This is a genomic window from Fundicoccus sp. Sow4_D5 (genome assembly GCF_052116365.1).
GTDB lineage: Bacteria > Bacillota > Bacilli > Lactobacillales > Aerococcaceae > Fundicoccus.
The window spans coordinates 57,672-115,342 of sequence record NZ_JBQKLF010000001.1; the positions used below are offsets into that span (position 1 = coordinate 57,672).

Genomic DNA, 57,671 nt, shown 5'->3' on the forward strand with positions numbered 1-57,671 from the left:
CACGTTCTGAAGGTTTCGGAGTTGAAGTGAAGCGTCGTATTATGTTAGGAACATATAGTTTAAGTTCAGGTGCTTATGATGCCTTCTTCGATAAAGCAGCTCGCGTTCGTACATTGATCCGTCATGACTTTAATAAAGTTTTTGCTGAATATGATGTGATTATGGGACCTGTTACAACAAGTACGGCATTTGATATCGGTGGACGTGTGAATAATCCACTTGAAATGTACGTGGCTGATTTATTAACGATTCCAGTTAACTTGATAGGCTCACCAGCTATTTCAATTCCAGCTGGCTTTGATTCAGCTAACTTACCGATTGGTTTACAATTAATTGGTAAGCCACTTGACGAAGCAACACTTTATCAAGTTGCCCATGCATACGAAGTGAAACATAATTTCGTATCGCAAGCACCAGAATTATAGGAGGTAGTACATTGAATTTTGAAACTGTTATTGGATTAGAAGTTCACGTTGAACTTAAAACTGAATCTAAAATGTTTAGTCCTGCACCTGCTCACTTTGGTGCAGAGCCTAATAGCAACACGAATGAAATTGACTGGGGTTACCCAGGAGTATTACCGAAAGTTAACCGCCAAGCGATTGACTTTGGTATCCGTGCATCACTTGCATTAAACTGTGAAGTTGCCCGTGAAATGAAATTCGATCGTAAAAACTATTTTTATCCTGATAACCCGAAAGCTTACCAAATTTCTCAAATGGATCAACCAGTGGGCTCAAACGGTTATATTGATATCGAGGTAGAAGGTAAGACTCGTCGTATCCGTATTGAACGTGTTCACTTGGAAGAAGATGCTGGGAAAAACACTCACGGAACAGATGGTTTCTCTTATGTTGACTTAAACAGACAAGGAACACCTTTAATTGAAATCGTAACTGAAGCAGACGTTCGTTCGCCTCAAGAAGCTTATGCGTTTTTAGAAGCATTACGTGAGAAAATCATGTATACAGAAGTCTCTGATGTGAAGATGGAAGAAGGTTCATTACGTTGTGATGGTAACATTTCTTTACGTCCATACGGACAAGAAGAATTTGGAACAAAGACTGAAATTAAAAACTTGAACAGCTTTAACTTTGTTCGTAAAGGACTTGAGTATGAAGAAAAACGTCAAGCAGAAGTATTACGATCTGGTGGAGTCGTTACTCAAGAAACTCGTCGTTACGATGAAGTAACTGGGCAAACAGTTTTAATGCGTTCGAAAGAAGGAGCGGCAGATTACCGTTACTTCCCAGAACCTGATTTACCACGTATCACAATTAGTGAAGAGTGGATTGAATCTGCACGTGCTTCAATTCCAGAAATGCCTGACCTACGTCGTAAACGTTACATTGAAGAATATGAGTTGCCAGAATATGATGCGATGGTCTTAACATTAAACAAAGACATGTCAGATTTCTTTAATGAAACGATTGAAGCTGGAGCAGATCCTAAGCAAGTATCAAACTGGTTAATGGGTGAGGTTTCTGCTCACTTAAACAGTGAACAAACAACATTAGCTGAAACTACCTTAACACCGCAAAACTTAGCTCAAATGATTAACTTAATTGCTGACGGCACAATCTCATCTAAAATCGCGAAGAAATTATTCAAAGTTCTAGTAACAGAAGGTGGCGACGCGAACGAAATCGTTCAATCACGTGGCATGGCACAATTAAGTGACCCAGCTGTTTTACAGCCAATGATTGACGAGATTATCGCTAAAAACGAACAATCAGTCATCGACTTTAAAAACGGTAAAAACCGTGCAGTTGGTTTCTTAGTAGGACAAATCATGAAAGCATCACGAGGAAGTGCAAATCCACAAGTACTTAACCAGTTATTAATGGAAACATTAAACAAGCTGTAAGCTAAAAAAAGCCTTTATAAGTTCGCCTGTTTATCCTTTGTGTATTAATGGAGAGATGGGCGAACTTTTTTTTAGAGTATAAGGGGCGATAGGTTTACGCGGCTAACTAATTGGAAGGCCGTCTGAAATTAGAGGGGAATCGCTTCAAACATTCGATTTCTTAGCCAATTATGTTAACACTCATTCCGGTAAAATCAATTTAACGCATAAAGCCAATAAACTCTAAGGGAGCATAGCTTAAAGTTATTCCAATCGTTTATATAATACTAGTCAACGCCCCATTATTCAGCTAAGATAGGATTACAGGAAGGTGTGAGGCGCTTGAATTATCTCTTTGATCAATATGTATTTGACACATTTAAACTTGACTCAGTGGATGGTCGCATGGATGCCATACGTTCGCGCATTCAACCTCTATTCCATCATTATGCTCAGCAAGTAGCTGACCAATTAGCTGACCATCACTTGCCAAATCTACCGATTCATGTCGCCAAACACCTTCGCCGAAAGGTTCATCCAGCTAAGAATACTTGGGTAGCAATAGGCGGGGACAAGCGAGGCTATAAAAAGTATCCACATTTTCAACTTGGAATTAATCCAGACTATGTTTTTATTGTGCTTGCAATAATTGAAAATCCTATCAATGAAAAAAATATCGCGAGGGCCTTTAGACAAAACCTTTCCCAGTTTGAGCGATTGCCGAATGACTTGATTATTATCCCTGACCACACGCAATTACCTTATATCCAGCAATCAGAAGCAGATTTTAACAAGCTCTTTGACCGCTTGGAGAATATCAAGAAAGCGGAGTTTATGCTTGGAAGACTCGCTAAAGTGGGCGAGTCTGTACTTGAAAATCAAGCAAGTACCAGCCAATGGATTCAAGAAACGATTTCAGATGTTTTACCTTTTTTTGAATTAGCCATTAATTCACCACGGGCCAAATAAGGCCAAATAGCTTACAATGAAATCTCAAGACTAAGTTTTAATCCTAATAGAAAAATAAAAACACGATCACACTGTCATCTCGAAGCAAGCGGGGCTTGTCGGTGATATAAGGATCGTGTTTTTTATTTGCATATGTGATCTAGTCACTGGTTAGTTTATTTACATGATTAGCAAGGATACCTTCAGCTTTGCTTGGCGTTACTCTATCATTATCCCCTTCATTTAATACAGATAGAATCCTTTCGGCAGTAGGGCCAGGAATGCCTAATTTACGAAATTCTTCTAAATCAGCTGTTTTGATTCGAGCAATTGATTTAAAATGTTTCAATAATTTGTTACGCGTTTTCGGACCGACGCCTTCAATCTCATCTAATTTAGAGCCAAATTGAGTTTTACTTCGTACTTGGCGGTGGTAGCTAATCGCATAGCGGTGAACTTCATCTTGAACTCTTTGAATAAAATGAAAGGCTTGGCTACGATGGTCTATTTCAAGTACTGCTTCTGAGTAACCATCCATTAAGGCTGCCGTCTTATGCTTATCGTCTTTTACCATACCGGCTACTGGAATCGCAATCCCTAACTCATTCTCCAAAACATCGCGAGCGGCTCTTATTTGTATTTTGCCCCCATCCATTAGAATTAAATCGGGCAGCGTTTTTTGCTCACGTAACAAACGTGTGTAGCGGCGACGAATGACTTCTTGCGTGTGCGCAAACTCATTGGCACCTTCCACACTTTTAATTTTGAATTTACGATAACTTTTACGATCAGGTTTCCCATCTCGATAAACGACCATCCCTGAAACAGAGTGGGTTCCGGAAATGTTTGAGTGGTCAAAGGATTCGATATAGTCTGCTTGAGGAATTTGGAGAATTTCAGCAAGCTCAGCCACAGCCCCAATTGTTTTTTGTTCACTCATTGCGATCAGACGGAATTTTTCATCAAGTGACAACTTACTGTTCTTCTCGCATAGTTCTAATATACTTCGTTTTTTACCACGCAAGGGCGTTGAAACGCTGATTTCTAAGACCTCTTCTAAAAGTTTGGAATCCACATCACTTGGAGTTAATATGGCACGTGGTTTTATGTGTGGTTGTTCTTTGTAAAAGCGGGCAATGAAAGTAGTGACTTCTTCTTCGGGTTCACCATGTGAAGGAAAAATGGCGGCCTCACGTTTCAAGATACTTCCTTGTCTTAACATAAACACTTGAACAGAAATCCAACCTTTATCGAAGGTATAACCAAAGACATCCATATTGTCATAGTCTTGACTCATAACAACTTGCCGTTCAATGGTTGTTTCAATATAGTCTATTTGATCACGATAATCAGCAGCCTGTTCGAAATCAAGTTTTTCAGCAGCTGTAGCCATCTTGGCCTTTAAGTCTTGTTTAATTTCCGCCACATCACCATTTAAAAAACGTTTGATGTGAGCAATCTGCTCATTATAGGTATCACGGCTGACACTATGATCACAAGAGCCGATACATTGACCTAAATGATAGTAAAAGCAGGCACGCGTCTCATTCTTGTTACAACGACGTAGCGGGTAAACCTTATGTAATAATTGTTGAGTATTGGTAGCAGCATAAACGTTGGGAAAAGGGCCGAAATATTGCCCACCGTCTTTGACCACATGATTCGTAATCACTAGTTGAGGATTTCGTTCATTTGTAATTTTTAAGTAAGGGTACATGGTCCCTTCTTTTAATCGGATATTATAGATTGGTTTATATTCTTGGATTAAGTTAATTTCAAGAATCAAAGCTTCTTTATTACTATTAGTGACGATGGTTTCAAAATGATGAATTTCTGAGACCAGTTTCGTTGTCTTAGCATCATGAGCCCCGCGAAAATAGGAACGTACACGGTTCTTTAAATTCTTGGCTTTGCCTACATAGATAATGAGGTCATCGGCGTTTTTCATCAAATAACAACCAGGCAAATCGGGTAGTAGTTTGAGTTTTTTTTCAATATTCGCTTGGATTTCAGCTTTTTCAGCTAGGGCAGCTTGTCTTTGTTGTTGAAGAATATCTTTTTTAGAAAATTCACTCATCAATGGACCTCCTTTTAATTTGTTTTGAATCATTAAATGACTTGAATTATGGGTGATTAATTGGATTAATTTTTTGAATAACGTTTTTGTTTAGGGTAATGTAGATGACCTTTTGCATCAGTATGGTCTAAATTTATTTTTTGCTTAAGTAAGTATTTTTCAATAATAAACTGTTTACGATGATTGTAATGACCGTAAATCGAAAGCAAATCGCCAACCTGTACCTCAAGCATAAAGGTCAAAGCGTGTCTGGCGAGAATCGCAACCATTTCACTTTCATCATCTAGGCGAAGTTTAATGAGTACCATTGTTGGGTTGTCTGCTTGAATAATTTTCTGTTGTATTATGTGTCCTTGAAAACGTTCGTGCGTCGTCTCCATGGTCATCCCCCTCTTAATATAATCACTTACTTCTATTATACATTATTTGTCAAATCACGCTTTCAAAAGTGCTTAATGACGTCACCTTATGCTATACTAAAGAGTGTGAATATCCTATTATAATTTACTGAAACCGTCATTAGACACCTTGTTTGTATCGATTAAGGACTTAGTCTTAGGATGTTTAGGTAAGAGTATAGAATTTAAGAAAAGGTTGTGTAATAAATGAAATTCAGCGAATTTGACTATCAAAGACCTAATTTAGAAGAAGTAAAGAATGGATTTCTTCTAAATATTGAGGCACTTAAAGAAGCCACTACTGCAAAAGCAGCACTTGAAGCTGTCAAGGCTATCCAAACAATTCAAAAGAGTTTAGAAACTCAAGGCAACATCGCTTCGATTCGAAATTCAATCGATACACGTGATGCTTTTTATGAAGAAGAAATGGCTTTCTGGGATGAAAATACGCCGGTTATCGAAGACTGGCAAAACGATTATTATAAAGCTGTACTTGCTTCAGATTTTAAAGTTCAACTGAGTGAACACCTTTCTGAACCTTTCATTAAAATGGCAGAAAACAGTTTAAAAGTATTTGATGCTAAAATTATTCCTTTATTACAAACTGAAAATAAATTATCGACAGAATATAGTAAATTACTTGCTTCAGCTCAAATCGATTACAAAGGCGAAGTTTACAACTTGGCTGGCTTAGCTGCTTTCCAACAATCAACTGATCGCGAAGAAAGAAAAACAGTGACGACTTTAATATCTAACTACATGAGTGAAAATCTTGAAACCTTAGATCGCATTTATGATGATTTAGTGAAGACACGTCATCAAATCGCTTTAGAACTAGGCTTTAAAGATTTCGTTGAAGTAGGTTACTTACGCATGAACCGTTTAGATTACGATCGCAAAGATGTTGAAGTATACCGTGAAGAAGTACTGAATTATGTAGTGCCTTTAGCGAATGATATTTTCAAACGTCAAGCGAATCGAATTGGCATCTCAGATATGAAACATTATGACTTGCCTTTAGAGTATGAAGACGGTAATGCAACACCAATTGGTACACCAGAAGAAATTTTACAAGCGGGTGTGAAGATGTATCATGAATTATCAACAGAAACCGGTGAGTTTATTGATTTCATGGTCGAAAAAAATCTGTTAGACTTGGTGACAAAACCAGGGAAATCTGGTGGGGGCTATTGTACGTATATCCCAGACTACAAAGCACCTTATATTTTCTCAAACTTTAATGGAACTTCTGGCGACGTTGATGTCTTAACACACGAAGCCGGGCATGCTTTCCAAGTTTACCAATCACGTTGGGTTGAAACACCAGAAGTGATCTGGCCAACTTACGAAAGCTGTGAAATCCACTCAATGAGTATGGAATTTATCGCATGGCCATGGATGGAATTATTCTTTGGTGATCAAACACCTAAATACAAATACAGCCACTTAGCAAGTAGCGTAACATTTTTACCATACGGGGTATTAGTGGACCATTTCCAACATGAAGTTTATGAAAATCCAAATATGACACCTGTTGAACGTCGTCAAACTTGGCGCGAATTAGAGAAGCAATATAATCCTTGGAAAGATTACGACGGGGATGACTATTTAGAAAATGGTGGATTTTGGCTACGTCAAGGCCATATCTTTGGCTCACCTTTCTACTATATTGACTATACTTTGGCGCAAGTGTGTGCCTTCCAATTCTGGAAGAGAACGCAAGTTGATCATGATGACACCGCTTGGCAAGATTACTTAGAAATTTGTCAATTGGGGGGAACTCAGTCATTCTTAGAGATTGTTGAGACTGCCCACTTGAAATCTCCTTTTGGAAAAGGGAACTTAGAAGCAGTGATTGCTTCAATTCGTGATTACTTGGATAGCGTATCAGACGCCGATTTACAAACTAAATAAGCCAGCTAACACTCACTATCAGAAAATGCAGCACATTCATTGATGTCTCTTTCTGATAGTGAACTGGTTTATATCTGAATAGGATTACTTAGACTATGAGACTAGTTATTCCAAAAGTTAACGAGCCTTGTGGTTCGAAAATGGATTGACTAAACGAGACACTATAAGGATGACTGATCGAACTCAGCCATTTATTTAAGAGGGGGTAATAGTATGTTAAATTTAGGAACCATCGGAACATCTTGGATTACGGAGCAACTAATTGACGGCGCCCGTTTAACTCAGCAGTTCCATATTAAAGGCATTTACTCACGGGATGCAGCGAAAGGGAAGCAATTCGCTTCGAAAGTTAAAGCGGATTATTATACTGATTCAATTTATAATTTACTTTATGATCCAGAAATTGATGTTGTTTATATTGCGAGTCCAAATAGTATGCATTTCGAACAAGCAGTCCAAGCTATTAAAGCCGGCAAACATATTATTGTTGAAAAGCCAATGTTTGCTTCTGTTAGTCAGTGGCATGAGGCTCATAAATTGGCTCAAGAGCATGGTGTGCTAGTATTTGAAGCTGCTTTGCATTATCAAAACCGTAACTATAAACGCTTTAGACAATTAGTGATGAATAAACGTAATGAAATGGAGCAACCATTTTTAGGGGCAAATTTCAATATTGGTCAATATTCTTCCCGTTATATGGCTTTCCTAGATGCGGTTGAACATGATCAAACTGTTCCGAATATATTTAATCCGACTTTTGCCGGTGGCTCAATTATGGACATGGGCGTTTATCCTCTATATGTGGCGATGGATCTGTTTGGTTTACCCGAGAGCGTTCGCTACCATACAATTACTGGCGAGAATCATGTGGATTTATTTGGCACGATTATTCTAAGCTATGATAATCATTTAGTCTCAATTTTTGTCTCGAAGAGTGTTCACTCTGTGATGCCTAGTGAGATCTACTTAGACGATGAGACGGTTGTTATTAAAGATATTACACGTATGAATGATATCCAACTTGTAAGCCGTGCTGGTGATGAAGTGCAGATTATCGATTACCAACCAGCCAATCCAATGTACGATGAAATGTTAAACTTTGCTGAAGTCATTAATAAAAAAGACGACATGCATCAGAAAATAAAATATGAGAGCTGGAAACAACTGAGTTTACAAGTGGCACAAGTCATGGAAATGCTCAGAAAATCAGCCAATCTGATTTAATACCTCTGTGACATTTGATGAGGTTTATAAACAGAAAGAAAGGAATTTTCAAGTGATTAAAGAGACACTTGCTTTGCCACTGCAAAAATTGTGGCAGGATAAAAACTTTGAATCCGCCACGGTGATTCAAGAGAAAACATTTGACCCATTAGTAAAAGGAGAGTCATTTGTTGCGATATCACCGACTGGGACTGGTAAAACATTGGCATACTTATTGCCAATCCTTACTAAACTAGAGGCGAATAAAGAGTTACAAGCACTAGTTATTGCTCCGTCTCAAGAATTAGCGAAACAAATTGGAACGGTAGCTCAGGAGTGGGCGAACCCCTTAGGAATTAACGCTCAGATTATTCTAGGTGGCGCAAACTTTAAACGTCAACAAGAAGCACTCAAAGACAAACCAGAAATTATTATTGCTACGCCAGGCCGATTACTAGAAATTTCTTCTAAATCTAGTAAACTTAAATTACACAAAGTTAATACGGTTGTATTTGATGAGGCAGACTATATTTGGCACGAAGATAACCGAAAAGCAGCTTTAGAATTACAAGCAAAATTGATGAGAGATACGAATTATGTTTGGTTTAGTGCGACTTTAAGTGATGACATTCGTCAGATGATTGAAGCGAGTGAACAAACGATTCATTTAATTCAAACCGATACTAGTAATCAATCCCTAGATATCGATCATCATTATTTAATTACCAATAACCGACAAAAACTAGCTCAACTGAAGCGTTTAGCGCAAGTGGATGGGATGCACGCTTTAGTTTTCTTTGAACAAGTGAATGAGCTTGAATCAGTAGCGAGTCGATTATTGCACGATGGCATTAAAGTTGGTTTACTGCATGGTAAATTAAATAAAATGGAACGTCAAAAAGCACTAGAAGATTTTGCTCAAAGAAAATCAACGTTCTTATTAACGACAGATGTTGCAAGCCGAGGAATTGATATTGCAAACGTACCGTTTGTGATTCACTTTAACCGTGTCTATGATGAGAATTCATATTTTCACCGTTCTGGCCGTACAGGTCGGATGGGGGAATATGGTCAAGTGATTTCTTTAGTAAACGAGCAAGAATTACGTGACTTGGAAGAATTATTATCAGATAAGGAAGTTGAGTTAACTGAACGTTTTGTCTTTGCAGCACAGTTTGTAGATGCGGCGCAAAGAAATAAACTCGCGCTTGATGATCTCGAAATGAGCGATGACGACGAAGACGATAAAGACCATGAAGAACATTCGACAAAGGAAGTCGTTCGTGATAAAAAAAATACTCAAGCGGCAAAAGCAGCGTACCATACGAAAGCTGCACCACAAGTTAAACAAGCGACAAGAAAGAAAAACCGCAAACGCGATACTAAAAACAAAGGGAAGCGTCGTAACCCTAAATAAGTCTGTAGATTTAATGTATGAATTTACACAGTCTTTACAATAATTACGCAGTAAATCAATGTTAGCTCGCTAAACTTATCCTATCACACCTAAACATCACCAGAATTGTAACAGGTAGAAATGAAGTGTCTTTTGATAAAGGAGTGTCATTATGCGTATTATGATCGTAACCGAAACGTTTGTCCCAGCAACTGACGGCATTTGTACTCGACTTGCAAACATGATTATTGAGTTAAAAAAATTAGGGCATGAGTTGATGATTGTGTCCCCAGACCTTGGATTAAGCGATTTTCATGGCGTACCGGTAGTCGGGATGGAGACCATTACTTTCCCCTTATACGGCTCTCGACCTTGGGGCTTGCCTTCAAGGAAGATCAAAAAAATTATGCTAGCGTTTAATCCCGATGTGGTGCATGCAGTCAATCCATTTTTAATGGTGACGTCAGCCGTCTATTACGCAAAAAAATTAAATATCCCTTTGTTGACTTCCTATCATACTCATATGCCAGATTACCTGGATCATTACCATATGCCTCTTTTAAAACCGATGCTATGGGAATATATAGGACATTGGCACAAAATGGCAGATATTAATATAACTGTTTCTCAGACGTTAAAAGAAGAATTAATGGAACAAGCGATTCCAACCTTAGGTGTCTTACCACGTGGCATTGATTTGGAGGCACGTCATCCAGACTACTTTGATCAAGACTTATATGACCACTTAACCTTTAATCAAGAAAAGCAACATTTATTGGTGTATGTTGGAAGACTCGCACAAGAAAAAGAGTTAGATCAATTGCGTCCAATCTTTAATCACCGAGAAGATATTTGTCTTGCCATTGTAGGCGATGGACCCGAAAGAAATCATTTGGAAGAAGTATTTGCAGGGACCAAAACAACCTTTCTAGGCTTTCTTCATGGTGATGACTTGTCCAGAGCATTTGCGACAGCCGATGGCTTTATTTTTCCGTCAGTTTCAGAAACCTTTGGTTTAGCTATTTCAGAAGCTATGGCATCTGGCTTGCCAGTGTTTGCCGCTAAAAATGGCCCGACTTTGGAACAAGTTGTCCCGAATGAAACGGGGTTTATCTTTGAACCGAATAATGAAGCGAGTTTAATGGAGGCTTTGAAGCAACTGGATCAGCCATTATTAATGAAGCAAGTCAGTTTACGAGCACGTCATGAAGCCCAGAAGTATTCATGGCCAGCTGCGACTCGCAGTTTAGTCGACTTTTATCAGGAAACGATCGCTAGTTGTCAATCTGAACAGTCACTTCAAAGGAAAAGCGCCTATTACTGAGTCCTTCTTTTGGATAGAATAGTCCTCCTCAGCCTAGTTGGCATGTGGAGGATTTTCGTCTCTAGGCAGATAGGTACTTAAACAGCTATATTTGTAGTAAACTAAAGTCTAAAGGCTAAAGTCTAAAGTCAATAGACTCATAAAGTAGGTTGAACGATGAAAAAAATAAAATGGCAAAATGATTATAATTTTAAAGAATACCCCAAAAAATGGACAGGCTTATCGTCCATTCACTTTACGATGTATCGTTCTTTTGTGAACCGGATTAAGCCTGGTATGTGTGGAACGTATGTGAGTGCTGCTTTAATACATTATACGATTAAAGCAGAGCGTGACTATGAATTAGATATGCAGCAACTGTTGGCTGGACTAAGACCGAAAATTGAAGACCGACAAACCTATCGAGGAACATTTGCATGGGATTTAAAAGAGGGACTCAATGAATTACTAGCTGATGATGGTAGTTATGAAGCCCGCTATCATTTAGTGAGTAATCCAATCGTCGTACGTGAATTGTCCAAAAGCAATCCCTTGCCAGTGATTGTGGGGACCACACGCTTATTCGGTAGTAAATATGGTAACCATTGGTTGCTAGTGTATGCGTTTGGTTACAATGATAAAGGGCAATTGTTTTACCGAGCGTATGATAATCATGGTCGAACGATGGCCGTTATACCAGCTAGCCAAACAATGGCTTGTGTCTGGTTAGAAAAAAAGAAGTAAGAAGAAAGTAGGAGACTGAATGAAGAAATTTGATTTAGTAACAATTGGTGGCGGTAGTGGTGGGATTGCTGCAGCTAACCGTGCAGCCGAATATGGTGCCAAGGTGGCAGTTATCGAAGAAGATCACCTAGGTGGAACATGTGTCAATCGAGGATGTGTCCCTAAAAAAATTTCCTGGTACGCTTCCAGAGTGAATGCCGCGATTCAACATTATGGACCAGGGTATGGCTTTAAAACTGAAAAGACAAGCTTTGATTATGCGGAATTTCTAAAAGCGCGTGATGGTTATGTAGAACGTTCGCGAAGAGGCTATACTAGTCGTTTTGAAAAGAATCATATCGAGCTCTTTGAAGGCCATGCTCGTTTAGTAAGTGATCACGAAATTGAAGTCAATGGTGAAATTATTTATGCAGAACATATAATACTTGCGACAGGCGGCCGTCCTAAAATGCCGGATGTTAAGGGGATTGAATTGACGGATGACTCAGATGCTTTCTTTAATTGGACAACTTTACCAGAATCAGTGGCCGTCGTTGGAGCAGGTTATATTGCTGTTGAATTAGCAGGGGTTCTAGATGGCTTAGGTGTGGACACTCATTTAGTGGTTCGTCACAACCGTCCTTTACGTAAATTTGATTCGATGTTAGCAGATGCTTTGATGGAAGCGATGGAACAAAACGGACCAACGCTTATGAAACATACAAATTTTGATGAGTATCGTGAAGAAGATGGAAAAATATCCTGTTATCAAAATGGTGAAAAATTATTAGTCGTTGAGCGCGTCATCATGGCGGTCGGTCGTCAGGCAAATACTGAAAATATTGGTTTAGAAACGGTGGATGTCGCAACAGACGAAGATGGCTTTATTCTAGTGAACGATCGTCATCAAACGAATACACCAAACATTTATGCGATTGGTGATGTGATTGGTAAAATTGATTTAACTCCAGTTGCTATTCGTGCGGGGCGTCAAATTTCAGAGTTTTTATTTAACAATGCTAAAACCTCCGAGATAGACTACACGAATGTTCCAACCGTTGTTTTTAGTCATCCTGCGATTGGTACAATCGGTTACTCGGAAGAAGAAGCAATAGAAAAATTTGGAGAAGACGATATTAAAATTTACCGCAATAAATTCTTCTCAATGTATGCCTCTGCTTCTTGGCATAGAGAACCTTGTTATTTTAAATTGATTTGCCAAGGACCTGAAGAAACCGTCATTGGTTTACATGGGATTGGTGAAGGCGTCGACGAAATGATTCAAGGCTTCGGTGTCGCAATGAAAATGCGTGCGACAAAAGAACAATTTGATTCAGTGGTCGCGATTCATCCGACTGGTTCTGAGGAATTTGTGACAATGCGATAAGTAATATCTGACTTCTCAAGGTATATTGTTAGTCATTTAGGCAAAGTTTAGATATAATATACTTAACAGGACAGGAACTAGTGTCTTGAAATAAAAATATTTTTTGAGAGGTGAAGAAAATGGGTTGGTTATGGTCACTAATTGTTGGTGGTGTTATCGGCTGGTTAGCAGGTATGGTTATGGGAAGAGATATCCCAGGCGGAGTTATTGGTAATATTATTGCTGGTTTCTTAGGCTCTTGGATTGGGAATATGATTTTTCCTACCATGGGACCGGTAGTTGCTGATTTTGCTATTATTCCATCACTTCTAGGAGCGGTTATTTTAATTTTTGTTGTATCATTTGTCTTAAAACAAAGATCTTAACAGCTAAATAATGTTAGTTTTTACTGCCTACCTAATCCAGCGGATTGGGTAGGTTTTTTATATAGCTTATAGTCCTATTGGGTCAAAGGTTAGGATTTATTTGCGAAAACTGGTCCCTTTCTTTCATCTTTGGCTGAAGTTCGATATAATTATATAGGTGTATTTAGGAAGGGGATTGTTTAGATGTCCAATATTAAAGAAGACAAGAGCTTAAAGTCTTTTACAACGAATTATTATGTGAATGAAGCGTATTTTCTGGATAAGTTAGGCAAACAAATTGATGTGACACGTTTGTTGTCAATTGCTTTAGAAACAGCCGGGCAACATGACCAACTAATCAGCACCTTTTTGGATGAACCTTTGTTGAAGGACAATGAATCATGGGTGATTACACAATCTAGTGTGGATATTCAACGTTGGCCAGTATTGAATGAACGCTTGAATGTAACGACTCGAGTGATTGAGGTGAATCGCTTTTTCGTTAAACGTCATTTCGAAATGCGAGTGGCCAATGAGGTATTATTGACCGTTGTCAGTCAGTATGCCATCATCAATCTTGAGACGCGTAAAATGGCCCGTGTGTCTGTCGATAGTTTAGAAAATGTTGATGCGGTTGATGGAAGTATCGATTATGCATTTGAACAATTGAGAGTGCCACAAGGGGATTCATCTGTTAGTCAACAGGATCGCGAAATTGTCGCGAGAGATATTGATTATAACCAACATGTGAACAATGAAGTGTATATTCGTTGGGCATATGAGATGTTACCTGAAAGTTACTTTACTCAATTCAAAGTGAAGAAGATTGAAGTTAAATATGGGAGTGAACTTCGTTATGATGAGGCGGCAGAGGTAGTTGCTTATTTACCAGATGCGTCTATAATTAAGGAAGGATTAGGCGGGGGCAGTGTGTTTCAGACCTACCAAACAATTAAAAACAAAATTAAACAAAAGGATGCGTGTTATATACGCATAACTTGGCAAGATTAATGAATTTTTTAAGGAGAATGAGGAGTAAATATATGATTACATTAAAATCCGCTAGAGAAATCGAAACGATGCATGAATCTGGTAAGTTGTTAGCAAGCATTCATATTCAATTGCGTGACTTTATTAAACCAGGGATTACAACATTAGCGATTGATAAATTTGTTCAAGATAAAATTGAATCAGCTGGTGCAGTTGCAGCGCAAATCGGTTATAACGGTTATGAATTTGCGACATGTATAAGTGTGAATGATGAAATTTGTCATGGCTTCCCTTCAGAACGCGTCTTAAAATCTGGCGACTTAGTTAAGGTTGATTTCTGTATCGACTTAAATGGTGGTTTATCAGATAGCTGCTGGTCTTATGCTGTTGGCGAATTATCAGCTGAGCATCAACAATTAATGGAAGATACTCATGAAGCGATGATGCGTGGAATCGAACAAGCGGTGATTGGTAACCGTATTGGTGACATTGGTCATGCGATTCAAACGTTTGCTGAGGCTAAAGGTTATGGCGTTGTCCGTGATTTTATTGGTCATGGCTTAGGCCCAACCATCCATGAAGAGCCCGCAGTTCCGCATTATGGAAAAGCAGGTAAAGGTTTGCGCTTGAAGGAAGGGATGACAATTACTATTGAGCCAATGATTACAACCGGAACTTGGCAAATGAATATGGACAGCAATGCTTGGACAGCCAGAACACGTGATGGTAGTTTCTGTGCACAATATGAACATACTTTAGCGATTACTAAAGATGGCCCACTCTTGTTAACAAACCAAGCTGATTTAGCATAGGAAAACATTCTTTTTCCAATAGGCACCAAAAGACGACTCACTAGCTGATGATTTTTCAGTGCTTGTGTTGAATTGGGAGGCTTCCAAAAGAAGAGGAATGTATAGAGGAGAGGGCTTGAGTTGCTAAAGTAAACGAGAGATACATTTACACTCAAAGCATCATGAAGGGTGTCGTTGGCACATTACGTGACGATGCTAAGAGAGCCTCTACGTTAAAAATAGTTTATCAAACAGTCTAAAGAGAAAAATGCCTGTTTGATACTCTACAAATACACGAACGAGATATAATTAGTGAAAGTTTATAAAAATAAATGATTGCTTTAAATTAAAAGTAAGATATAATTACGGTAATAAGAAACCTTTAACTTGCGTCCAGAGAGGCGAAGAAGGCATAGCTTTGGTCTGTTTTTGAGGACCTCTTCTTTTGCGAACAAGTAAAGGGAGAGGTCTTTTTTTGTACACTAAGGAGGGTTTACGATGGTAAAAGTGGTAATGAATGAAATGGAAATGAACCGTGCACTGACTCGATTAGCTTATGAAATTATTGAACGTAATCATGGCGTAGATAACATAATACTCGTTGGTATTGAAACACGTGGCGTGCCCCTTGCAAACCGATTGGCTGAAAAATTAACTCAACTAGAAGGACCAGTGGCAGTAGAAAGTTTAGATATTCGTGCTTACCGTGATGATGTGAAACTAAATTATCAAGCCCCTGAAGGTGCGACTGATTTTTCAGGTAAAAAAATAATCTTAGTAGATGATGTTTTGTATACAGGTCGTTCGATAAGAGCAGCAATGGATGCATGTATTGACCGAGGCAGACCAGCTGAAATTTCACTCGCAATTTTAGTAGATCGTGGACATAGAGAATTACCGATTCGTCCGGATTATATAGGTAAGAATATTCCAACAGCCAAAAGTGAACGTATCACTGTTCACGTGATGGAAGTAGATAGCGAAGATCAAGTATTAATACACTAATAACCATAATCATTTGTGATTTCACTTTAATTGGATCCGAGAGACCGAAAGCGAAAACACCTTCTTTAGGTGCGCTCAGTCTCTGGATTGAGCGTATTTTATTTTTAGGAGGATCGTATGAGACATTTTTTATCAGTCGAACAATTTACTAACGAACAATTTATGATGCTAGTTAAAAGGGCATTGGATTTTAAAAAAGGTCGAGACAGTTTTCGAAGTGATCGTTCCATCGTCAATATGTTTTTCGAAGACAGTACACGAACTAAGCATAGCTTTGAGATGGCGGAACATAAAATAGGCATGCATCAAGTGAATTTTGATCTGGGCAGTTCTTCAGTGAAAAAGGGAGAAACGCTTTACGATTCGGTCCTAACCATGCAGGCGATTGGTGTCGATGTCGCTGTCATACGTCACCCTGATAGAGATTATATGAACCAACTGATGAACTTAAATATTCAAATCGTCAATGCCGGAAGTGGGAGCGGTCAACATCCTTCTCAATCATTATTAGATATCATGACAATTTACGAAGAGTTTCGTCGCTTCACTGGCTTAAAAGTTGCCATAATAGGAGACATCCGCCATTCACGTGTCGCTATGAGTAATATGATGATGTTAAATAAGCTTGGTGCTGAAATTACTTTTGCCGGACCTTCGGATTATTTTGACCGTAGCTTTGAGCAGTACGGAACGTTAATGAGTGTAGATGATGCTGTTAAACAATCGGATGTTGTGATGATGTTGCGGGTGCAATTGGAAAGACACGGAGACGATAAACTCGTCTTTTCGAAAGAAGATTATCATCGTCGTTTTGGCTTAACCCGTGAACGGTTTTTAACAATGAAAGATGATGCGATTATAATGCATCCAGCACCGGTCAACCGCGATGTGGAATTAGCGGACGAGTTGGTTGAATGCGAAAAAAGTCGAATAGTGACTCAAATGAAGAATGGTGTTTTTGCAAGAATGGCAATCTTAGAATGGGTTTTGAAAGGGAGATATGATGAACTTAATACTGAAGAATGGTAAACGCTTAGTTGGAGAAAACCAGTTGGAATCAACGGATGTTCTTATCGAAGACGGAAAAATTATTAAAATCGGGCAAGCATTAGAAGGTACATTTGATCGAACGATTGATTTAAATGGACAATTAATTACGAGTGGTTTAACTGATATACATGTACATTTTCGTGAGCCTGGTTTTACAGAAAAAGAAACAATTCTGTCTGGATCAAAAGCAGCGGCACGCGGAGGTTTCACTACTGTGGCAGCTATGCCGAATACGAACCCCGTTCCAGATACAGTTGAAAAGTTTAATGAGATTCAAGATATAATTGAGCGTGACGCAGTCGTCAAAGTCTTACAGTATGCACCAATTACCACAGGGCTCAAAAGTGATGAATTAGTGGATATGGCTGGAATCAATGCTTTTGCCTATACAAACGATGGTGTAGGGGTCCAAACAGCAGGAGTCATGTACCAAGCAATGAAGTTGGCAGCAAGCTTAGATAAACCAATTGTGGCTCATACGGAAGACAATAGTTTGTTATATGGTGGTGTGATGCATGAAGGTCTGCGTAATCAAGAGCTCGGTTTACCCGGCATCTTGAGCATCGTTGAAAGTAGTCAGATTGCCAGAGATATTCATATTGCAGAAGCAACGGGTTGTCATTACCATGTCTGCCATGTGTCAGCAGAACAATCTGTTGCATCTATTCGAGAAGGGAAAAAACGTGGGGTTCGAGTGACTGGCGAAGTAACGCCGCATCACTTGATTTTAAGTGAACTCGATATCCTGGAAGATGATGCGACCTATAAAATGAATCCGCCTCTTAGGAGTGCCAAAGACCGTGAGGCCTTAATTGAAGCTTTGTTAGATGGTACCTTAGACTTTATCGCTACCGACCATGCGCCACATACAAACGAAGAAAAAAGCAACGGCTTTAAACAGTCACCTTTTGGTATTGTAGGAATCGAAACATCTTTTGCTTTAATGTATACTCATTTTGTTAAAACAGGTCGCATGAGTTTGGAATTCCTATTGAACCGCATGGGTCAAAAGCCAGCAGAACTCTTTAATTTACCTGTTGCACAATTGGCAGTAGGAGCCACCGCAGACTTAGCTGTCTTTGATTTAGACAGCGAGTATACAATTGATCCGGGTGACTACTTATCAAAATCAAGCAATACTCCCTTTAATGGACATCGCGTTTACGGCATGTGTTCACTGACTATTGTGAAAGGAGAGATTGTTTGGCAAGCGGACGTTAAGTAAGGGCATTCGCAACAATTAAATTAAACGCATTTTAAAACCACATAACTCATTCATACATGACATCATCCAAAGGAGACGAATTAAATGACAAAATTAGCCGTATCTCTACCAGGAATCGAATTAAAAAATCCAATCATGCCTGCTTCAGGGTGCTTTGGTTTCGGAGAACACTTTGCGACACATTATAATTTAGGATTATTAGGTGCTTTAATTATCAAGAGTACAACAGTTGAAGAACGACTAGGCAATCCTCAGCCACAGTATCATCACTCAGGTCATCGAATTCTTAATTCAGTCGGTTTGAAAAATCCTGGAGTAGCCACAGTATTGAGCGAGAAATTACCATTCTTAGCAAAATATGATGTGCCGATTATTGCCAGTGTTGCAGGAGCAAGCGAAGAAGATTATGTCGAAATGTGCCAGCGCATTTCAACAGCGCCTAACGTAAAAGCGATTGAGTTGAATATTTCATGTCCAAACGTAAAAGAAGGGGGCGTGGCTTTCGGAACAAATCCTGAAGTGGCCGCACGTTTAACACGCCTTTGTAAACAAGCAACAGGTTTACCGATCTATGTCAAATTAACACCGAATGTCACGGATATAGTGGCAATTGCGACAGCAGTTGAAGAAGCTGGAGCGGATGCAATTTCTATGATTAACACATTAACGGGAATGGCCTTCAATCTGGAAAGTCGTCAGGCTGTTCTGGGAGGGGTAACTGGTGGATTGTCAGGCTCAAGTTTAAAACACATTGCACTTCGAATGGTTCGACAAGTAGCCGAGGCAGTCACGATTCCAATTATTGGAATTGGTGGGATCGAAACGGTGGATGATGTGCTTGAGATGTTATTAGCTGGAGCTACAGCCGTTCAAATAGGTTCAGCAAACTATGCGAATCCAATGATTTGCCCAGAACTAATTAATGCTCTTCCACAAAGGATGGATGAATTAGGTATTGCATCCATTCGTGACTTTAACGAAGAAGTCAAACAATTAATCAAAAACAAGTAAGCCTTGCACCCAATATTAACTAAAATTTGCTGCTATAGGATTAGGAACCTGGTCGTTGCGGCGACTAGCAAAAACGCAACTGGTCGTCACGGCGAGTAGTAAAAACGCAGCTGGGCGTCACTAGCACCTTTAAAATTTGTGCTGATAACAACAAGCAAAAAGACTGACCGCGTGCTTTGATTCAAGCATGCGGTCAGTCTTATTTTGCCTTTGAAAAATTATTTCTTTTCTACTTCTATCTCAACTTTTTCAGTAGGCGTCTTATCTTGTGGCGTTTGAGTGACATTGGCAGCATCTTCTTTTTCAAGTTTCATGCCTAAATCAATGATGTAGTCGCGTAACTCATCACCGATTTGTGGATGCTTCAAGCCGTACTCAACGCTCATTTCTAGGAAGCCCAGTTTGTTTCCAATGTCATAACGCTTGCCGTCAAAGCGTGTAGCGAACACTCTTTGTGTTTTATTTAGTGTGTCGATGGCATCGGTTAATTGAACTTCGTTACCGGCGCCAGGTTCTTGATTTTCTAAAATGTCAAAAATTTCTGGAGTCAATAAGTAGCGACCAATGATGGCTAAATTACTTGGCGCATCTTCTGGTTTTGGTTTTTCCACAAACGTCTTAACATTATAGACGCCGTCACGAATTTCACGTTCTGGATCAACAATTCCGTATTTGGAAGTATCTTCATGAGGCACTTCCATTACAGCTAAGTTTGACGCATGGGTATCGTCATAAACGTCAATGAGTTGCTTAGTTAAAGGCACTTCACTACTCATGACATCATCACCTAGCATGACCACAAAAGGCTCATTGCCAACAAAAGCTTTTGCTTGAAGAACAGCATCACCTAAACCTTTTGGATAAGATTGACGAACGAAAAATAGATTTAAGTTTGTTGTTTCTTTGATTAGTTCAAGTAATTCCGTTTTTCCCTGATTGCGCAAGTGTTCTTCAAGTTCAATATTCGCGTCGAAGTGATCTTCAATCGGGCGTTTGCTTTTGCCAGTTACAATCAGAATATCTTCAATACCTGAAGCAATGGCCTCCTCGACGATAAATTGAATAGTTGGTTTATCGACAATCGGCAGCATTTCCTTAGCCATTGCTTTAGTGGCTGGTAAAAATCTTGTCCCGTAACCTGCTGCGGGTATAACAGCTTTCCTAACTTTAACCATTTACAATACAAGCTCCTTTTAGTTTAAAATTTTATTCTTTCCCAGAAAGTCGAGCAAATACTTGATAAAGTATTTCATATTTATCATGTACAGCATCCCATCGGAAATTCTCAATACCAGCGAGGGCGTTGTGAACAAATTGAGGATAGTGTTTGATAATATATTCAACTGCTTCAGTAAAGCCAATTTCATCCGTCTTTTCAACACTCACTCCGACTTGATAGTTTTCAAAATAGCTATCAAAACCTTCTGATTGAGTATAAATGACAGGTAGGCCCTGACTCATTGCTTCAGGATAGACTAGACCAAAGGTTTCAGGATAAGAGAGTAGGGCAAAAATATCCATTTCTCGATATAATTGACGCATTTCTTCTTTTGTTTTTGAACCATGATAAATGACTTTCTCGTAAGTCTTTAGCTGTTCCATAATCGCTTCATCCCAGTTGGGGCCCACAATATGTAATTCTGTATCGATCATGCGATTTAACTTCTCGACCATATCAGCTAACTGAACAAAGCGTTTACCACGATTCACCTTACCGGTAGTTATAATTTTTAAAGGACGATGAATTGTTGGAATTTTATCTTTATAAAGCGAATCGTGCCAAAAATCATCAATTCCATTGGCAATAATACTCGTCTTGCTCTTCAAGCGCTCTTTCAAAGCACTGGGAATATAGTCACGATACACTTCATTATAAGAGTTTTTGGAAATGAACACAATTTGACTCGCGTTTTCCATAATCTCTAAGCCCATTTTTCGCAACCAAGGCATCCGTCCAAAAAAAGTACGAACATCTGCATTACGAACGGCAACCACATAAGGGGTACCGAATCGTTTATGTAATTGCCAAGCAAGCCAACCGTTTGAAAAGAGGGAATGGGCATGCATTAATTCAAAGCGTGAAAAATCATAACGTCTCAGTAAATCTTTCAAAATCTTACGATGTTTATAATGGAATAACCAACGATCTAATTGATTATGATTACGACTCACTAACGTATAGTCACCGCTTGTCGCCAGCCGATCCTCAGGATACTGATGAGAGATTGGGACGTAAACGTCTATATCATGACCAGTCTTTACTTGACGGTCGTATAATTGTTTAAATAATCCAGATGTCTGGAAGTATGAATTAATATGTAATATTTTCACGAACTAGTTACTCCTTGCACGCACTTTAATACCATGGCTACTGCGACTCTGTACTTGTTAATTCAAGTGAAGATTCTAATTCGAAAATTCGTGATTCTAAATCTTCAATTCTGGATTCAACAGAAGCCTGTTCAGTAGATTGTTCTTCACTAGTTGGAATACGAAAAACTGTGACTGTTAAATAGACAAGTAGGAAGAAGATGACCAACACTCCTACTAGGTAAAACCATCCACTACGATCTAATCGACGATCGATTTGTTGGATTTGTTTGGAAATTTCTTGTTCTAGATTGTTGGTATTTTTAGAGTTCGACATGCTCTAGTCTCCTTTTTTACAAGTCAGTGGGAATTTAGAATGCCCACTCACCATTTCTAAATATTGGAACAACTTGGCCGTCTTTAGTGATTCCATCAATATTCATTTCGGCATTACCAACCATGAAGTCAACGTGGACGTTTGAACGATTTAGACCAGCTTCTTTTAGCTCATCTTGGCTCATTTTTGTCCCACCTTGAACAGAGGTTGCATACGCTTGACCAATAGCTAAGTGATTTGATGCATTTTCATCAAACAATGTATTAAAGAAAATAATACCAGATTGAGAAATAGGTGATTGATGTGGTACTAAAGCAACTTCACCCAGTGAACGTGAACCGTCATTGTCTTCAACTAATTTGCGTAGTGTTTCTTCACCTTGTTCAGCTTCAACTTTTGTAATTTGACCGTTTTCGAAGTAGAATGTCATACCGTCAATCACCGTCCCACCATAGCTAAGAGGTTTTGAACTTGAAATATGACCCTCAGCACGATTAGAATCAGGTGCCGTAAAGACTTCTTCAGTTGGCATGTTAGCGATAAATGCATCGCCTTTTTCGTTTAAGCTGCCAGCACTTTCCCAAATATGATTGTCAGGTAAACCTAACGTTAAATCAGTACCAGGTCCAGTGTAGTGTAATTTATCAAATTGAATCTCGTTTAAGAAATTAGCTTTTTCGTTTAATTTCGATTCGTGTTCGTCCCAAGCTTTAACTGGGTCCGCTTCGTAAACACGCGTTGTTTTGAAAATTTGATCCCATAGAGCGTCTAATTTCTCTTCGTTTGTTGCTAAGTCAGGGAAGACTAAATTAGCCCATTCTTGTCCAGCACCAGCAACAACCAACCAGCTCACAACATTGGCTTGAGTGGCAATTCTTTGTTCAACAAGTGCTTCAGAAACTGCACGTTGAGACGCACTGATTTTACTTGGATCCACACCTTTTAAAGCATTTGGATTACTTGAACGTAAAGCAATACGTTTAGCACGCTTTTCGATCCAATCTTTCGATTCATCAATTGTGTATTGAGGAATATCCGTTAACGTTTCAACTGACTGATTTTCATAACCAATGCGCGTTATAATATCATCTGCCCAAGTGACTTTAACTTTTTTAGCACCCGCAGCGTAAGCCGTTTGAGCCAGTAAACGTACAAGGGGCGCTTGTTCAATATCAGCATTGATTAGTAAGTAATCGTCGTTTGAAACCTGGATACCTTTATGGATAATCACATCTGCATATTTTTGGAGTAATTGATCAAAATTTTCTAAAGTCATGAAATACCTCTTTCTGTTTTTAAAATTATAATTCTGCTGCTTTTTCAGCAATTGATGCAGCGAGTGCTTTTAGACGTTCAACGTCCTCTTCTTCTGCATTTAAGTTTATTTTAACACTCTCGCCACCTTGTGTGGCACCAGTGGTTTTAAACTGATCTTCAAAGAAATCAATAGCCGCACAGAATACTTCGTAAAAATCATCGCCGGAACCAAAGACACCGAAGACTTTCCCAGTTAAATCAAGTTCGCCTAATTCCTCGTGGAAATCAATCATTTCATCGGGAAGGACGCCGTCGACACCGTAAGTATAGCTACCAATTAAACAAATATCGTAATCAAGAAATTCTTCGACATCGGCTTGCATGACATCAAGGATCTCAACTTCTACATCGTGAGCCTCAAGTTCTGCTGCCACAATTTCCGCCATTTCCTCAGTATTACCTGTCAGACTAGCAAAAATAATTAATGCATTTGCCACAATTTTCCTCCTTTACAATAAAATCATATGCCTTGTTGAATTTCACAGCATATTTTTTCACTTTAATCTTATCCATTATAACAAATTAAAACGTCTCTTACATTAGAATCCACTTTTATTCTCAGAAGCCTGTCATTTCTTAATTTTTTGCAAAATATGACATTTATATTTCTAGAGCTAAAATCGTTTCTAAATTATGGTATACTACAACGTGAATCTTTAAAAACAAAAAAATTAACTTGGGGGAATAAGCATGGCGATATTAGTTACTGGAGGCGCGGGTTACATTGGTAGTCATACTGTCGTAGAATTACTTAATTTAGATCAAGAAGTTATTATTGTGGACAACTTCTATAATAGTAAAGCAGAAGTACTAGAGCGGATTAAAGAACTTACTAACAAAGAGTTTAAATTTTATGAAGCAGACATTCTAGATCGTTCAACAATGCGTCAAATTTTTGCTGAAAACTCAATAGAATCTGTGATTCATTTTGCTGGCTATAAAGCAGTAGGCGAATCAGTAGAGAAACCCTTAATGTATTATCATAATAACGTTGAAGGAACAGTAGCATTATTAGAAGAAATGACCGCAGCGAATGTGAAAAGTATTGTCTTCAGTTCATCAGCAACTGTATATGGAACAGATAACATCGCACCATTTGTTGAAGAAATGCCGACAGACACTTCCAATAACCCTTACGGTTATACGAAAGTTGTCATCGAGCACCTATTAAAAGATTTAACGGTCTCAGATCCAGAATGGTCTGTTACACTACTGCGTTACTTTAACCCAATTGGTGCACACGAGTCCGGTAGAATAGGTGAAGATCCACAAGGAATACCTAATAACTTGATGCCTTACGTGACACAAGTTGCGATTGGAAAACGCGACAAATTAAGCGTCTTCGGAGCGGATTATGATACTCACGACGGAACTGGCGTAAGAGACTATATTCATGTAGTGGATTTGGCTTTAGGTCATATCAAAGCATTAGAACATAATCAAACGACTAAAGGCGTAGGCGTCTTCAATTTAGGAACAGGAATAGGCTACAGTGTGCTCGATTTGGTCAAAGCTTTTGAAGAAGCGAATGCGATTGAAATTAAATATGAAATTGCAGACCGTCGTCCTGGAGATAACGATATCGCCTATGCAGATGCAAGCCATGCCAAGGAAACATTAGGATGGGTGGCTTCACGTAATCTAGTGGATATGTGCCGAGATTCTTGGAAGTGGCAGTCAAACAACCCTAATGGCTACGATGCTATATAGGAAAGGGTAGGTTACTAGACTGTGAAAAAAGAAGAAAAACACTCAAATTCATCCCTTACTACTATTAAGCAACACAAACCAAAACGATTTTTAACGAAACGAATTCTTACCTTATTTATTCTGATGATGATTGGTGTAGCAATTTTCTTCTATTTATTTACAATTTATCACGAGATAGGACAAGCTTACCGCACAGCTATTGAAGATCCGAGTTTACAAACAACACAGGCAATAGAAAAGTCACCGATTGACCAACATGAGACGGTGACTTTTCTCATTCTTGGTGTCGACTACGGTCATACGGGAAGACTTGAAGAAAAACGAGCAAATGTCATTACGACACTTACAATCAATCCATACACGAAAGAAAGTGTTCAAGTCAACCTATCAAGATTGTTGAAAGATAATGCTCAAGATGTTACACTAAGCCACGCTTATAATAATGGAGGCTTAAGGACCATCAAATCAGAAGTTGAATCGCTCTTAGAGATTTCAATTGATCACACTGTGATGATTGAATTATCTGAGTTACGACCACTTCTCGATCAGTTAGGTGGACTAAATTTAGAAATTAATGAAGCCATCACCTTAGGTGGCCAAGAATATTCAGCGAAGCAAACCGTTCACTTGAGTAGTCGTGAAGTGATGCTTTATTTACAAGCACAAACCGATGAATCGGAATGGGAACACAACAAACGCCAAGTTCAAGTGTTAGAACAAATCAGTATCATTCTATTTGATACGTTTTCAGAAATAAGACGCCTGCCGCAATTAAGTCAATATTTCGCTGAAGCAGAAGGCTTACTAGTCACAGACGTGACTTATGAGACACTTGTAAATTTTGTGAGAAATAATTATATAAAACACCTAGTTCAACGGTCGATAATTAATTTACGTGGGGATTATCAAGCTGATAAAGAACCCTACGAGTTAATGAATGACCATCGATTAGAGCGAACACAACAAGCGTTAAATCAAGTAATTGGACAGTAGTCCGTGTGATCAGTTTGTGCTAGGTCAAGGATGTGAAGCACACTATGAAGAAATATTTTATAAATGAAAATGGTCGCTTGAGTTATTGGAAATTGTTTCGCAATGTCTTTATCCTATTAATTTTAGTGTCTGCTGCAGCTGCTGGAAAAGTGTTAAATGATATTAACCAAACCATCAAGAGCGTCTCGCAAGAAGTACAGATAAAAAATATACGACAAGAAAAAGTAGATATCGCTGAAGGCGATCCGATTAATGTTCTACTGATTGGTACTGACGGTTCAAGCGAACGAACAGAAACTGACGGTGACGTGAGTCGATCCGATACAATGATTCTTGTGTCACTGAACCCCCAGACTAAAAGCACCAAATTATTAAGCATCCCACGTGATGCGATGGCTTTAATCGAAGGTGTTGACAGACCTGATAAGATTAATCATGCCTTTGCGTATGGTGGAGTAGAGTTGACGATTGATACAGTTCAAGAGTTTTTAGATGTTCCAATCGATTATTATGCTGTTATTAATATGGACGGTCTTGTTGAATTAATTGATGCAATTGGTGGCATCGAAGTCATAAGTCCATTAACCTTTGATTATCGAGGGACTGGCTTCGTTGAAGGAGAGAAACGTGAAGTCAATGGTCTTAAAGCGATGAACTTTGCAAGGATGCGTTATGATGATCCTGAAGGCGAAATTGGCCGCCAAAATCGTCAAAAGATTGTGATTAAAGCAGTGATTGATAAAGCTTTATCCGTAGATACTTTAACTACTTATCCAGAAATACTAAAAGTTGTGACTAAAAACGTTCAAACAAACTTGAATTTAACGACAGCTTTAGATATATCTCAAACTTATATGCCAGCCTTAGAGAATATCAGTTCTATTTCCTTTGAATCAATGGAGGATATGTACTTGGATGAAGTATTCTACTTTTACATTCCTTTGAATGCAAGAGTAAAGGTGGCTAATGAAATACGCCAGCATTCAATGCTAGCGCCGATCAGTTTGGCTGATTTAGTCGATCCAATCAGTGATGAGAGTAGTCACTATGCTAAAACCGCATCGATTATTGTCAATCAATACCCAAGTGGTTTAACGAGTGAACAATTAGCGCACCTTGAGGATTCCCAGAATTCTTTACAGACAATCAGAGAGAGTAATTACTATGAGCAAACAAATCCAACGTATCCTGCTCCTCATTATCCTGCGCCAAGTACGCCAGTCGTGCCACAAACACCAACCACACCGACGACGCCAAGCGAGCCAACTCAACCAACTCAACCTGAACCCCCGGTTACGCCAATTGAGCCTGAAGTTCCCACACCACCTGAAGAACCGGTTACGCCAGTCGAACCGCCAGAAACACAACAGCCGACTGAACCAGTGGAACCACCGGCGCCAACCCCGCCACCAGAATCATTACTACCACCGGTAGACTCTGTCCCACCAACAACTTCAGAGTGATAATTTGAATGTCTATTATATCCACTTTTTAGCACACGAGTTCGATTTGAGTGCTGAGAGTGGATATTTTGTCTAATTAGTTGACTTAAAATTGAAGGGAAAGTGGCTTACACCACTAATTGTGATATAATTTAACAGAATAAAAAGCTTGCGGCTTGCCAATGCAAGTGATGAATTGCCAAGAAGTGTTTGAACTTTCGGAAGCAATGGAAGACAGGAGATTTGCATGAAACATTTTTTAAAACGATTAATGGGCTTTAGTATGGGACCGGTTTTTGGCGCTGTCATTTCGCTAATTCAAATCCCAATTTTGACGATGTTACTGTCAGAAGCTGAATATGGTATCTCGACATTGTTTAGCACTTTGATTGTCAATATACCTAACTTTTTATATATAGGTCTGGATCAAAGTTATACAAGAGAGTATAACCAAGCTAAAGACAAACGAAACTTAATGCAACAGGCGGCTTTACTGCCAATGATTGTTGGTATTCTAATGTTTATTGTCGCAATTATTTTTTCACAACCGATTTCCAATTGGCTGTTTGCTAGTCCGGATTATAGTTACATCGTTTGGCTAAGTGGCATCTGGGTATTAGCCACTGTATTAGAACGCTTCTTATTATTAACGATTCGAATGGAAGAAAAAGCGCTCGAATATTCTAAGTACACCTTGCTGTTAAAAATTAATGTGTTCCTTGTTTCAGTTGGTTTAATTTTAATTGGCATGCGTGATTTTAGAGTCGTTGTTTTCGGTTTAATATTTGGACAACTGATAGGAGATGCTTTTCTATTCTGGCGTTACCGAGTTTTTTTTGATATTAAAACATTTACACTTGAACCAAAATTAATAAAGACAATGATATTATTCGGTATTCCTTTAATGCTGTCAGCTTCATTGAATTCAGTTTTGAATTCAGTTGATACGACCATGTTAAGAAACTATAGTACCTTAAGTGAGTTAGGAATCTATGGTGGTGCAATGAAAATAGTCAATATTATCGGAATTCTAAAAACAGCTTTTGCTAGTTTTTGGGTACCCACTGCTTATCGTTGGTATGAAGAAAAAAAAGAAATGAAGCATTTTAAATTCATTAGTGATGCGTTGCTGTTTATTCTGACTGCTTTATTCTTTGGCCTACTATTATTTAGACCGTTTGTCATGTTATTCATTGGCTATGATGGGTCTAAGTATTTATTAGGGTTGTTGAGCTTCCCACATATTATGTATGCTTTATCTGAAACAACTACTTTAGGAATTGTCTTTTCACGTAAAACCTACTTGAATATTTTTGTAAGTGTGGCAGCATTAATTCCAAGTGTGTTAATTAACTATTTACTTACACCAGACTTGGGCGCAAGAGGAGCGGCTTTTGCATCATGTGGAGCTTATATTATCTTTTATTTAGCCCGAACATACTTTTCTAATCGAACGGGTTTTGGCTTTAGCCAACGTAAACAAATTTTGACTGTCTGTTTAATGACTGTTGCAGCAGGTTTGAATGCATTTGATATGTCTTATCGCACTCTGATTACATTGGCTATCGGTCTAATGTGTTTAGTAATCCAATGGTCAACTGTTAAAGATGCAATCGAAATTAAGCAAAATCCTGACAATTGGGATTTTTCATAACACCTTAGAAAGGACGGACCATTTAATGTATCTATATCTATTAATTCTGGTCTGCAGTATTTTCTTGGGAACAGAAATTTTAGCAATACCCACACCGGTCGCTCAGTTAACGATTTATCGATTGTTCGCTTTGTCGACCATCCCACTGTTAGTCTACCAAGTCACTCGAGCGCGTCAGCAGTTGAAAATCGCTACGGCTAATACAGCAACGAACGTTTTAGTTTGCTTCTTAATTTGGTGGTTCTTGGCCTTTTCATCTGTACTTTGGGCGACTAATTTAAAAGGGTGGTTCCAACATCTCTTTCTAATGTCGATTGGTATGTCGAGTATCATTGCCTTATATGCTTGGGTGAATGATTTAAGAATGTGGAAGAGATTAATAACGGGTGCGTGGGTCAGTGTCACTGGCCTAGTCATCTGGGGTTATTTTGAAATTGTGACAAATATTTATTTATTTGCGAATGTCGCTAAACTAGATAAATACCGGACCTTTAGTTCGCAACCGATGACACGAATACCAATAACAACATTTGAAAATCAAAATGATTTTGCGACATTATTACTTGCTTATCTGGCCTTATGTTTAATCATGTATTATTTCAGCCAATCGAATTGGCACCGAATCCTTTATGCAACTAGTTTTTTAGCAGCAAGCTATCTTGTTTACCGAAGTGGTTCAAGGCTATCATTAATATGTTTATTACTGTTCTTAGGTTTACATACTTTAAGTTATATTCGTTTAGATTTAAAAGCAAAGCATTACGGGGCCGGTATCGCAATTGGCCTCGCTGGAGTATTTAGTCTTGTGATGATGCGACCTTCTTTAATTAATAAAGTAACCTCACTCTTTTATTTCGGAGGTCACCTGAATGAATTATCGGGTGACACGATTCGAATGAATTTATGGCGCAATGGACTGATTTTTCTAGGACAAACGGCTGGTTTTGGTGTAGGGCTAGGAAACATTGAACATTGGATGTTGGAGAATGCATTCTGGACAACCAACGGTCAACAACTAATTACCAATATGCACAACTGGTGGTTGGAGATTCTAGTTGGACATGGTTTGCTTGCATTTTTTGTCTATGTGCTAGCTTATAGCTTACTGCTGATTCGCTTGTTACAAATCGCTAATCAATCAAGTCATGCTGTTGGTAGAACTGCCCATGCATTATATAGTTTTATGGTGATTTTTATTTTTGCAAGTATTACAAGTGCAAATAATATGCTAATTGAGTGGCATTGGTTATTCTTTGGCTTAATTATTAGTTTCGTAAAAGTATGTGATGCTAGACAGAATCAGGCTAAGAAAAAAGCAAGGTTCAATAAGTCTAAGGACTCATTAAATTATTTGAAAGAGAAGGTATATCGATGAGCTTATTAACTATATTACAAGAATTATGGCGTTTTATTAAAGATTACAGTTTGAGAATCTTGCTAGGAGCCATTGCTGTTGCAATACTAGCTGTTGGCGGACGTTATTATTTAGCCAACATATATGTTGAAGAAGGGCAAGAAGAAGCGACTCATTATTTAAGTGAGGTTTACGCACAAACACCAGCATCTTTAGAGATGATTGTGACGTTGGAAGATGGCACTGTCTATACAAATAGCCATATTTTTGATGAGTATTTCAGTAATGCTCAAGTAATTAAACAAGTAGAGGAAGCAACTGGCATCGAATTCCACCAATGGCGAGAATCAGAAATTGCCTTAAAATTATACAAAACAAGTGGCTTCCGAGGTGGTTTGGCTTCCATTCGTGATTCAAGTAGTAATATATTCACTTTACGATTTTTAGTGGGTAAAACATCAGAAGAAAACTTGGCAATTGCTCAAGCTTACGCGGATATCTTAACTTCTGGAGACATTCCCTTTTTAAGAAATAGCACGATTTCTATTATTACCGAACCAATTTCTAAGGAGTTACTTCCTTTTGAAATATATGAAACATTAGCTAATCCAGAAACGTTAAATCCATTTAAGAGTCCTAGTACACCCTCGTACATTGTGTATGCTATTGCTGGCTTAATTGTAGGTACCATTGCTACGATCGGTTTGAGTTTCTTATGGAGATTAAGTAAAAAGAAAATTACTTATGGCTTTGATTATGCTTGGTCTGTAGAAGATTATCATTTGTTATATCAAACAGACAATGACAATACCTCTACTTTACAAGAGTTTATCCGAGTGCCGGTAAAGAAAAATCGCGTGGTCTTATCTCAAACAAGTGCCGAGGTAATTTTACAACCGGTTTTAGTTGAAGAAGAGTATAAAGGCTTGCTAATCTTGAATACATTGCAAGAATTAGCAGAGATTGAGTCGAGACCCGAAGAAATCGTTATTTTAGTGCATAGCAATCATACAGATAAAGTATGGTACCGTGAGCAAGCAATTTTGGCAGGCTTATATAATGTACCAATAAAAATTATCCATGTTATTTAAAGTCGATATAAGCGAAGGTAGTGTGAAGATGCAAGAAGAATTACAATTAGATTTAGTTTCAGTTGTCACACCGGTTTATAATGCAGAGCGTTTTATCGCTGAGACAATTGAAAGTGTCCTGAAACAAACTTACCAAAACTGGGAGTTATTATTAGTCAACGATTGTAGCCAAGATTCAAGTCAAGCGATAGTCGAAGAATATGTAAACAAAGATAAACGTATTAGATTAATTAATCTGAAAGAAAATAGCGGGGCGGCTGTTGCAAGAAATACAGGTCTTGAAGCTGCCAAAGGCCAATTCATCGCTTTTATTGACAGCGATGATTGCTGGAGAGAGACTAAATTAGCTGATCAATTGGATTTTATGAAAAGCCAAGCCGTTCACTTTAGCTATACAAACTTTGCTTTAGTGAATGAAACAGGCGAAATTTTAAAAGAAGCGGTCAAGTTGCCTTTAAAACTTACTTATTCAGGTCTATTAAAAAATACCGCAATTGCTTGTTCAACGGTTGTCATCGACCGATTGCACGTAGGAAGTTTCAATATGCCACTTGTGCGTAAAGGACAAGACACAGCTACTTGGTTGAAGTTGATGCGTGAGCGCAATCTAACAGCTTATGGTTTGGACAAAGTCTTAAACTATTATCGTCAAGTAGAAGGGTCAATCTCTAGTGACCGAGTTGGCGCATTGAAACGTACGTGGAATACTTACTATAATTTAGAAGGCTTATCTTTAATCAAAGCCTCATACTACTTTGGACATTATGTCTTACAAGCTATCTTAAGACGCTTATAAAAAATACCGCTCTTCTTATGAGAACAGTTAATACGCTAGATAGTGTATTTGCTACTGATAAGAAAAGCGGTTTTTTTTGTATTGGAACTGCTCATTGTATGAAGATTGTTTATTTATGCGTTGCACTCTTTTTGTCATTCAAAGGGTCGTATTGCAGCTGACAATCATTGCAATGTAACAGATCACTGATTCATTATTAACCCCTAATTCGAAAGTCGTCGTGTCACCTCATGACACGTGTTTCTCGAAGTCTTAAGGGAAGTGTCATCGAAAAGTCACGTCCTGTTTCCAATTGCCAACACTTTTAATTCAAAACAACAACTTCTATATTAAAATTCTAAAGTAAAAAGACATCTTTTGTTTGTTAATTAAAGCGATTAAAGTGAGTGGTTTAATAAGTTCAATTGTTCGACTTACAACAACTAACAATCATGATCCACGAAAGGCTAAGTAGAGCGATAAACAGTAGAAGCTATTAACAAATTTCAATTAGGTCTTCCAATTCTTCTATCATCAAGTGGTTGGAAGACTATTCTCAACGTGATTCACCAAGTGATATCTATTGTTTGGTGTTCTTCTTCTTGCAAGTTGATGATGTCTTGGAGGTAGGCATTAAAAAATTCGTTACCATAGTTACTTAGGTTACTGATCAACTCTTCGTGGGCTTTGATTTGAGTCGGCCACTGTGAATTTAGGTCGCCGCTAAAAGTGGCTTGATTCATTTGGCTGAACAATTCAATGACGGCCTCAGCTTCTTGTGGGCTGTAAGCATGGTAAGCGATGATTTCGCGCTCTGCCACGAGACGAGAGGAAGCGGTCAATAAGTTTTGCGAATAGGTATTGTAATTCAATAAGTTTGGGTCAGTCTGTTGAGTCTGTTGAACCCAGCTCGCCATGTCTAATTCGCTCGCGTGATAGTGAATGGATTGCTTACTGAGAGTGATGACACCGATCCGGTTAGGATAGAGACCGAAGGCACCCGTCGCGATATCTGTCAGGGTAAAATCGTCTGACAGAGTTTCTTGGGCAATATGCTGGGCATGAATGTGACCACTTAAAGTTATTGGCAGTTTAAATTTTTCTAACAGGGCTTGTAGATTGGTCGCATTATCAAGTGTGTAGCCTTGATTGAGTGATGGAAAATGTACCAGACTGTTATGGTGAACGACGACTAAGGCGTGTTTATCGCTGGCTTGATGAATATTTAATTCTTTATCCAGCCAATTGAGCGTTTTATTTGCCAACCGGCCGTGTGACTTGGGCGCGTATAGGCCTGAAGTGTTTGAGTAGACATTAGAATCCAGCATAAATAGCTGCCATTGATTTGATAATTCTGCCATGTAACTCAAGCTTGCTGAATCTTTCGATATTGCTTGCGAATAGCCGTAATTGGCAAAAAGTTGTCGAAAGTCATCTGGTAAAGTTTGCGCGACACGAATGGTATCCGCGCCTTTAAAACTTGATGCCCATGGGTTACTGATATCGTGATTGCCTGGAACTACAAAGACTTGCGTACCAGCTGTTTCAATTTTTTCAAAGGCTTCGGCTAATTCGAGCATACTTTGTAATTCACCGTTTAAAGTCAAATCACCAGTAACAAGTAAGACAGTTGGCGTCTCTTGTTCGACTTGCCTCACTAAAGCATTGAGCCTTTCGAGGCCATAGCGCAAGTCCAAACCGCCTGCGCTCGCTTGCATTTCTTCAAACTTGCTACCATGATCAAAGAGTATCGGTGAGAAATGGTGAATATCAGTGATGACCCAAATAGTCGAGACAGCGTCACTCGTTTCAGCCTGAACAGGAATTACTTGTGGCTGCCAGCCTAAAAATACGGTCAAATAGGCAAACAAACCGATAACTTTAAGGCGTCCAAGTGAAGATAATTTACGTGAAATTTTATTTAGTTGCTTATGTATGTTTTTGGTCATTAAATCATCCTTTTTGATCATTAGATTCACGTGTTAATGACCTTGCGGAAGGTCAAGAAGTATCTGGATTTTATCACAAACTGAGCAGTTTTGCCATTAAGCTATTTTCTGATATAATTCGATAGAGAGTTTATTAAGCGAAACCACGACCCTCAGAGGAGAATGATAATGAGTTTATATACAAGAATTTTAAACCGCGAAGCCAAATTATCAATAATTGGACTTGGCTATGTCGGTATGCCGATTGCTGTGGCTTTTGCTAAAGTCGTTGATACAATTGGTTTTGATAATAATGAAGCGAAAATTGATTTATATCATCAAGGGATTGACCCGACGATGGAAGTCGGCGATGATGCGATTAAAGAAACGACCCTTGATTTTACAAGTGACGCTAGTCGTTTGAAAGAAGCGCAGTTTCACATTGTGGCTGTGCCGACACCGATTAATCAAGATAAAACACCAAACTTAAATCCGGTTGAAAGTGCAACACGTACGATTGGAAAAAACTTGAGTAAAGGATCCATTGTTGTTTATGAATCTACGGTTTACCCCGGAGTGACTGAAGAAGTCTGTATTCCCATTCTTGAAGAAGAATCTGGGCTTAAACACGGAATCGACTTCTCTGTAGGTTACTCACCCGAACGGATTAATCCAGGAGATAAAGTACATACTTTAGAGAATATTACAAAAATAGTTTCAGCGACAACCCCGGAAGCTTTGGAAGATATTGCTAGAGTTTATGAGTTAGTCATTAATGCCGGTGTTCATAGAGCACCAAGTATTAAAGTAGCCGAAGCCGCTAAGGTAGTTGAGAATAGCCAACGTGATATCAACATTGCCTTTATGAATGAATTGGCTTTAGTCTTTGACCGTATGGGGATTGATTCTCAAGACGTGATTGACGCGATGAATACGAAGTGGAATGCACTCGGCTTTACACCAGGCTTAGTAGGCGGACATTGTATCGGCGTAGATCCATACTATTTCGTTTATGAAGCGGAAAACTTAGGGTATCATAGCCAAATTATCAAATCTGGTCGTCAAATTAATGACGATATGGGTGAGTTTATTGCGGATAAAATCATCAAAGGTCTGATTACAACGGGCAAGAAAGTGATTGATGCCAAAGTGGTGGTTCTTGGCTTAACATTTAAAGAGAACACCCCTGATACGCGTAACTCGAAAGTCAGCGACATCTTAAAACGCTTAGCCGAATATGATATTCAGCCGGAAATTGTGGACCCATGGGCATCCCATGATGACGCAATGAAAGAGTATGGCGTGACTTTATCGCAGTTCGATAAAATAAAAGATGTGGATTGTGTGGTCTTAGCGGTTGGACACGAGGAATTTAAAGCTTTGTCTGTTGAAGCGATTGAAGCCTTGTTCAACCCAGCTTTGCCAAATAAGGAACGTGTCTTAATTGATATTAAAAGCATTCTCGATAGCCAAGCATTTACTGAAAAAGGCTATCACTTCTGGAGATTATAAAAGATAAAAAAACGTTACCCACTTATTTAGAGGAGTAACGTTTTTTTTCAAAATAGAACTTTAAATCTGCTGGTGTAACTGAGGCTCTTATGAATAACTTAGCTTTCTATAAATCGATAATAGGGTATAACTGCTCCAGGCTAGAAATTTCATAGTTAATTATCAATTCATTTGGAGCACTTAGACCTTTAGGATTAAACCAAACAGCTGGAATTTTAGCAGCATTCGCCCCTTTGATATCGGATGTCAAACTATCGCCAACCATTAGACTCGATTGTTTGGCTTGAGAACCGATGGCTTGAAAGGCATGATCGAAAAAGCCAATATGGGGTTTATTATAGCCAATCTTTTCAGAGATAAATAAATCATCAAAGTATTCGATTAAACCCGCTTGTTCCAAGCGGTTAATTTGCGTGTTATAAATACCGTTAGAGGCCGCGTAAATGTTACGACCAGTGGCTTTTAAGTCAATTAACAATTGACGAGCGCCAGGAATAATATGGCCACCATCAGCTAAGTAAGCGCGAAATTGCTCATCAATCTCACGGCCGGATAAATTGCTCAAGCCATAACGACTGAAAAATCCGGGAAAGCGTTGATCGATTAAATCCGCTTTACTTAAGGTGTTCTTTTCAATTTGTAACCAGAGGTCTTGATTGTATCGCTTATAATCATTTAATAAAGTTGGATTATAAGTCACCCCGAGAGTCTCTGCGACTTTCTGAAAGGCGAAGGTCTCACTGGCACCAAAGTCTAAAATTGTATCGTCAAGATCTAGTAAAATGTTCTGGTACATAGTCATCTCCTGTATTTTCTTATCACATTGCGGCAGTATTATATAAAGTCATGACAATTAGTTGGCTGAATCGTCTTTAATTGTGTAGCCATTCCATTCTAAATTCTTTTTGATTTCATCTAAAGAAAGACCGATTAATTTAGCCCCTTGTCTAATTGTGGTTGTACGTCCAATGGAATTTAACATCACTGGGTTTTTCAAAGGTTTGAAACCTAATTCAACTAACAAATCAATGACTTCAGGATTTGTCTTCACAACTTCATAGACTACTTGATTTAGATCTATTTCTTGCTTCAAATCGTTTTCTCCCTCTCATTTCGTTAATAATTGCTCATGTTTACTTTAATTTTTTTATGCTTGTTTTATTTTGTAAATAAGTTAGGATTTCCAAGAAGGAATCAACAAGGTAAATACCTAGTGCGATTGCACCGGCGGTTAAAATTGCTTGAACAAAGCTCATCGCTGCCAGATCGACATCATTATTAATGAAATGGAAGGCAGTCCGATACATTGCAGACCCAGGCACTAAGGGAAAGAAGGCTGGAATATAAAAGATAGTGACAGGTGCTTTGTAGTGTCGAGCGGATGCCTGTCCTAAAATTGCAATTAATAAACTGGCGAAAAATGTCGCTAAGACAGCACCGATACGATCAAGAGTTAGTAGGTAAATAACATAACCAGCAGCACCAGGAATCCCAGTTTTAAAGATTAAAGACTTAGGTGCTTCAACAGTGATGGCTGCTGTGATTGTGGCCACATAGGCACCAAGCACTTGAATAATGAAGCCCATCTTAGAACACCACCCTTGCTAAATACAAGCCTAATGCGACCCCTAAGGCTAAACTCAAGGCGACCACTAAGGCATCTGCAATTCTGGCAACACCCGAGTTATAATCGCCTTTTAACATGTCACGAATTGCATTGGTAAAAGCTGTTCCAGGATATAAAGGCATCAAAGCTGCAATGATAATGACATCACTGGATAAATCGTAGGGAATCGATTGAATGATACTTGTAATGACAAAGGCAGTAATGGACGTAGAAAAAATACCATAGACAAACTCGTTCATACCAATCTGTTCTTTACCGATTCTAGATAGCGCAACGATAATACCAGCGATGACTGAAATGAGTGTCTCCCAAATGTTGCCACCAAGTAGAACTGTAAAGGCGACCACCAATAAAATGGTAGCCATATCCATACTGTAGACCGTATATTCTTCTTCATCGACAACCATGAGACGATTGCGAGCTTCTTCAAGGGTGATTTCATTTGTTGTTAGCTGACGCGAAATGTTATTAACGCGGTAAATTTTTCTCAAATGATTCCCTCTTTCACTCACACGGCGAACTAGAGTGATCGGTTCGACATCAGGTGAGGTATCATCTAAGGTGATGAATAAACCGGTGGTATAGGCAATCACTTCTGTAATATTTAAACCGCTTGTTTGCAATATTCGCCGAGTTGTATCTTCGACACGATAGCTCTCAGCATGAGACTCCAGCATAATTCTGCCAGCCAAGGCAGCGACTTCAGCTGTTTTTTTATATTCTCTCTTCAATTTAACACCTCAAATTGCATTATTTTCTAGTTGGGTTAGTTGCAAACTAATGGTAACATAATAGAGTACTTAGGACTAATGATTTTTAACTAAACCATTGTCAAGACAGCTGATTCAAGCAGAAAAAGATGACCTATAATAGAGAAGTCCAGAAAGTTAATTTAAACCGTTCCTGTCTTTTATTAATCAAGATGACTATGAAAGAATTAAAATAAATGCTCAAGTTATAAAAAAAATGTTCAGAGTCTTTACTCTGGATAAACCGTTGACTTTAACTTATCGTTTGTATAATAACAAGTATTCTAAACAAATATTTATCTTTTAAGAAAGGACATTAAGGATGATTATTTCAAAAATCGAAAGACAGAAGAAAGATAAGCAACGTTATTCACTATTCGTTGATGATCAGTTTTTATTAGGAATTGATGAAGCAGTATTAATTCATTTTTCCTTGCATAAAGGTCAAGAGGTATCAGAAGAATTACTGGCAGAAATAAGAGAAGCTGAATATCATCAGAAAGTCTATTCTAAAGCGATTCACTATATATCTTATGGTTTACGTACCATTAAAGAAATGCGGGATTATCTAGCCAAAATACCGGCTTTAAATGAAGAAGAATTACGCTCAGAAATCGGAAAAGAAGGTTCGGGAGAAGTCGCAACAATCGATGACTCACTCATTAGTGATATTATTGAACGTTTGCTAGGTCAACAATATTTAAATGACTTAGTTTATGGTCAAAGTTATGTGAGAACGAGTGCTTTAATTAATCGTAAAGGCCCCTCGACCATTTATCAAGAGTTGATTCGAAAAGGCTTAACGGAACAAGAAATACTGCAAGCTTTAGAAGAATATCCAATGGATCAACAGAACGAAAACATTCAGCATCTAGCACAGAAATATATTCGTACCAAAAAGAATGTGCCATTTAAGATGTTGAAGAATAAATTGTTTGAACATTTACTGATTAAGGGATTTGATAGTGATCTAATTAAACAAGAAATGGACCAATTAGACTTTGATTATTCGCAGGATCATCAAGACGATTTATTAAATAAAACAGCAGAAAAATTAGTGAGAACTCGCCAGAAAAAATATTCGGGCTATGATTTACGTAATAAAGTAAAAGAAGGCCTGTACCGTAAAGGTTTTGATTTTGAAGCTATTAATTATTGGCTGGAAGATCACGCTGAATTGTGGGAGAAGTCAGGTAAATAAGCAAGTTAGACTAGAAAGAGTGAATATTTTGACGTATATACAAGGAGACCCAGCACTGTATCCTATTGACTGGTCACCAGACAAAATTCAAGAATTTAAACAAACCTTATTAAGTTGGTATGATGCGACTAAACGTGACTTACCATGGCGTAATACCAATGATCCTTATAAAATTTGGGTAAGTGAAATTATGTTGCAACAAACACAAGTAATCACGGTCATTCCATATTATGAACGCTTTATTGAGACTTTACCAACTATTCAAGACTTAGCGCAAGCGGATGAGGACGTATTATTAAGTCTCTGGCAAGGGTTAGGTTACTACTCACGTGTCCGTAATATGCAAGTTGCTGCTAAACAAGTTATGGAAAACTTCCATGGCGAAATGCCACGTACTATGAAAGAATTATTGACTTTAAAAGGAATCGGACCTTATACAGCAGCTGCAATCGGAAGTATCGCCTTTGGTTTAGTTGAACCAGCGATTGATGGTAACTTGATGCGAGTCACTGCACGACTATTTGAATTAGAAGCTGACATTGCGCAAGTAAAATCACGCAAGTTGTTTGCGGCAATTCTCTATCAATTAATCGATTCAAACAGACCTGGAGATTTTAATCAAGCTTTGATGGATTTAGGTGCAACAATTATGACGCCAGCTAATCTAACTCCAGAAGCGAATCCTTTAAAAGCATTTGATCAATCTTATCAAAATGGGACGGCTCATCTTTATCCAGTAAAAAAGAAAAAAACGAAAGCGACTCAACATCAATTGTTGGCCTATATCGTACAGAACAGCCAAGGAGATTGGCTTGTGCGTAAGCATGAAGAGGGCGAATTGTTGACGGGCTTATGGCATTTTCCAATGATTGAACAAACTCTTGTGATGGAAGCTGCTTCGGCTGAAGAACTAGTCGAACCTTTTAAAGATTGGTGGAGTGAGCAATTAGACGCAACTGATGTGGAAAAAACGATTGATTTAGAAGAAACAGGGTTTGCAATTAACCAGCAACTGATGCCTTTTGGAGATGTCGAAGGTACAACACTTCTACCTACCGTCAAGCATGTATTCAGTCATCGAATTTGGCATTTACAATTGGTCCCCATTATTATGACAGGTATTGAAACATTGCCTTTTGATTCTGAATTGATGCGTTGGCAAAAGCCAAAGGAAATCCGCGATTTACCAGTTTCAACACTGCAACAAAAATTACTACTAGCTTTAGAAAATTATTTATGAGGAAATGGTACTTATCAAAAAAATATAAGAGGTTGAGTTATGAAAAGACTACTAAAGTATTTCAAAGATTATCGATTATCGAGTTTCTTTGGTCCCTTCTTCAAGCTAATCGAAGCATTACTTGAACTAACAGTCCCGATGTTTGTGGCTATCATCATAGATGAGGCAATTCCTTCAGGAGAAGTGAGCCAAATTTTACGTTATATTGCGATTATGTTTGGTGTTGGCCTTACTGGCTTTGTGTTCTCCATTACGGCTCAGTATCATTCCGCACGAGCTGCGATTGGAATCACACGCAATATAGGCAACGACCTATTCAAGCATATTATGCATTTACCCAAAGCTGAACGCGATGATTTGACACCAGCTAGTTTGGTAACGCGCATGACCAGTGATTTATTTCAAATTCAATCGGCCATTAATATTTTCTTCCGTTTATTCTTAAGGTCGCCTTTTATCGTATTAGGTTCTTTAATTATGGCCATGCAAATCGATTTAAGAATGACAGGTTATTTTGTGGCAATGATTTTGTTATTGACAATCGTTGTTGGTGGTTCTATTTATATTACAACGCCAATTCATTCGAAAATCCGTCGAGAATTGGACCGTTTGGTGACTTTAACGCGTGAACAAATTCAAGGTATCCGCGTGATACGTGCTTTTAGACAAGAAGAAAGAGAACAAGCTCAATTTCAAACCCAAAACGATGTGTTAACTAGCGATCAAATTAGAGTTGGGAAGCTATCAAACTTTACGAACCCCTTAACTTATGTCGTTGTTAATAGTGTGTTGATATTAGTCATTTGGCAAGGGGGTCACTTTGTTAATGAAGGAACCTTGCAACAAGGACAACTAGTCGCTCTCGTAAACTATTTATTGGCGATTTTAATTGAATTGGTCAAAATAGCGATGTTTGTCTTACAGATTAACCGCGGTTTGACGAGTGCCAATCGAGTGGTTGATGTTTTAGAGCGTTCGGTAGAATCGCCAAGCTTTGACAATCCGATTCTTACAGCTTCAGACATTAAAAACAATCCAGATGTTAAAGCCACAAAGGAGAGCTCAGTCGTCTTTAATGATGTTTCATTTAAGTATCCCGATGCAGCTGAAGCCTCTTTACAAGGAGTCAATGTGAGCTTCTCTCAAGGTGAATTTATCGGTATAACAGGCAGTACTGGTTCGGGTAAGTCTACTTTACTAAGTTTATTGACTAAAACGTACGACCCAACTAAAGGACAAGTGAGTTTTAATCCTGATCAATTTGCTACGACCAGTCGACAGTCCATTCGTAAGCAAATTAGTGTGGTGCCACAATCAGCTACTTTGTTTCAAGGGACCATTCGTTCAAACTTACTTCAAGCTCACCCAACAGCGAGCGATGACGAATTATGGCAGGCTTTAGACGATGCTCAAGCTAGTGACTTTGTCAAGGCAAAACAAGGTGGATTGGATGCAGTAGTGGAAGCGTTTGGTCGCAACTTCTCAGGAGGTCAACGCCAACGTCTAACGATTGCACGTGCGTTAATTAAACCTGCCAAAATTTTAGTGCTGGATGCAGCAACTTCAGCCTTAGATTATGTGACAGAAGCAAACTTTCAGAAAGTGTTGCGTGAAAAATATCAAGAAATGACGATAATCATGGTGTCTGAAAGAACGCACAGTATTAAAGAAGCAGACCGAATTATTGTGCTTGATCAAGGACGTCAAATCGGTGCAGCCAGTCATGGCGATTTATTAGAAAGCAATCCAGTTTATCGCGAGATTCATGAATCTCAACAAGTATTGGAGGTGAACTAAGATGTCACAAGTAACGAAAAAAAGTGAGACGCTCTTAAGGCTTGTCAAACAATTAATCACTAAAAAACATCTGTTAGTCATTGCAATTATTGGAGCAATTATTCAAGTAGCATTGACGGTTTACTTGCCGGTTTTGATTGGGAATGCTATTAACCAGGTACTAGCTGAAGGTCAAGTTGATTTTTTTCAGTTAGAACCTATCTTATGGCGAATGGCGATTATCATTGCATTGAATGCCTTTATTCAATGGCTGAATCCATTGTTATATAATAAAGTAACTTACGAAACGGTAAGAGACTTAAGACAAGCAGTCATTAATAAGATACACAAGGTACCATTAAATTATATCGATACTAAGTCGACGGGGGACTTGGTGAGTCGTATTTCAACAGATGCTGAGCAACTGAGTGATGGAATTAATATGATTTTCAGTCAGTTTTTAGTCGGAGTACTGACTATTTTAGTAACCATTATAACGATGGGGCAGTTGGATTTATTAATGATGGGGCTAGTGGTTTGTTTAACGCCACTATCTTTGTTATTTGCTCGATTTATTGCGAATCGAAGTTATAAATACTTCCAACAACAGACAGTGACTCGCGGAGTTCAAAGTCAAGTAGTTGAAGAAAGTGTTCAACAAGGTGAGTTAATTCGTTTATTTAATACGCAAGATAGGATGATTGATACATTTAAAGTGGCGAATGATACTTATATGGAAAACTCGCAAAAGGCTATTTTTTATTCTTCGATCAGTCCACCCACGACTCGTTTTGTGAACGCGATGATTTATGCTGTGATTACTTTTGTAGGAGCCGTTAGAATTTTAAATGGAAACTTTAGCGTAGGGGAACTCACGACCTTCTTGAATTATGCGAATCAATACACGAAGCCATTCAACGATATTTCAAGTGTACTATCTGAATTACAAAGTGCATTGGCTTGTGCGGATCGCTTGTTTGATATTATCGATCAACCAGATGAAGCTGAGACTGGCAAGGCAATAGTTAATGAGGAGGCAATTGAAGGGAAAATTAATTTCAATCGCGCCTCTTTCCGCTATGTCGCCGATCGTCCATTAATTGAAGACTTAACGCTTTCAGTTAAACCAGGTATGAGAGTAGCGATTGTGGGGCCAACTGGAGCAGGTAAATCGACTTTAATTAATTTACTGATGCGTTTTTACGATTTAACGCAAGGGCAAATCTTAATTGATGATCAGCCGATTACGGACTTTACGCGTGAATCAGTTCGTGGACAGTTTGGTATGGTTTTACAAGAAACCTGGTTGAAAACAGGCACGATTCATACGAATATTGCTTATGGTTATCCAAATGCAACGCGTGAATTAGTCATAGAAGCTGCTAAAGCCGCACACGCGGATTACTTTATCCGTCAACTACCACAAGGATATGACACTACAGTAACGGATGGTGGAGACTCCTTAGCTCAAGGTCAAAGGCAATTACTAGCTATCGCAAGAATTTTTGTTAGGATTCCCCATATGTTGATTTTAGATGAAGCCACTTCATCGATTGATACAAGAACTGAGATTTTAATTCAAGAAGCCTTTAATCGTTTGATGGAAGGGCGTACGAGCTTTGTCATTGCGCATCGTCTATCAACGATTCAGACATCAGACTTAATTTTAGTGATGGATGCCGGTCAAATTATTGAGCAAGGTAACCACCATGAACTGATGCAGATGAAAGGTTTCTATTACACCATGCAACAAACAAGACAGTCAGCTGAGTAACCTTATGAACAAACGATAACTACACAAAAGCTCGTGTACTCTCAAAAAGATGAGGTACGCGAGCTTTTATTATGGTTAGTTAAGGTTCAACCGTTTTAAACCCTTGCTGGAACAAAGCTTGTTCTAATTGGCCAAAACTTATGACACCATTCGTGAAGTTAGCCAAATTTGGTTCATCTGCTAATTCATGGGCATTCATTTCTTCAAACACTAGTTGCTGAGTGGTTACGACCGAATTGTCTAAGATTTCAGTTTCCATCGTGACCCCTGAAAAACCTTCAAACTGGGCTTCAGCCGTTTGGGCAAAGTGAACCATTTCGTCATATTGCTCATCTTCAAATTGAATGTTCGTAATGGCTGTATAGTGAATCAGTTTATTGGCTTGATGCTCAATGGCTAATTCCACCGTAAGTGTATCTTGTTCTAAAATGTAATGACTTTCCTTTAATTGACGAGCATTCCAAAGTGTATAAAGTGCTGTGAGTGTGATTAGTGCAAGGAAGAGATAAATGATTTTTTTCATGTAATACCTCCGATCATATTTTATTAAACTTATTTTTTTATTATCCTATGAATACTTAGTGACTTCAAGTGCAATATCTGATGTTAAAAGACTTGCAAAATCGACACATCTCAGAAAATCTATGATATAATGACAAAGTATGAGTTATCGGTCATTAAATTGACTATATCGTAAACACACAAACAGAAAGAGGGTCGGGTGATGAAACAACCTAAAGAAGGTGAATTCATCACTATTAAAAGTTATAAACATGACGGTTCTTTACATCGAACATGGCGTGATACAATGGTTTTAAAAACCAGTGATCAATCCATTATTGGCTGTAATGACCATACTTTAGTAACTGAGTCTGATGGACGTCGATGGGTTACACGCGAAGCGGCGCTTTTGTATTATCATAAGCATTATTGGTTCAATATTGTGGCCATGATCCGTAAACGAGGTGTGACTTATTATTGTAACTTGGCTTCTCCCTATCTAATTGATAATGAGGCGCTAAAATATATCGATTATGACTTAGATATTAAGGTCTTTCCTGATGGTGAAAAACGTTTGCTTGACTTAGATGAATATGAAATTCATGGTCGGAGATACCAGTATCCTCCAGAAATTGACCGCATTCTTAAATATAATATCCAAGAACTTGTTCATTGGATTGAAGAGAAGAAAGGTCCTTTTTCTCCGGAATTTATCGATATTTGGTATGAAAGATATTGTCAACTTACTCACAGTAAAAATCAACCAATAACTAAATAGTAGTGAATTCGCTGTTTGTAATATCTAGTAAAGGTATTCAGGTTATCGAGTAACAAGTATAAATACTAGTGAGTTCGCGGTAAGGAGATTAAGGTTGGATAAGGGAGAGAAATGGGACCCTCATTTAACCTATCGTCCATTTACTGTGACGAGCTAGTGGAAGTAGTGAGCATTACCAGATTATTGTTTTGAAACTAAGCTGATTAAGATTAGCATGCGTTTAAAATGATTTTTACGGTAATGCTCGCTTTTTTTTGTATATTAGATTTGAATAGTGAATCAACGTATTAGGAAGTGATAAAAATGAAGCGGATAAACAAAGAAATGACTCGCGAAGTAAACAACAAACAAACAGAGATAAAAGAATTATTAAAGCAATATGGACACGATTCTTTGATTATGGCTATGCGAAATTATGGAGGGCCATTGGGTGCTTTATATACCGCACAGCGGACTGAGTTTCGTTTATGGGCGCCTTTTGCCTCACAAGTCGAAGTTATCATATTTGATGGTTATTATGGCAGACCTATTAAGAGTATTAAAATGAATCGCAGTGAAGATTTCAAGTACTTTTACAAAGTCCTTGAAGGCGATCAACACGGTTTAACTTATCGTTACCGTTTAACTTTCCTTGATATGACTGTGACTGAATCAGTCGATCCATACTCAAAAGCCGTAACAGTCAATGGTCAACGCTCAGTAGTTGTTGATTTAAGCCAAACGAATCCAGAAGGTTGGGGTGAAAGAATGCCCGCCTTTCCATCTGCAAGTGAAGCCGTCATTTATGAGATGCATATTCGAGACTTTACGGTTGCTAGCAATAGTGGAATCCAACATAAAGGAAAGTTCTTAGGCGTAGCCGAACCAGGAAGGATTAATCCAAACGGATCGAGTACAGGCATTGACTACTTAAAAGAACTGGGTGTCACTCATGTGGAGTTGCTACCAATTTTTGACTTCCAGACGGTTGATGAGACAAATGAGAAACCTAAACAGTACAATTGGGGCTATGACCCGTTGAACTTCAATGCACCGGAAGGTTCTTATGCGACGGATCCTTATGATCCATTCTGTCGTATTATTGAATTGAAAAAAATGATTCAGTCATTACATGATGCGGGTATCCGCGTCATAATGGACGTTGTCTTTAATCATGTCTACGAAGTAGAATCGCATAGTTTTCATAAAACTGTACCAGGTTATTTCTTCCGTTACAATGAAAAAGGAGAATTTACCTCTGGAACAGGAGTAGGAAACGACACAGCATCTGAACGATTTATGATGCGTAAATATATTATTGATAGTGTGAAATATTGGACGGAAGAATACCATATCGATGGCTATCGATTTGATTTGATGGGTATCCATGATATTACGACAATGAACAGTATTCGTGCGATGTTAGATGAAATAGATCCATCTATTTTACTATTTGGTGAAGGCTGGGATTTATATACTCCGCTAAGCCATCATGAAGTAGCTAACCACAATAATGCCGCTTTCATGCCAAGAATTGGTCAATTTAACGATGGGCTAAGAGAGGCATTGAAAGGCAACGACTTTGATGCTAGTGCTAGAGGGTTTATCAATGGTGCTTGGCACATGGAAAGTAAATTAGCTCGTAACTTTATGGGCGGGGTAGATTTTGGTACTTATAATGACCCTTTACAATTAATTCAATATGTTGAAGCACATGATAATTACACACTATACGATCGCTTAATTAAAGCGGACCCTTATTTGGATGAAGAAACGATTGTTCGTCGTCACGAGTTGGCATCAAGTATTATCTTATTATCACAAGGAGTGCCATTTATTCATTCTGGACAAGAATTTCTACGTAGTAAACAAGGCGTTCGCGACAGTTATAATAAACCAGATAATATCAATCAAATTGATTGGTTACGCCGTGATAAGTTCGCTCATTCAGTAGAGTTAATTAAAGGGTTAATTAATTTACGTAAAAGTGAACCTTTATTTAGACTACCTACTTATGAAGCAATTCGTGAAAGTATGAGTGTCATCAGGCAAGACTATCAGATACTATCCTTTGAATATCGTTGTCCTGAGTATAAGTTATATGTGGTGTTTAGCGCACAGAACAACGTTTTGAATTATCGTTTACCTAAAGGGAATTACATCGTTAAATTGGCAAATGGGCAAGTGAATCTTTCAGATGATGTGATGACTGGTGAAATTGAATCTTATCCTGTTGAACGGTATACTGCCTTAGTATTGAAAAAATTAACGAACAAATAATATGTCTCAATACCGCCTCCTAAGCTTTTACGCTAAGGGGGTTTTTATTTTTATAAAAATAGTTTTGACATCGAGAAAAAATTAGTGTATTTTTAAATAGCTTTTAGAAAATATATTAAAACGGAGGCAAGATGTTTGAAGAAGGATAGCGCCAGGCCTTAATTAATTAAGGTGACGAGGATTGGGTTTATCGAAGAGTTCGGCGGATGACCCAAGGTTGTGCAGTCTAAAGAATTTGTTTAAAAATCGCATGAAAGTGTGCAACAAAGACAAATTCAGCACCTAGAAGCTAAAATATAATAGCGAAAAGAGGAAGACTGACATGTGTGGAATTGTTGGGTTTATTGGGCATGGAAATGTTCAAGATGTATTGATGAATGGTTTAGAGAAATTAGAATACCGAGGTTATGACTCGGCAGGGATTTATTTAGCAGAGGGTGGGCAGACAGGACATTTATTTAAAGAAGTCGGTCGAATTGCTAATTTAAAGGAAACCGTTGACTTTGACTTACCAGCAGTAGTAGGAATTGGTCATACGCGTTGGGCAACTCATGGGATGGCGACAAAAGCGAATGCTCATCCTCATCAATCAATGAATCAAAGATATTCATTGGTTCATAATGGAGTCATTGAAAACTATCAAGCACTTAAAACAGAGTACTTAAAGAATATCCAATTAAACTCAGAAACAGATACAGAAATCGTTGTGGCTTTAATTGAATGGTTCGCCAATAATGAAAGCTTATCAACTAAAGATGCATTTAAACGTACACTAGAAGTGATTGAAGGAAGTTATGCATTAGGTTTAATCGACAAAGAAAGCCCTGAAGTTTTATATGCGGCTAAAAATAAAAGTCCTTTATTAATCGGTTTAGGGCAAGATTTTAATGTGATTGTATCGGATGCAATGGCGACGATTGATGTAACTAATGAATATTTGGAAATTAAGGATAAAGAGCTGATAACTTTAACAAAAGATGCAGTAACGATTGAGAAATTTACCGGAGAAGTGGTGCAACGTGAGAGCTATATAGCAGAATTGGATGCAAGTGACTTAGAAAAAGGTACTTATCCTTTTTATATGTTAAAAGAAATTGATGAGCAACCAACAGTATTGCGTCGCCTGATTCAATCTTATCAAGATGAACAAGGACAAGCAGTTTTTGAAGCAGATTTATTGAAAGCTGTCTCAGCGGCAGACCGTATTTATATCATTGCTTGTGGTACGAGTTATAATGCTGGTTGGATTGGACGTTCGCTATTAGAAAAAATCGCCCATATTCCTACCGAAGTTCATTTAGCAAGCGAATTTGCTTATGAGTTACCATTGTTAAGTCAGCAGCCATTGTTTATATTCTTAACTCAAAGTGGAGAAACTGCAGATAGTCGCCAAGCCTTAGTGAAAGTGAATGAGCTAGGTTTACCTTCTCTAACGATTACTAATGTTAAAGGATCCACCTTATCACGTGAAGCAAGTTATACATTGTTGTTACATGCAGGACCTGAGATTGCGGTGGCTTCCACTAAAGCTTATACTGCCCAGATTACTGTTATGGCATTATTAGCTGACGCCATTCGAGCAAGTAAAGGAATCGAAGCAAGCTTTAATATGGAAAGAGAATTGAGTTTAGTAGCTTCTGTTATGGAATCGATCTTAGCTGAGAAAGCAGCAATCCAAACTTGGGTTGAAGATAGCCTAATGGAAACTCGTAATGCTTTTTATATCGGACGAACGTTAGACTATTATGTTTCGATGGAAGCAGCATTAAAGTTAAAAGAAATATCTTATATTCAAACAGAATCTTTCGCAGCTGGCGAATTAAAACACGGCACAATCGCCTTGATTGAAGAGGGAACACCTGTCATTGCATTGATTACAGAAGAAATTGTTGGAGCTCACACTCGAGGAAATGTGGAGGAAGTTAGAGCACGCGGGGCGAATGCGATTGTCATTAGTATGCAAGAGGTAGCACGAGTTGATGATCAATTCGTAATACCTACTGTTACGACAGCACTGGCACCTCTTGTGATGGTTGTTGTTACACAGTTATTGGCTTATTACACAGCTCTTGGTCGCGGTTTAGACGTCGATAAACCAAGAAACTTAGCTAAAAGTGTCACTGTTGAATAATAGCTAGACTCATTTTCTAGAAATCATAAAGAACCGACCATTTGCTCAATGCAAGTGGTCGGTTCTTTTATGATTGTTAATCACAGGTGAGAGTAAGACGTGCAAATGGTGTGTGATTTAGACTAGCTTTCAGCTCAGTTCAGTTCAGTTAGGATGGCTGCGATCGAAAGCCAAGCCTTTCCACATTAACCTTAGACTATCTAGCCAGATTACAAGGGACTTCAGTCAGTAATGGTTAAAGATTGCTTATGAATTTACTCGATCAGCACTATGGTAGATAGAACCTACGTATTGATTATAAGCAAAGCCAGACTCAATCGCAGCCGTTACAAAGTCTTTAGCTTTATATATAGCCTCCTTGACTGTTAAGCCATTGGCCAAGCCAGCGGTAATAGCAGCGGCAAAGGTACAGCCTGCACCATGAGTATATCCGTGGTGTATTATACCAGAGGTAAGTAGTTCGAATTCTTTTCCATCGTAATAAACATCAATCGCTTGGTTTTCATCGAGTGATTTCCCCCCCTTTATTACCACATGCTTAGCCCCTGACTGATGGATGATTACAGCTGCTGCTTTAATGTCCTCAATCGTTTTAAGTGGAGGCATTTGAGCAAGTACAGCTGCTTCAAATAAATTGGGCGTCACCACATCCGCTAAGGGGACTAAGTCCTCGCGTAAAGCATCAGCCGTTTCAGGATTCAAGACTTCGTCCTCGCCTTTACAAACCAATACTGGATCAATAACGACATTGTCCAACTGATGGTCACGAATTGTTCGCGAGACGAGTTTAACTAAATTAACCGTCCCAATCATGCCAGTTTTTACAGCCGCGAGTGGTTTATCGCTGGCTAAAACAGTCGTGAGTTGTTGTTGAACGACTGATAACTCAATCGGAAATACATGATGAGTCCAGCCGTTTTCTGGATCCATTGAAACAAGCGTAGTCACCGCTACTTGTCCAAAACATCCGTATTCTGTAAAAGTTTTTAAATCAGCCGCTAACCCAGCGCCTCCTGAAGAATCATTACCGGCAATCGTTAATGTGCGTTTTATATCAGTCATCATTCGTACTCCTTATATCAAATTTACTCATCTATACTAGCACGAAAATGAAATGAGTGAAAGCATTCAAATCCGTTAGTTTGATAAAAAAACATGCTGCCATCTTTATTCTAGCGGCAACATGTTCGGATCGTTTTTATTTGTTTTTAGATAAAAAAGGTTGAATGTCGAGAACGGTTTCCACGATTCCGGTAAAGTTTCCAGCCAAATCGTAGGTCGCTTGATACAAGATATAGATGTATTCATTATTGGCTGTTGGATACCACAATTCTTCGAAGTGGCGCTGACGCTCCCGGAAAGATTGAATTAACTCCTTAATCGTTGGCCACAAATAAGGTGGGTGGCATAATTCCAAATCACGTTTCACTTGAGCTGGCGTTCTAACAAAGATCATGTCTTTATAAGGCACGATATTATTGAAGTATTGAAAAATATCTTGATCATCAACAAAAGTAATTTCAAACGGGACAGCATTCATTAAACGTGTTAATTGCTGCAAAGTTAAAGCACCATTGCGTAAATGAATCGGGCACTCTTGATCAATGGCCGCATTAAGATCCGGAGGCATGTTTTTGTTTTCCCAAGTTAAGGTTAAATCGCCCTCAGCAAATTTCAACTTACGTGAGTCCAAATTGACGGCCTCTGATTGTGGGAGGGGAGGGGCACTTGCTTTCGTCTGGTTATTTTCGAAGGCTTGAAAGTCCGAGACAAAGACATCATGTGAATGATAAGCTTCTACCGGTGTCAATTCACGTTTCACGCGCGTATTCACTCGGTCAAAATAATCTAAGCGCATTGCCAATTCGATATAACCTTCGTAATTTCCTTTAATATCGAAAAGAGGAATAATATCTAACTTAACCATGCCGTGTGGGCCTTGATACCTGACAGTTTGCTTGTCAGCAGCTGTTTTAGCTGATTTAAATTGTTCAACCCACTGCAACATCTGATCTTTTAGTGAACGTTGATAAATTGTTTCAACTGAACGACCAAGTGTATTGTAATCCCGACTATAAAAGTGACGCTTCGGCCATGCGTCATTAAAGTTGCTGAAAATCACTAAATCATTTGCATTAACTACCGTTAACTCAATGGGTAAATAATCCAAGACAAGATTTATTTGATCACGGTTTAAGTAACCATCGCCGACCTTCAGTTCAGTCGAACGGTTTAAAAGGTTTGGATTAGTCAATTGAGGACGAGAATCAGGTTCAAAGGTTACCGTTAAATAGCCACCATCAATTGCAAGTCGTTTTGTTTCAAGCCTCTTGGCTTCACTCGTAGTCACTGGTAAAGAAACGACTTGCTGGCTTTGAGAAGATACAGTCGTAGCTTTCGAAGCCGCCTTGTCACCAACTAGGTTGCTAACATCACTTGCCTCATCGTCACTAGCATACAAATGCTTGGGTACCCATTCCTCTGACGGACGAATGATCGCGTAACCATAAGCGTCACTTTCCTGAGCGATTTGATACCAATCATCTACAGTCAAAGCCTCAAGGAGAATATTAATTAAAATAGCTTCTTCCTTGAAAATCATTTCATTGAACTCATATTCAAACTCTGCAAAAGCGTTTTTTACCTCAATCATGTCAATCTCTGGAAACTGCTCCATTTTCTGATAGGCGGCCTTAAATTGTTCTCTGATTTCGTCATCCTTGGCCCACATCACTTTCGGCGGGGCATCATGACCGTAATGTTCCATCAATGGGAAAAACAATTTTTCCTTACGCTCATAATGAACGTCAAATTGACCTAGTAAATCAAACTGACGACGTAAACCACGCAACATCCCAGCTTCTAATTCCTCGCTCGCTAAATCACCTAAAACGTTTAATAAATTATTAATGCGCATTAAAGCGGCACGAAAAGCATGGTTCTCATCTTTAAAGACTTGAACAGGGTGCCCAGCTTGATCAGCATCCGGCGTGTCTCCATCCATAACAGCATGTTTAAATAAATTCGCATGAACATTACATAATTTCAGTACATCTTCGAAGGTAATTTCACTATCACCATTCATTAATTGATGTTCCATCATCGAAATTTCAATCGCACTGACACCTGTAAAGTGTTCATTAAATACTTCCTGAACTTCTTCAGGTGGCGTTCCATTATGTAGACGCAGTAAAATCCCTTCAAGAATATCAATTCTTTCTTGCGGTTGTTGGTTAGTTGACATCATTTCATCTCCCAGCACTTAGTCATTAATAAAGCCTTACGTGCCTAAATTTTACCATGATTCGATAGATAATGCTTGTGAAAAAATAAACCACTTATCAAAAGAATCGATATATTTTACAAAATATGATACTAATACTTGCAATGAAAGAAAACACATGTTAAATTATAAAATAATTAGAAAGCAATTAGAAAGAGGCGAGGTTTATGTACACTTCCAACTCAGCAATCATTATTATTATTAAGACCAGGACTTCCAGGGTGTAGAGAAATTCTATATCAGGTAGTCCTATTCGTGATTGATGAATGGGATGTACCATCTGAGGTCTTCCCATTTAGTAGTGGGAAGGCCTTTTTTGTTAGTTTTTAATAAAAAAATTAGGAGAGTGAAGTAAAATGAAATTAGTCAATCTAGTGAATTATGTATTTAAGGAACATCTATCATGGATTGTTGTCTTTACAGCAGCCGCAGCATTATTATTTCCATCAGCCTTTGCCTGGTTAGCCGTATGGGTAACTTTAATGCTTCAGTTTATCATGTTTACAATGGGAGCAACCATGAAGACGTCAGACTTTTCAGAAGTGTTCAAACAACCAGTTCGTGTTTTAGCAGTGGTAGCTACTCAGTATATATTTATGCCTTTATCAGCTTATTTATTAGCGAAATTATTTCAATTACCGGCAGAAGTTGCTTTAGGACTGATTCTTTTAGGTTCAGTACCAGGGGGGACCTCCTCAAATGTGCTTACCTATTTAGCCAAAGGAGACGTAGCATTATCAATTACTGCAACATCAGTTTCAACGCTATTGTCTCCATTATTAACGCCAGTCGTTTTATCTGTATTTGGTGGGGCTTTTATTGAAATTGAATTTTGGTCAATGTTTTTATCAATACTACAAGTGGTTCTTGTACCTATTTTGCTTGGCTTAGTTGCTAATCGATTCTTTGGAACTTATACAGAAAAAATGGAAAGTTACTTACCAACATTTTCATCAATTGCAGTATTACTGGTCTTAGCGGGTACAGTTGCAGTTAACCGTGATAACTTAATTACAACTGGTTGGGTAATCTTCTTAGTTGTTTTCCTACATAATATTTCTGGTTATGGCTCAGGTTACCTAGTCAGTCATCTGTTAGGTTTCTCAAAAGAATCAACACGTGCTATTGCAATCGAGGTCGGGACACAAAACACTGGACTTGCAGCTAGTTTAGGGCTGGCTCATTTTACACCGTTAGCAGCTTTAGCTGGTGCAACGGGTACTATGGTGCATACCTTATTTGGGAGTATCTATGCCAGTTTCTGTGCAAAAAATGATAAGCGTCAAGCACAAGCCCTAGAAAAGAAACACTCACTTGAGAAAACAACGTCAGTTCAAGCAGCTAATTATTAATAGAAAGAGGTAAAAAAGAATGAGATTAAGTCAAGTAGTACGTCCAGGATCAGGTCAATTTATTTGTGATAGAGGTGCTTTAGCTTTATTGGATGAGAAATTAAGCTTATTTAAAGCCCCTGTTATAGTGACAGGCGTAAAATCATACGAGGCATTTTTGAAATATTATCCAGGTAATTTGACTTTGCCAGTCTTTCGCTATGATGGGACCGCATCTAATGAGGATATGGCTAGGCTTGCTGCACAAATGCCAGCTGAAACAGATTGTATATTAGGTATTGGCGGGGGAGCGGCTTTAGATACAGCTAAAGGTACAGCGGAAGTATTGGGAGTAGAAGTTGTCACGGTTCCGACAGTCTTAGGAACTTGTGCTGGGTACACACCATTATCTGCTGTTTACCATCCCGATAAAACCTTTAAATCCGTCCAATACTATGAAAGACCTGTCCATTTATGCTTGATGGATCTTGATTTATTAGTCGAAGCACCTAAACAATATTTAATGGGTGGCATAGGCGATACGCTAGCTAAATGGTATGAAGCCAGAGGCATTACAGAACATGTAGAAAATGATTTGCCAGTCATGGCTGAAGTAGGCTTACAAACGGCCAAAGTGACTCAAGAAGTGCTGCTCAAAGATACCAAGGTAGCTATTGAAAGTCAGGAAAGAAAAGAGGTTACTCCAGCCTTCAAACGAGTTGCCGAGGTAATTGTTGCAGTAGCTGGAACAGTAGGAGGATTTGCAGGTGAATATGGGCGAATGGCGGGTGCTCACGCGGTTCACAATGGCATGTCACTTGTGGAAGAAACCCGTGCGTTTGAGCATGGAGTCAAAGTTGCCTATGGAGTGTTAGTTCAATTGGTTGCGACAAATAAGATGGATGATGTCGCGACTTTACTACCATTCTATCAAGAGAATGGCTTTCCTCATAAATTATCGGATTTCAATGTGACGCAAGCCTTGGACTCAAAAATCCAGCAAGTGGCAGAATTTGCAGCTTCTGATCAAGAATCATTTAACTTAGCATTACCAGGAGTAACAACAGAACAAGTTGTTGCGGCAATGAAGTATTTAGAGAATGTCTAATAAAGCAATTAGAAAAACACGTACTGTCATTTTTTGACAGTACGTGTTTTTATTATATCTAAAGATAGTTTGCTTGCTGAAAAGTGGTGTGATGAATATTAATTTAAGTAATTACTGTAAAGGATCCGTGCTATTTCTTTGATGCTTAATTAAATATGGGTCAACTATATGGTATCCTTGGGCACGATAGCCTTCAATCATACTGGCTAGAGCTTGAGAAGTCCAAGGTAAATCATGCATGAGAATATTTGCACCACTTCTTAGGTACTCATTATTTAAAGAAACATCTGATAGCAACTGTCCATCTTGATATTCTTCCATCCAATCATAGCCAAAATTCCAAGTAATTAATTGCATTCCAAGCTCATTACAGATATTTATTGTATCTAAATCGAACAGACCAAAGGGAGGTCTAAACCAACGAACAGGAGCTCCGTCGGTCACTTCGCTGATTAAATCATTGGTATTCTTTAATTCTTGGTATTGTTCCTCGTAGCTTAAATCACGCATATTCGGATGGTAATAAGAATGATTGCCAAGTTCAAAGCCCATTTCATGAATTTGGCGAGCAATTTGTTTTCCTTCCTCACCCTCCAAATACATTCCATTTACTAAAAAAACAGCGTTCACATCATGAGCTTTTAATGTATGAGCGATGTCTAGAGCATTTGAGTCTGGTAAATTTGGCGCGTCGTCAAAAGTAAAGAGTAGAACATTTTCACTTTGCTTATCATTAATTGGATAGATAGCAGAAGAAATGTCAGGATCATCATGAATATAGTAGGCAAAGCCATCTTCATCTGGTTGGGCATACTGATCGTATTGGGACCAAGCTTGACGTAAACTCCCGTCAGACTCCTGGTTGTCAACCGTTTGAGTTATTAGGTTTTCAGGATGGTTGACGACTTTTACAACAATATTAGATTCAGCTGTTGACATAAGTTCTTCAGTCACTTCTTCATTGGATATTTCTGCAGATGTTGAACTACAAGCTGTTAGAAAAAAGGCAAATAGCAACACCGTGGTTAATTTAATCATAATTCACCTCGAGATTATATTTATCTTTCAATCATATTTATATAACGATAAATGAGATTTGTCAAGACAATCCGTGCGCTCGACTCGTAATTTCCATAATAGTAGAGTAAACTATTCATAGGAGGCGAGGCATAAAATGCAAATCAAAAGAGATAAACAAATTATTAATATAGTAGGGGAACCACTAAAAGTCGGAGACAGTCTAATAGATGTTGAATTACTCGACAGACAACACCAAGTTGTTCACTTATTTGATTACATTGAAGGCTTAACGGTGCTAAGTATTGTACCCGATATTCAGACTAAGACTTGTGATATTCAAACCAATCGATTTGCCAGCTTGGCGAAGGAAAAAAATTATCCTATCCTTACAATTAGTACGAATTCACCTGATGATATCAAACATTGGTGTCAAGCGTCTAATGTAGATATGATTTACTTATCGGATGAAAATCGTCATTTTAGTCAAGCGGCAGGCTTACTGATGGCTGAATATGACAAGTTAGCTAGAACTGTTATGGTAATTGATCAACATAAAGTTATCCAATATATCGAAATTGTTGCCGATATGAGAGATGAACCTGACTATCAAAGTCTTTTGGCTGTAGCAGATAAATTAGCTGTAAATTAAACAAACAGATGCCTTGACAAATTGTTTTTGTTGAGGTATTTTTAATTCACGACATGACACCTAAAGGTGTCGCGTTGATTGGCGAAATGTGGTGAAAAAAATGTTAGCCAAGCAAGATGTATTTATGGCAATCGCAGATCAAAGCCGACGTGAAATATTACAACTTCTTATGAAAAACAAAGAGCTTGCACTTCATGAGTTGATGGTGCA

General features: G+C 38.5%; 51 protein-coding genes (2 of these 51 cut by a window edge). 35 read left to right on the forward strand and 16 right to left on the reverse strand.

Going from position 1 to position 57,671, the window contains the following annotated elements; translation table 11 throughout:
• From gatA to ACTQ45_RS00240, 3 genes are all read left to right on the forward strand, one after another.
• Positions 1-425, forward strand: partial view of an Asp-tRNA(Asn)/Glu-tRNA(Gln) amidotransferase subunit GatA gene (gatA, locus tag ACTQ45_RS00230; protein WP_441749969.1) — the 3' portion only. Its footprint begins 1,039 nt before the window's first position; the window shows 425 of its 1,464 coding nt (coding positions 1,040-1,464); the start codon falls outside the window, past its left edge; the stop codon is at positions 423-425.
• A gap of 11 nt (positions 426-436) precedes the next feature.
• Positions 437-1,867 carry an Asp-tRNA(Asn)/Glu-tRNA(Gln) amidotransferase subunit GatB gene (gene gatB / locus ACTQ45_RS00235; RefSeq protein ID WP_441749970.1) on the forward strand — a complete coding sequence of 477 codons (1,431 nt, stop codon included), beginning with the start codon at positions 437-439 and terminating at the stop codon, positions 1,865-1,867.
• Positions 1,868-2,188: 321 nt separating this feature from the next.
• A complete protein-coding gene (locus ACTQ45_RS00240; RefSeq protein ID WP_441762609.1) occupies positions 2,189-2,815 on the forward strand; it encodes a DUF1054 family protein in 627 nt (208 codons plus the stop codon).
• Between the two features lie 139 nt (positions 2,816-2,954).
• On the opposite strand, the gene uvrC is transcribed toward ACTQ45_RS00240, so the two are convergent.
• Together uvrC and ACTQ45_RS00250 are read right to left on the reverse strand one after the other, a co-directional pair.
• Positions 2,955-4,871, reverse strand: a complete 1,917-nt coding sequence (gene uvrC, locus ACTQ45_RS00245; protein ID WP_441762610.1) for an excinuclease ABC subunit UvrC — start codon at positions 4,869-4,871, stop codon at positions 2,955-2,957.
• A 65-nt stretch (positions 4,872-4,936) separates the two neighbouring features.
• Entirely contained in the window at positions 4,937-5,251 is a 315-nt protein-coding gene (locus ACTQ45_RS00250) for a hypothetical protein (protein WP_441749974.1), read from the reverse strand.
• 225 nt (positions 5,252-5,476) lie between these two features.
• On the opposite strand from ACTQ45_RS00250, the gene ACTQ45_RS00255 reads away from it, so the two are divergent.
• From ACTQ45_RS00255 to ACTQ45_RS00315, 13 genes are all read left to right on the forward strand, one after another.
• Positions 5,477-7,183 carry a M3 family oligoendopeptidase gene (locus ACTQ45_RS00255; RefSeq protein WP_441762611.1) on the forward strand — a complete coding sequence of 569 codons (1,707 nt, stop codon included), beginning with the start codon at positions 5,477-5,479 and terminating at the stop codon, positions 7,181-7,183.
• Positions 7,184-7,396: 213 nt separating this feature from the next.
• Entirely contained in the window at positions 7,397-8,407 is a 1,011-nt protein-coding gene (locus ACTQ45_RS00260) for a Gfo/Idh/MocA family protein (protein ID WP_441762612.1), read from the forward strand.
• A gap of 7 nt (positions 8,408-8,414) precedes the next feature.
• Entirely contained in the window at positions 8,415-9,803 is a 1,389-nt protein-coding gene (locus tag ACTQ45_RS00265; protein WP_441762613.1) for a DEAD/DEAH box helicase, read from the forward strand.
• A 151-nt stretch (positions 9,804-9,954) separates the two neighbouring features.
• On the forward strand, positions 9,955-11,106 hold the full coding sequence (locus ACTQ45_RS00270; RefSeq protein WP_441749978.1) for a glycosyltransferase family 4 protein: 1,152 nt from the start codon (positions 9,955-9,957) through the stop codon (positions 11,104-11,106).
• A gap of 156 nt (positions 11,107-11,262) precedes the next feature.
• On the forward strand, positions 11,263-11,829 hold the full coding sequence (locus ACTQ45_RS00275; protein ID WP_441762614.1) for a dihydrolipoamide dehydrogenase: 567 nt from the start codon (positions 11,263-11,265) through the stop codon (positions 11,827-11,829).
• A 19-nt stretch (positions 11,830-11,848) separates the two neighbouring features.
• On the forward strand, positions 11,849-13,195 hold the full coding sequence (gene gorA, locus ACTQ45_RS00280) for a glutathione-disulfide reductase (RefSeq protein WP_441762615.1): 1,347 nt from the start codon (positions 11,849-11,851) through the stop codon (positions 13,193-13,195).
• A gap of 119 nt (positions 13,196-13,314) precedes the next feature.
• Positions 13,315-13,560 (forward strand): GlsB/YeaQ/YmgE family stress response membrane protein, encoded by a 246-nt coding sequence (locus ACTQ45_RS00285; RefSeq protein WP_441749981.1) that lies wholly within the window; start codon positions 13,315-13,317, stop codon positions 13,558-13,560.
• A gap of 183 nt (positions 13,561-13,743) precedes the next feature.
• Entirely contained in the window at positions 13,744-14,550 is an 807-nt protein-coding gene (locus ACTQ45_RS00290; protein WP_441749982.1) for an acyl-[acyl-carrier-protein] thioesterase, read from the forward strand.
• 32 nt (positions 14,551-14,582) lie between these two features.
• Positions 14,583-15,341 (forward strand): type I methionyl aminopeptidase, encoded by a 759-nt coding sequence (map, locus tag ACTQ45_RS00295; protein ID WP_441749983.1) that lies wholly within the window; start codon positions 14,583-14,585, stop codon positions 15,339-15,341.
• 477 nt (positions 15,342-15,818) lie between these two features.
• Positions 15,819-16,325 carry a bifunctional pyr operon transcriptional regulator/uracil phosphoribosyltransferase PyrR gene (gene pyrR, locus ACTQ45_RS00300; RefSeq protein WP_441749984.1) on the forward strand — a complete coding sequence of 169 codons (507 nt, stop codon included), beginning with the start codon at positions 15,819-15,821 and terminating at the stop codon, positions 16,323-16,325.
• A 117-nt stretch (positions 16,326-16,442) separates the two neighbouring features.
• Positions 16,443-17,354, forward strand: a complete 912-nt coding sequence (locus ACTQ45_RS00305) for an aspartate carbamoyltransferase catalytic subunit (RefSeq protein ID WP_441749985.1) — start codon at positions 16,443-16,445, stop codon at positions 17,352-17,354.
• Positions 17,329-18,600 carry a dihydroorotase gene (locus ACTQ45_RS00310; RefSeq protein ID WP_441749986.1) on the forward strand — a complete coding sequence of 424 codons (1,272 nt, stop codon included), beginning with the start codon at positions 17,329-17,331 and terminating at the stop codon, positions 18,598-18,600. Before ACTQ45_RS00305 ends, ACTQ45_RS00310 begins: the two co-directional genes overlap by 26 nt.
• Before the next feature lie 84 nt (positions 18,601-18,684).
• A complete protein-coding gene (locus tag ACTQ45_RS00315; RefSeq protein WP_441749987.1) occupies positions 18,685-19,611 on the forward strand; it encodes a dihydroorotate dehydrogenase in 927 nt (308 codons plus the stop codon).
• A 218-nt stretch (positions 19,612-19,829) separates the two neighbouring features.
• On the opposite strand, the gene galU is transcribed toward ACTQ45_RS00315, so the two are convergent.
• Genes galU through ACTQ45_RS00340 form a run of 5 tightly spaced genes read right to left on the reverse strand, consistent with a single transcriptional unit; the run spans position 19,830 to position 24,012 of the window.
• A complete protein-coding gene (gene galU / locus ACTQ45_RS00320) occupies positions 19,830-20,786 on the reverse strand; it encodes a UTP--glucose-1-phosphate uridylyltransferase GalU (protein ID WP_441749988.1) in 957 nt (318 codons plus the stop codon).
• A 31-nt stretch (positions 20,787-20,817) separates the two neighbouring features.
• The gene (locus tag ACTQ45_RS00325) at positions 20,818-21,942 is read right to left on the reverse strand and encodes a glycosyltransferase family 4 protein (protein ID WP_441762616.1); all 1,125 of its coding nucleotides are present in this window, start codon (positions 21,940-21,942) and stop codon (positions 20,818-20,820) included.
• A gap of 37 nt (positions 21,943-21,979) precedes the next feature.
• Positions 21,980-22,258, reverse strand: a complete 279-nt coding sequence (locus ACTQ45_RS00330) for a hypothetical protein (protein ID WP_441762617.1) — start codon at positions 22,256-22,258, stop codon at positions 21,980-21,982.
• 34 nt (positions 22,259-22,292) lie between these two features.
• The gene (locus tag ACTQ45_RS00335) at positions 22,293-23,534 is read right to left on the reverse strand and encodes an aminopeptidase (protein ID WP_441762618.1); all 1,242 of its coding nucleotides are present in this window, start codon (positions 23,532-23,534) and stop codon (positions 22,293-22,295) included.
• A gap of 25 nt (positions 23,535-23,559) precedes the next feature.
• Positions 23,560-24,012, reverse strand: a complete 453-nt coding sequence (locus ACTQ45_RS00340; RefSeq protein ID WP_441749992.1) for a flavodoxin — start codon at positions 24,010-24,012, stop codon at positions 23,560-23,562.
• Between the two features lie 253 nt (positions 24,013-24,265).
• Between ACTQ45_RS00340 and galE the strand changes: the two genes are divergently transcribed.
• The 7 genes from galE to ACTQ45_RS00375 all read left to right on the forward strand — a co-directional run bounded on the left by galE (position 24,266) and on the right by ACTQ45_RS00375 (position 32,615).
• On the forward strand, positions 24,266-25,285 hold the full coding sequence (gene galE, locus ACTQ45_RS00345) for a UDP-glucose 4-epimerase GalE (RefSeq protein ID WP_441749993.1): 1,020 nt from the start codon (positions 24,266-24,268) through the stop codon (positions 25,283-25,285).
• 21 nt (positions 25,286-25,306) lie between these two features.
• Complete coding sequence (locus tag ACTQ45_RS00350) at positions 25,307-26,278, forward strand: LCP family protein (protein WP_441762619.1); 972 nt, start codon at positions 25,307-25,309, stop codon at positions 26,276-26,278.
• 44 nt (positions 26,279-26,322) lie between these two features.
• Positions 26,323-27,741 carry an LCP family glycopolymer transferase gene (locus tag ACTQ45_RS00355; RefSeq protein ID WP_441762620.1) on the forward strand — a complete coding sequence of 473 codons (1,419 nt, stop codon included), beginning with the start codon at positions 26,323-26,325 and terminating at the stop codon, positions 27,739-27,741.
• Positions 27,742-27,967: 226 nt separating this feature from the next.
• Entirely contained in the window at positions 27,968-29,374 is a 1,407-nt protein-coding gene (locus tag ACTQ45_RS00360) for a lipopolysaccharide biosynthesis protein (protein ID WP_441762621.1), read from the forward strand.
• Positions 29,375-29,399: 25 nt separating this feature from the next.
• On the forward strand, positions 29,400-30,749 hold the full coding sequence (locus tag ACTQ45_RS00365) for an O-antigen ligase family protein (RefSeq protein WP_441762622.1): 1,350 nt from the start codon (positions 29,400-29,402) through the stop codon (positions 30,747-30,749).
• A complete protein-coding gene (locus ACTQ45_RS00370) occupies positions 30,746-31,819 on the forward strand; it encodes a hypothetical protein (RefSeq protein ID WP_441762623.1) in 1,074 nt (357 codons plus the stop codon). Before ACTQ45_RS00365 ends, ACTQ45_RS00370 begins: the two co-directional genes overlap by 4 nt.
• A gap of 28 nt (positions 31,820-31,847) precedes the next feature.
• Positions 31,848-32,615, forward strand: coding sequence for a glycosyltransferase family 2 protein (locus ACTQ45_RS00375; protein ID WP_441762624.1), 768 nt, complete (start codon positions 31,848-31,850; stop codon positions 32,613-32,615).
• 545 nt (positions 32,616-33,160) lie between these two features.
• Here ACTQ45_RS00375 and ACTQ45_RS00380 read toward each other — a convergent pair.
• Positions 33,161-34,543 (reverse strand): metallophosphoesterase, encoded by a 1,383-nt coding sequence (locus tag ACTQ45_RS00380; protein WP_441762625.1) that lies wholly within the window; start codon positions 34,541-34,543, stop codon positions 33,161-33,163.
• 168 nt (positions 34,544-34,711) lie between these two features.
• On the opposite strand from ACTQ45_RS00380, the gene ACTQ45_RS00385 reads away from it, so the two are divergent.
• Positions 34,712-36,034: a nucleotide sugar dehydrogenase gene (locus tag ACTQ45_RS00385; protein WP_441750003.1), complete on the forward strand. Its 1,323-nt coding sequence runs from the start codon at positions 34,712-34,714 to the stop codon at positions 36,032-36,034.
• Positions 36,035-36,140: 106 nt separating this feature from the next.
• Here the strand turns inward: ACTQ45_RS00385 and ACTQ45_RS00390 are convergent, their stop codons facing one another.
• From ACTQ45_RS00390 to ACTQ45_RS00405, 4 genes are read right to left on the reverse strand one after another with little or no spacing between them, the layout of a single operon-like run.
• Positions 36,141-36,830, reverse strand: coding sequence for a YjjG family noncanonical pyrimidine nucleotidase (locus ACTQ45_RS00390; RefSeq protein WP_441762626.1), 690 nt, complete (start codon positions 36,828-36,830; stop codon positions 36,141-36,143).
• Between the two features lie 57 nt (positions 36,831-36,887).
• A complete protein-coding gene (locus ACTQ45_RS00395) occupies positions 36,888-37,127 on the reverse strand; it encodes a DUF1858 domain-containing protein (RefSeq protein ID WP_441750005.1) in 240 nt (79 codons plus the stop codon).
• Positions 37,128-37,167: 40 nt separating this feature from the next.
• Complete coding sequence (locus tag ACTQ45_RS00400) at positions 37,168-37,620, reverse strand: threonine/serine exporter family protein (RefSeq protein WP_441750006.1); 453 nt, start codon at positions 37,618-37,620, stop codon at positions 37,168-37,170.
• Position 37,621: 1 nt separating this feature from the next.
• A complete protein-coding gene (locus ACTQ45_RS00405; protein WP_441750007.1) occupies positions 37,622-38,392 on the reverse strand; it encodes a threonine/serine ThrE exporter family protein in 771 nt (256 codons plus the stop codon).
• 340 nt (positions 38,393-38,732) lie between these two features.
• Between ACTQ45_RS00405 and ACTQ45_RS00410 the strand changes: the two genes are divergently transcribed.
• From ACTQ45_RS00410 to ACTQ45_RS00425, 4 genes are read left to right on the forward strand one after another with little or no spacing between them, the layout of a single operon-like run.
• Complete coding sequence (locus ACTQ45_RS00410) at positions 38,733-39,611, forward strand: RecX family transcriptional regulator (RefSeq protein ID WP_441762627.1); 879 nt, start codon at positions 38,733-38,735, stop codon at positions 39,609-39,611.
• A gap of 28 nt (positions 39,612-39,639) precedes the next feature.
• Positions 39,640-40,851, forward strand: a complete 1,212-nt coding sequence (mutY, locus tag ACTQ45_RS00415; protein WP_441762628.1) for an A/G-specific adenine glycosylase — start codon at positions 39,640-39,642, stop codon at positions 40,849-40,851.
• Positions 40,852-40,890: 39 nt separating this feature from the next.
• Positions 40,891-42,648: an ABC transporter ATP-binding protein gene (locus ACTQ45_RS00420; RefSeq protein ID WP_441750010.1), complete on the forward strand. Its 1,758-nt coding sequence runs from the start codon at positions 40,891-40,893 to the stop codon at positions 42,646-42,648.
• A 1-nt stretch (position 42,649) separates the two neighbouring features.
• On the forward strand, positions 42,650-44,401 hold the full coding sequence (locus ACTQ45_RS00425) for an ABC transporter ATP-binding protein (protein ID WP_441762629.1): 1,752 nt from the start codon (positions 42,650-42,652) through the stop codon (positions 44,399-44,401).
• A gap of 79 nt (positions 44,402-44,480) precedes the next feature.
• On the opposite strand, the gene ACTQ45_RS00430 is transcribed toward ACTQ45_RS00425, so the two are convergent.
• The gene (locus ACTQ45_RS00430; protein WP_441750012.1) at positions 44,481-44,924 is read right to left on the reverse strand and encodes a DUF1307 domain-containing protein; all 444 of its coding nucleotides are present in this window, start codon (positions 44,922-44,924) and stop codon (positions 44,481-44,483) included.
• 201 nt (positions 44,925-45,125) lie between these two features.
• Between ACTQ45_RS00430 and ntdP the strand changes: the two genes are divergently transcribed.
• From ntdP to glmS, 3 genes are all read left to right on the forward strand, one after another.
• Positions 45,126-45,680, forward strand: a complete 555-nt coding sequence (gene ntdP, locus ACTQ45_RS00435) for a nucleoside tri-diphosphate phosphatase (RefSeq protein ID WP_441750013.1) — start codon at positions 45,126-45,128, stop codon at positions 45,678-45,680.
• Positions 45,681-45,983: 303 nt separating this feature from the next.
• A complete protein-coding gene (gene pulA, locus ACTQ45_RS00440; RefSeq protein WP_441762630.1) occupies positions 45,984-47,939 on the forward strand; it encodes a type I pullulanase in 1,956 nt (651 codons plus the stop codon).
• A gap of 322 nt (positions 47,940-48,261) precedes the next feature.
• A complete protein-coding gene (glmS, locus tag ACTQ45_RS00445; RefSeq protein WP_441762631.1) occupies positions 48,262-50,070 on the forward strand; it encodes a glutamine--fructose-6-phosphate transaminase (isomerizing) in 1,809 nt (602 codons plus the stop codon).
• Between the two features lie 246 nt (positions 50,071-50,316).
• Here glmS and thiD read toward each other — a convergent pair whose 3' ends face one another.
• Together thiD and ACTQ45_RS00455 are read right to left on the reverse strand one after the other, a co-directional pair.
• On the reverse strand, positions 50,317-51,132 hold the full coding sequence (thiD, locus tag ACTQ45_RS00450; protein ID WP_441750017.1) for a bifunctional hydroxymethylpyrimidine kinase/phosphomethylpyrimidine kinase: 816 nt from the start codon (positions 51,130-51,132) through the stop codon (positions 50,317-50,319).
• Between the two features lie 136 nt (positions 51,133-51,268).
• Positions 51,269-53,314, reverse strand: coding sequence for a DUF438 domain-containing protein (locus tag ACTQ45_RS00455; protein ID WP_441762632.1), 2,046 nt, complete (start codon positions 53,312-53,314; stop codon positions 51,269-51,271).
• A gap of 395 nt (positions 53,315-53,709) precedes the next feature.
• Between ACTQ45_RS00455 and ACTQ45_RS00460 the strand changes: the two genes are divergently transcribed.
• Both ACTQ45_RS00460 and ACTQ45_RS00465 read left to right on the forward strand, forming a co-directional pair.
• On the forward strand, positions 53,710-54,705 hold the full coding sequence (locus tag ACTQ45_RS00460) for a bile acid:sodium symporter family protein (RefSeq protein ID WP_441762633.1): 996 nt from the start codon (positions 53,710-53,712) through the stop codon (positions 54,703-54,705).
• Between the two features lie 19 nt (positions 54,706-54,724).
• Positions 54,725-55,792, forward strand: a complete 1,068-nt coding sequence (locus ACTQ45_RS00465) for an iron-containing alcohol dehydrogenase family protein (RefSeq protein ID WP_441762634.1) — start codon at positions 54,725-54,727, stop codon at positions 55,790-55,792.
• Between the two features lie 111 nt (positions 55,793-55,903).
• Here ACTQ45_RS00465 and ACTQ45_RS00470 read toward each other — a convergent pair whose 3' ends face one another.
• Positions 55,904-56,830 (reverse strand): polysaccharide deacetylase family protein, encoded by a 927-nt coding sequence (locus ACTQ45_RS00470; RefSeq protein WP_441762635.1) that lies wholly within the window; start codon positions 56,828-56,830, stop codon positions 55,904-55,906.
• Positions 56,831-56,966: 136 nt separating this feature from the next.
• Here ACTQ45_RS00470 and ACTQ45_RS00475 point away from each other — a divergent pair, with 136 nt between their 5' ends.
• Positions 56,967-57,461, forward strand: coding sequence for a redoxin domain-containing protein (locus tag ACTQ45_RS00475; protein ID WP_441762636.1), 495 nt, complete (start codon positions 56,967-56,969; stop codon positions 57,459-57,461).
• Positions 57,462-57,561: 100 nt separating this feature from the next.
• On the forward strand, positions 57,562-57,671 hold the beginning of the coding sequence (locus tag ACTQ45_RS00480) for an ArsR/SmtB family transcription factor (protein WP_441763010.1). The gene runs 217 nt beyond the window's last position; only the first 110 of its 327 coding nucleotides appear in the window; the start codon lies at positions 57,562-57,564; the stop codon falls past the right edge of the window.

Bases quoted from the DNA above. Each gene is read 5' to 3' on its own strand.
- ACTQ45_RS00315 (WP_441749987.1), top strand. From the start codon at position 18,685: ATGACAAAATTAGCCGTATCTCTACCAGGAATCGAATTAAAAAATCCA.
- ACTQ45_RS00375 (WP_441762624.1), top strand. From the start codon at position 31,848: ATGCAAGAAGAATTACAATTAGATTTAGTTTCAGTTGTCACACCGGTT.
- thiD (WP_441750017.1), bottom strand. From the start codon at position 51,132: ATGACTGATATAAAACGCACATTAACGATTGCCGGTAATGATTCTTCA.
- ACTQ45_RS00455 (WP_441762632.1), bottom strand. From the start codon at position 53,314: ATGTCAACTAACCAACAACCGCAAGAAAGAATTGATATTCTTGAAGGG.
- ACTQ45_RS00355 (WP_441762620.1), top strand. From the start codon at position 26,323: ATGAAGAAATATTTTATAAATGAAAATGGTCGCTTGAGTTATTGGAAA.
- ACTQ45_RS00275 (WP_441762614.1), top strand. From the start codon at position 11,263: ATGAAAAAAATAAAATGGCAAAATGATTATAATTTTAAAGAATACCCC.
- ACTQ45_RS00335 (WP_441762618.1), bottom strand. From the start codon at position 23,534: ATGACTTTAGAAAATTTTGATCAATTACTCCAAAAATATGCAGATGTG.
- ACTQ45_RS00310 (WP_441749986.1), top strand. From the start codon at position 17,329: ATGAACTTAATACTGAAGAATGGTAAACGCTTAGTTGGAGAAAACCAG.
- ACTQ45_RS00380 (WP_441762625.1), bottom strand. From the start codon at position 34,543: ATGACCAAAAACATACATAAGCAACTAAATAAAATTTCACGTAAATTA.
- ACTQ45_RS00390 (WP_441762626.1), bottom strand. From the start codon at position 36,830: ATGTACCAGAACATTTTACTAGATCTTGACGATACAATTTTAGACTTT.
- ACTQ45_RS00385 (WP_441750003.1), top strand. From the start codon at position 34,712: ATGAGTTTATATACAAGAATTTTAAACCGCGAAGCCAAATTATCAATA.
- ACTQ45_RS00410 (WP_441762627.1), top strand. From the start codon at position 38,733: ATGATTATTTCAAAAATCGAAAGACAGAAGAAAGATAAGCAACGTTAT.
- ACTQ45_RS00470 (WP_441762635.1), bottom strand. From the start codon at position 56,830: ATGATTAAATTAACCACGGTGTTGCTATTTGCCTTTTTTCTAACAGCT.
- ACTQ45_RS00465 (WP_441762634.1), top strand. From the start codon at position 54,725: ATGAGATTAAGTCAAGTAGTACGTCCAGGATCAGGTCAATTTATTTGT.
- ACTQ45_RS00285 (WP_441749981.1), top strand. From the start codon at position 13,315: ATGGGTTGGTTATGGTCACTAATTGTTGGTGGTGTTATCGGCTGGTTA.
- ntdP (WP_441750013.1), top strand. From the start codon at position 45,126: ATGAAACAACCTAAAGAAGGTGAATTCATCACTATTAAAAGTTATAAA.
- glmS (WP_441762631.1), top strand. From the start codon at position 48,262: ATGTGTGGAATTGTTGGGTTTATTGGGCATGGAAATGTTCAAGATGTA.
- ACTQ45_RS00475 (WP_441762636.1), top strand. From the start codon at position 56,967: ATGCAAATCAAAAGAGATAAACAAATTATTAATATAGTAGGGGAACCA.
- gorA (WP_441762615.1), top strand. From the start codon at position 11,849: ATGAAGAAATTTGATTTAGTAACAATTGGTGGCGGTAGTGGTGGGATT.
- ACTQ45_RS00400 (WP_441750006.1), bottom strand. From the start codon at position 37,620: ATGGGCTTCATTATTCAAGTGCTTGGTGCCTATGTGGCCACAATCACA.
- ACTQ45_RS00360 (WP_441762621.1), top strand. From the start codon at position 27,968: ATGAAACATTTTTTAAAACGATTAATGGGCTTTAGTATGGGACCGGTT.
- ACTQ45_RS00260 (WP_441762612.1), top strand. From the start codon at position 7,397: ATGTTAAATTTAGGAACCATCGGAACATCTTGGATTACGGAGCAACTA.
- ACTQ45_RS00365 (WP_441762622.1), top strand. From the start codon at position 29,400: ATGTATCTATATCTATTAATTCTGGTCTGCAGTATTTTCTTGGGAACA.
- ACTQ45_RS00290 (WP_441749982.1), top strand. From the start codon at position 13,744: ATGTCCAATATTAAAGAAGACAAGAGCTTAAAGTCTTTTACAACGAAT.
- ACTQ45_RS00460 (WP_441762633.1), top strand. From the start codon at position 53,710: ATGAAATTAGTCAATCTAGTGAATTATGTATTTAAGGAACATCTATCA.
- ACTQ45_RS00250 (WP_441749974.1), bottom strand. From the start codon at position 5,251: ATGGAGACGACGCACGAACGTTTTCAAGGACACATAATACAACAGAAA.
- map (WP_441749983.1), top strand. From the start codon at position 14,583: ATGATTACATTAAAATCCGCTAGAGAAATCGAAACGATGCATGAATCT.
- ACTQ45_RS00255 (WP_441762611.1), top strand. From the start codon at position 5,477: ATGAAATTCAGCGAATTTGACTATCAAAGACCTAATTTAGAAGAAGTA.
- ACTQ45_RS00370 (WP_441762623.1), top strand. From the start codon at position 30,746: ATGAGCTTATTAACTATATTACAAGAATTATGGCGTTTTATTAAAGAT.
- pulA (WP_441762630.1), top strand. From the start codon at position 45,984: ATGAAGCGGATAAACAAAGAAATGACTCGCGAAGTAAACAACAAACAA.
- galE (WP_441749993.1), top strand. From the start codon at position 24,266: ATGGCGATATTAGTTACTGGAGGCGCGGGTTACATTGGTAGTCATACT.
- uvrC (WP_441762610.1), bottom strand. From the start codon at position 4,871: ATGAGTGAATTTTCTAAAAAAGATATTCTTCAACAACAAAGACAAGCT.
- ACTQ45_RS00430 (WP_441750012.1), bottom strand. From the start codon at position 44,924: ATGAAAAAAATCATTTATCTCTTCCTTGCACTAATCACACTCACAGCA.
- ACTQ45_RS00330 (WP_441762617.1), bottom strand. From the start codon at position 22,258: ATGTCGAACTCTAAAAATACCAACAATCTAGAACAAGAAATTTCCAAA.
- ACTQ45_RS00270 (WP_441749978.1), top strand. From the start codon at position 9,955: ATGCGTATTATGATCGTAACCGAAACGTTTGTCCCAGCAACTGACGGC.
- ACTQ45_RS00305 (WP_441749985.1), top strand. From the start codon at position 16,443: ATGAGACATTTTTTATCAGTCGAACAATTTACTAACGAACAATTTATG.
- galU (WP_441749988.1), bottom strand. From the start codon at position 20,786: ATGGTTAAAGTTAGGAAAGCTGTTATACCCGCAGCAGGTTACGGGACA.
- ACTQ45_RS00420 (WP_441750010.1), top strand. From the start codon at position 40,891: ATGAAAAGACTACTAAAGTATTTCAAAGATTATCGATTATCGAGTTTC.
- ACTQ45_RS00425 (WP_441762629.1), top strand. From the start codon at position 42,650: ATGTCACAAGTAACGAAAAAAAGTGAGACGCTCTTAAGGCTTGTCAAA.
- pyrR (WP_441749984.1), top strand. From the start codon at position 15,819: ATGGTAAAAGTGGTAATGAATGAAATGGAAATGAACCGTGCACTGACT.